This window comes from Paenibacillus chondroitinus NBRC 15376 (assembly GCF_004000765.1).
GTDB lineage: Bacteria > Bacillota > Bacilli > Paenibacillales > NBRC-103111 > Paenibacillus_E > Paenibacillus_E chondroitinus.
Window position 1 is genome coordinate 1 of the sequence record NZ_BILW01000030.1, and the last position, 57,671, is coordinate 57,671.

At 43.7% G+C, this 57,671-nt stretch carries 57 protein-coding genes and 2 pseudogenes (1 of these 59 running past the window's edge); 48 read left to right on the top strand and 11 right to left on the bottom strand.

Annotated elements, in window-relative coordinates:
* Positions 1–45: 45 nt before the first annotated feature.
* Positions 46–405, bottom strand: a complete 360-nt coding sequence (locus tag PCH02S_RS25410; protein ID WP_127456911.1) for a MerR family transcriptional regulator — start codon at positions 403–405, stop codon at positions 46–48.
* 104 nt (positions 406–509) lie between these two features.
* Between PCH02S_RS25410 and PCH02S_RS25415 the strand changes: the two genes are divergently transcribed.
* On the top strand, positions 510–1,220 hold the full coding sequence (locus PCH02S_RS25415; RefSeq protein ID WP_127456912.1) for an SDR family NAD(P)-dependent oxidoreductase: 711 nt from the start codon (positions 510–512) through the stop codon (positions 1,218–1,220).
* A gap of 103 nt (positions 1,221–1,323) precedes the next feature.
* Here PCH02S_RS25415 and PCH02S_RS25420 read toward each other — a convergent pair whose 3' ends face one another.
* Together PCH02S_RS25420 and PCH02S_RS25425 are read right to left on the bottom strand one after the other, a co-directional pair.
* A complete protein-coding gene (locus PCH02S_RS25420; protein WP_127456913.1) occupies positions 1,324–2,412 on the bottom strand; it encodes a M24 family metallopeptidase in 1,089 nt (362 codons plus the stop codon).
* Positions 2,413–2,518: 106 nt separating this feature from the next.
* Entirely contained in the window at positions 2,519–3,424 is a 906-nt protein-coding gene (locus tag PCH02S_RS25425; RefSeq protein WP_407670130.1) for an AraC family transcriptional regulator, read from the bottom strand.
* A gap of 191 nt (positions 3,425–3,615) precedes the next feature.
* Here PCH02S_RS25425 and PCH02S_RS25430 point away from each other — a divergent pair, with 191 nt between their 5' ends.
* The 5 genes from PCH02S_RS25430 to PCH02S_RS25450 all read left to right on the top strand — a co-directional run bounded on the left by PCH02S_RS25430 (position 3,616) and on the right by PCH02S_RS25450 (position 8,390).
* Entirely contained in the window at positions 3,616–4,599 is a 984-nt protein-coding gene (locus tag PCH02S_RS25430) for an oxidoreductase (protein ID WP_127456914.1), read from the top strand.
* A gap of 38 nt (positions 4,600–4,637) precedes the next feature.
* On the top strand, positions 4,638–6,152 hold the full coding sequence (locus PCH02S_RS25435; protein WP_127456915.1) for an MDR family MFS transporter: 1,515 nt from the start codon (positions 4,638–4,640) through the stop codon (positions 6,150–6,152).
* 186 nt (positions 6,153–6,338) lie between these two features.
* Entirely contained in the window at positions 6,339–7,340 is a 1,002-nt protein-coding gene (locus PCH02S_RS25440) for an aldo/keto reductase (RefSeq protein ID WP_127456916.1), read from the top strand.
* A gap of 39 nt (positions 7,341–7,379) precedes the next feature.
* Positions 7,380–7,865 (top strand): DUF1572 family protein, encoded by a 486-nt coding sequence (locus tag PCH02S_RS25445; protein WP_127456917.1) that lies wholly within the window; start codon positions 7,380–7,382, stop codon positions 7,863–7,865.
* A gap of 177 nt (positions 7,866–8,042) precedes the next feature.
* Complete coding sequence (locus PCH02S_RS25450) at positions 8,043–8,390, top strand: hypothetical protein (RefSeq protein ID WP_127456918.1); 348 nt, start codon at positions 8,043–8,045, stop codon at positions 8,388–8,390.
* 231 nt (positions 8,391–8,621) lie between these two features.
* On the opposite strand, the gene PCH02S_RS25455 is transcribed toward PCH02S_RS25450, so the two are convergent.
* Positions 8,622–9,518 carry a LysR family transcriptional regulator gene (locus tag PCH02S_RS25455; RefSeq protein WP_127456919.1) on the bottom strand — a complete coding sequence of 299 codons (897 nt, stop codon included), beginning with the start codon at positions 9,516–9,518 and terminating at the stop codon, positions 8,622–8,624.
* A 143-nt stretch (positions 9,519–9,661) separates the two neighbouring features.
* Here PCH02S_RS25455 and PCH02S_RS25460 point away from each other — a divergent pair, with 143 nt between their 5' ends.
* The 4 genes and pseudogenes from PCH02S_RS25460 (at position 9,662) to PCH02S_RS25475 (ending at position 12,971) form a co-directional block, all read left to right on the top strand.
* On the top strand, positions 9,662–10,366 hold the full coding sequence (locus PCH02S_RS25460; RefSeq protein WP_127456920.1) for an SDR family NAD(P)-dependent oxidoreductase: 705 nt from the start codon (positions 9,662–9,664) through the stop codon (positions 10,364–10,366).
* Between the two features lie 175 nt (positions 10,367–10,541).
* Entirely contained in the window at positions 10,542–11,144 is a 603-nt protein-coding gene (locus PCH02S_RS25465; protein ID WP_127456921.1) for a histidine phosphatase family protein, read from the top strand.
* Between the two features lie 720 nt (positions 11,145–11,864).
* Positions 11,865–12,442: pseudogene (locus PCH02S_RS37060) on the top strand (glucuronyl esterase domain-containing protein).
* A 145-nt stretch (positions 12,443–12,587) separates the two neighbouring features.
* Positions 12,588–12,971, top strand: coding sequence for a potassium transporter TrkG (locus PCH02S_RS25475; protein WP_127456923.1), 384 nt, complete (start codon positions 12,588–12,590; stop codon positions 12,969–12,971).
* Positions 12,972–13,076: 105 nt separating this feature from the next.
* On the opposite strand, the gene PCH02S_RS25480 is transcribed toward PCH02S_RS25475, so the two are convergent.
* Positions 13,077–14,738, bottom strand: a complete 1,662-nt coding sequence (locus PCH02S_RS25480; RefSeq protein WP_127456924.1) for a histidine kinase N-terminal 7TM domain-containing diguanylate cyclase — start codon at positions 14,736–14,738, stop codon at positions 13,077–13,079.
* Between the two features lie 207 nt (positions 14,739–14,945).
* Between PCH02S_RS25480 and PCH02S_RS25485 the strand changes: the two genes are divergently transcribed.
* From PCH02S_RS25485 to PCH02S_RS25500, 4 genes and pseudogenes are all read left to right on the top strand, one after another.
* Positions 14,946–15,269, top strand: a complete 324-nt coding sequence (locus PCH02S_RS25485; protein WP_127456925.1) for a hypothetical protein — start codon at positions 14,946–14,948, stop codon at positions 15,267–15,269.
* 123 nt (positions 15,270–15,392) lie between these two features.
* Positions 15,393–15,863, top strand: coding sequence for a CDI toxin immunity protein (locus PCH02S_RS25490; RefSeq protein ID WP_164819731.1), 471 nt, complete (start codon positions 15,393–15,395; stop codon positions 15,861–15,863).
* Between the two features lie 85 nt (positions 15,864–15,948).
* Positions 15,949–16,203 (top strand): annotated as a pseudogene (locus PCH02S_RS25495) (SMI1/KNR4 family protein); the annotation flags it as partial.
* Positions 16,204–16,236: 33 nt separating this feature from the next.
* Entirely contained in the window at positions 16,237–16,752 is a 516-nt protein-coding gene (locus PCH02S_RS25500; RefSeq protein WP_127456927.1) for a hypothetical protein, read from the top strand.
* 173 nt (positions 16,753–16,925) lie between these two features.
* Here PCH02S_RS25500 and PCH02S_RS25505 read toward each other — a convergent pair whose 3' ends face one another.
* Positions 16,926–17,330 carry a VOC family protein gene (locus PCH02S_RS25505; protein WP_127456928.1) on the bottom strand — a complete coding sequence of 135 codons (405 nt, stop codon included), beginning with the start codon at positions 17,328–17,330 and terminating at the stop codon, positions 16,926–16,928.
* Positions 17,331–17,513: 183 nt separating this feature from the next.
* Positions 17,514–18,239 (bottom strand): MBL fold metallo-hydrolase, encoded by a 726-nt coding sequence (locus tag PCH02S_RS25510; RefSeq protein ID WP_127456929.1) that lies wholly within the window; start codon positions 18,237–18,239, stop codon positions 17,514–17,516.
* 155 nt (positions 18,240–18,394) lie between these two features.
* On the opposite strand from PCH02S_RS25510, the gene PCH02S_RS25515 reads away from it, so the two are divergent.
* Positions 18,395–18,964 carry a TetR/AcrR family transcriptional regulator gene (locus tag PCH02S_RS25515; RefSeq protein WP_127456986.1) on the top strand — a complete coding sequence of 190 codons (570 nt, stop codon included), beginning with the start codon at positions 18,395–18,397 and terminating at the stop codon, positions 18,962–18,964.
* A gap of 70 nt (positions 18,965–19,034) precedes the next feature.
* On the opposite strand, the gene PCH02S_RS25520 is transcribed toward PCH02S_RS25515, so the two are convergent.
* Together PCH02S_RS25520 and PCH02S_RS25525 are read right to left on the bottom strand one after the other, a co-directional pair.
* Positions 19,035–19,436, bottom strand: coding sequence for a VOC family protein (locus tag PCH02S_RS25520; RefSeq protein ID WP_127456930.1), 402 nt, complete (start codon positions 19,434–19,436; stop codon positions 19,035–19,037).
* Positions 19,437–19,513: 77 nt separating this feature from the next.
* A complete protein-coding gene (locus PCH02S_RS25525; RefSeq protein ID WP_218033184.1) occupies positions 19,514–20,734 on the bottom strand; it encodes an MFS transporter in 1,221 nt (406 codons plus the stop codon).
* Between the two features lie 331 nt (positions 20,735–21,065).
* Here PCH02S_RS25525 and PCH02S_RS25530 point away from each other — a divergent pair, with 331 nt between their 5' ends.
* From PCH02S_RS25530 to PCH02S_RS25650, 25 genes are all read left to right on the top strand, one after another.
* Positions 21,066–21,887 (top strand): SDR family oxidoreductase, encoded by an 822-nt coding sequence (locus PCH02S_RS25530; protein ID WP_127456931.1) that lies wholly within the window; start codon positions 21,066–21,068, stop codon positions 21,885–21,887.
* Between the two features lie 184 nt (positions 21,888–22,071).
* Positions 22,072–22,419 carry a YrdB family protein gene (locus PCH02S_RS25535; protein ID WP_127456932.1) on the top strand — a complete coding sequence of 116 codons (348 nt, stop codon included), beginning with the start codon at positions 22,072–22,074 and terminating at the stop codon, positions 22,417–22,419.
* A gap of 2 nt (positions 22,420–22,421) precedes the next feature.
* Positions 22,422–23,162, top strand: coding sequence for a GNAT family N-acetyltransferase (locus PCH02S_RS25540; RefSeq protein WP_246069251.1), 741 nt, complete (start codon positions 22,422–22,424; stop codon positions 23,160–23,162).
* 167 nt (positions 23,163–23,329) lie between these two features.
* Positions 23,330–25,093 (top strand): glycoside hydrolase family 2 protein, encoded by a 1,764-nt coding sequence (locus PCH02S_RS25545; protein WP_127456933.1) that lies wholly within the window; start codon positions 23,330–23,332, stop codon positions 25,091–25,093.
* A 164-nt stretch (positions 25,094–25,257) separates the two neighbouring features.
* Complete coding sequence (locus tag PCH02S_RS25550; protein WP_164819732.1) at positions 25,258–26,490, top strand: mandelate racemase/muconate lactonizing enzyme family protein; 1,233 nt, start codon at positions 25,258–25,260, stop codon at positions 26,488–26,490.
* A 58-nt stretch (positions 26,491–26,548) separates the two neighbouring features.
* On the top strand, positions 26,549–27,922 hold the full coding sequence (locus PCH02S_RS25555) for an ABC transporter substrate-binding protein (protein WP_164819733.1): 1,374 nt from the start codon (positions 26,549–26,551) through the stop codon (positions 27,920–27,922).
* Between the two features lie 61 nt (positions 27,923–27,983).
* Positions 27,984–29,792 (top strand): sensor histidine kinase, encoded by a 1,809-nt coding sequence (locus PCH02S_RS25560; RefSeq protein ID WP_164819734.1) that lies wholly within the window; start codon positions 27,984–27,986, stop codon positions 29,790–29,792.
* Positions 29,789–31,105 carry a response regulator gene (locus PCH02S_RS25565; RefSeq protein WP_127456937.1) on the top strand — a complete coding sequence of 439 codons (1,317 nt, stop codon included), beginning with the start codon at positions 29,789–29,791 and terminating at the stop codon, positions 31,103–31,105. The genes PCH02S_RS25560 and PCH02S_RS25565 overlap by 4 nt, the downstream gene beginning before the upstream one ends.
* 242 nt (positions 31,106–31,347) lie before the next feature.
* Positions 31,348–32,727 carry an ABC transporter substrate-binding protein gene (locus tag PCH02S_RS25570; RefSeq protein ID WP_127456938.1) on the top strand — a complete coding sequence of 460 codons (1,380 nt, stop codon included), beginning with the start codon at positions 31,348–31,350 and terminating at the stop codon, positions 32,725–32,727.
* A 22-nt stretch (positions 32,728–32,749) separates the two neighbouring features.
* The gene (locus PCH02S_RS25575; RefSeq protein WP_127456939.1) at positions 32,750–33,691 is read left to right on the top strand and encodes a carbohydrate ABC transporter permease; all 942 of its coding nucleotides are present in this window, start codon (positions 32,750–32,752) and stop codon (positions 33,689–33,691) included.
* 18 nt (positions 33,692–33,709) lie between these two features.
* Positions 33,710–34,540, top strand: a complete 831-nt coding sequence (locus tag PCH02S_RS25580) for a carbohydrate ABC transporter permease (RefSeq protein ID WP_127456940.1) — start codon at positions 33,710–33,712, stop codon at positions 34,538–34,540.
* 40 nt (positions 34,541–34,580) lie between these two features.
* Positions 34,581–37,232 (top strand): glycoside hydrolase family protein, encoded by a 2,652-nt coding sequence (locus tag PCH02S_RS25585; RefSeq protein ID WP_127456941.1) that lies wholly within the window; start codon positions 34,581–34,583, stop codon positions 37,230–37,232.
* Positions 37,233–37,323: 91 nt separating this feature from the next.
* On the top strand, positions 37,324–38,382 hold the full coding sequence (locus PCH02S_RS25590; protein ID WP_246069252.1) for an amidohydrolase family protein: 1,059 nt from the start codon (positions 37,324–37,326) through the stop codon (positions 38,380–38,382).
* Positions 38,383–38,399: 17 nt separating this feature from the next.
* Positions 38,400–38,795, top strand: a complete 396-nt coding sequence (locus PCH02S_RS25595; RefSeq protein ID WP_127456943.1) for a Rieske (2Fe-2S) protein — start codon at positions 38,400–38,402, stop codon at positions 38,793–38,795.
* A 14-nt stretch (positions 38,796–38,809) separates the two neighbouring features.
* Entirely contained in the window at positions 38,810–41,149 is a 2,340-nt protein-coding gene (locus PCH02S_RS25600; protein WP_127456944.1) for an AraC family transcriptional regulator, read from the top strand.
* Positions 41,150–41,409: 260 nt separating this feature from the next.
* Positions 41,410–42,402: an ABC transporter permease gene (locus PCH02S_RS25605; RefSeq protein WP_246069253.1), complete on the top strand. Its 993-nt coding sequence runs from the start codon at positions 41,410–41,412 to the stop codon at positions 42,400–42,402.
* Positions 42,402–43,283, top strand: coding sequence for a carbohydrate ABC transporter permease (locus PCH02S_RS25610; protein ID WP_127456945.1), 882 nt, complete (start codon positions 42,402–42,404; stop codon positions 43,281–43,283). Before PCH02S_RS25605 ends, PCH02S_RS25610 begins: the two co-directional genes overlap by 1 nt.
* A gap of 25 nt (positions 43,284–43,308) precedes the next feature.
* Positions 43,309–44,844, top strand: a complete 1,536-nt coding sequence (locus tag PCH02S_RS25615) for an extracellular solute-binding protein (protein WP_127456946.1) — start codon at positions 43,309–43,311, stop codon at positions 44,842–44,844.
* Positions 44,845–44,867: 23 nt separating this feature from the next.
* A complete protein-coding gene (locus tag PCH02S_RS25620) occupies positions 44,868–45,695 on the top strand; it encodes an SDR family NAD(P)-dependent oxidoreductase (protein WP_127456947.1) in 828 nt (275 codons plus the stop codon).
* Positions 45,696–45,720: 25 nt separating this feature from the next.
* Positions 45,721–46,794: a lactonase family protein gene (locus PCH02S_RS25625; RefSeq protein ID WP_127456948.1), complete on the top strand. Its 1,074-nt coding sequence runs from the start codon at positions 45,721–45,723 to the stop codon at positions 46,792–46,794.
* Between the two features lie 52 nt (positions 46,795–46,846).
* Positions 46,847–47,842 carry a Gfo/Idh/MocA family protein gene (locus tag PCH02S_RS25630; protein ID WP_164819735.1) on the top strand — a complete coding sequence of 332 codons (996 nt, stop codon included), beginning with the start codon at positions 46,847–46,849 and terminating at the stop codon, positions 47,840–47,842.
* A 134-nt stretch (positions 47,843–47,976) separates the two neighbouring features.
* Positions 47,977–48,420: a cell wall hydrolase gene (locus PCH02S_RS25635; protein ID WP_127456950.1), complete on the top strand. Its 444-nt coding sequence runs from the start codon at positions 47,977–47,979 to the stop codon at positions 48,418–48,420.
* A gap of 174 nt (positions 48,421–48,594) precedes the next feature.
* A complete protein-coding gene (locus PCH02S_RS25640; RefSeq protein WP_127456951.1) occupies positions 48,595–48,948 on the top strand; it encodes a VOC family protein in 354 nt (117 codons plus the stop codon).
* Between the two features lie 54 nt (positions 48,949–49,002).
* Positions 49,003–49,383 (top strand): NUDIX hydrolase, encoded by a 381-nt coding sequence (locus PCH02S_RS25645; RefSeq protein WP_127456952.1) that lies wholly within the window; start codon positions 49,003–49,005, stop codon positions 49,381–49,383.
* Between the two features lie 98 nt (positions 49,384–49,481).
* Positions 49,482–49,856 carry a YciI family protein gene (locus tag PCH02S_RS25650; RefSeq protein WP_127456953.1) on the top strand — a complete coding sequence of 125 codons (375 nt, stop codon included), beginning with the start codon at positions 49,482–49,484 and terminating at the stop codon, positions 49,854–49,856.
* Between the two features lie 77 nt (positions 49,857–49,933).
* On the opposite strand, the gene PCH02S_RS25655 is transcribed toward PCH02S_RS25650, so the two are convergent.
* Both PCH02S_RS25655 and PCH02S_RS25660 read right to left on the bottom strand, forming a co-directional pair.
* Positions 49,934–50,365 carry a hypothetical protein gene (locus tag PCH02S_RS25655; protein ID WP_127456954.1) on the bottom strand — a complete coding sequence of 144 codons (432 nt, stop codon included), beginning with the start codon at positions 50,363–50,365 and terminating at the stop codon, positions 49,934–49,936.
* Positions 50,362–50,568, bottom strand: coding sequence for a helix-turn-helix transcriptional regulator (locus PCH02S_RS25660; RefSeq protein WP_127456955.1), 207 nt, complete (start codon positions 50,566–50,568; stop codon positions 50,362–50,364). Before PCH02S_RS25660 ends, PCH02S_RS25655 begins: the two co-directional genes overlap by 4 nt.
* 139 nt (positions 50,569–50,707) lie before the next feature.
* Between PCH02S_RS25660 and PCH02S_RS25665 the strand changes: the two genes are divergently transcribed.
* The 8 genes from PCH02S_RS25665 to PCH02S_RS25695 form a co-directional block, all read left to right on the top strand.
* Positions 50,708–51,790 carry a DUF4037 domain-containing protein gene (locus PCH02S_RS25665; RefSeq protein ID WP_127456956.1) on the top strand — a complete coding sequence of 361 codons (1,083 nt, stop codon included), beginning with the start codon at positions 50,708–50,710 and terminating at the stop codon, positions 51,788–51,790.
* Positions 51,791–51,816: 26 nt separating this feature from the next.
* Positions 51,817–51,993, top strand: coding sequence for a DUF5808 domain-containing protein (locus PCH02S_RS35895; RefSeq protein ID WP_164819736.1), 177 nt, complete (start codon positions 51,817–51,819; stop codon positions 51,991–51,993).
* Between the two features lie 662 nt (positions 51,994–52,655).
* The gene (locus PCH02S_RS25670) at positions 52,656–53,393 is read left to right on the top strand and encodes an alpha/beta hydrolase (protein ID WP_127456957.1); all 738 of its coding nucleotides are present in this window, start codon (positions 52,656–52,658) and stop codon (positions 53,391–53,393) included.
* 28 nt (positions 53,394–53,421) lie between these two features.
* Positions 53,422–54,216 carry a class I SAM-dependent methyltransferase gene (locus tag PCH02S_RS25675; RefSeq protein WP_127456958.1) on the top strand — a complete coding sequence of 265 codons (795 nt, stop codon included), beginning with the start codon at positions 53,422–53,424 and terminating at the stop codon, positions 54,214–54,216.
* A gap of 207 nt (positions 54,217–54,423) precedes the next feature.
* Entirely contained in the window at positions 54,424–54,915 is a 492-nt protein-coding gene (locus tag PCH02S_RS25680) for an RDD family protein (protein ID WP_164819737.1), read from the top strand.
* Between the two features lie 279 nt (positions 54,916–55,194).
* Positions 55,195–55,947 (top strand): DUF4184 family protein, encoded by a 753-nt coding sequence (locus tag PCH02S_RS25685; protein WP_127456960.1) that lies wholly within the window; start codon positions 55,195–55,197, stop codon positions 55,945–55,947.
* A 68-nt stretch (positions 55,948–56,015) separates the two neighbouring features.
* Complete coding sequence (locus tag PCH02S_RS25690) at positions 56,016–57,146, top strand: alpha-hydroxy-acid oxidizing protein (RefSeq protein ID WP_127456961.1); 1,131 nt, start codon at positions 56,016–56,018, stop codon at positions 57,144–57,146.
* A 213-nt stretch (positions 57,147–57,359) separates the two neighbouring features.
* Positions 57,360–57,671 carry the 5' portion of a VOC family protein gene (locus PCH02S_RS25695; protein ID WP_127456962.1) on the top strand. Its footprint extends 489 nt past the window's final position, so only the first 312 of its 801 coding nucleotides appear in the window; it begins with the start codon at positions 57,360–57,362; its stop codon lies off the right edge, out of view.

The following is a 57,671-nucleotide window of genomic DNA, read 5'->3' on the forward strand; positions in this document are numbered from 1 at the left end:
ATAGTCGGCTGTCTTTATTTTTCAGGTGAATAGTTAAATTTGCAATCAATAATTTTCCCCGCGATAATAGCGCTTCAGCTTTTCTTCCAAATGAACGAGCTGCGCTTCTTTTTCCGCAATATCCTGCAACAACTTTTCCTTTTGGTCTTCAATTAGTTGGATTCTCTCCGGCAGGGTTGAGGTTCCTTCGTTTACTTTATCATAATACGTTTTGATATCTTCCACACTCATCCCGGTTTCGCGAAGGCATTTGATAAAAATTAGCCAGTTCAGATCATTATCTGTATAGAGACGGTTATTCTGCTCGTTGCGGGCAGCAGGTTCCAACAATCCCTTTCTTTCGTAAAATCGGATCGCTCCAATATTGATCCCGACTTTCTTCGCCACTTCTCCAATTGTTAACATACGAACCCTCTTTTTATGAAAAATTAATTGTTGACCTACACTAAGTGTAGCATAGTAACTTTTAAATTGTTAATGAAAATTCAAATGAAGAAAGAAGGATTCGCATGAAAAAGATCGCTTTAGTGACTGGAGCAAATAAAGGAATCGGAATTGAAATTGTGAAGCAGTTAGGCGAAGCAGGTTGGAAAGTCATCCTTGGAGCACGAAGTGTTGAACGCGGTGAAGCAGCCGTTTCCGAGTTAACTGCCCAGGGGTTAGACGTAGAATTTATACAAGTTGACATGAGTGATTTGAAAATGATCGAACAGGCAGCTGAAACGATTAACAAGCGTTACCCGGACTTGCAGCTTCTAATCAATAACGCTGGTATGCCAGGCGCTTTCTCACGCTCGTTTATGGATACCAAAGAGGAGGATCTGCGGAATGCGTTTGAAGTTAACTTTTTCGGGACCTTCCGTTTGAACCAACGATTATTCCCTTTAATCAAAGATAACGAAGGTACAGTCGTTAATGTTTCGACCGATATGGCTTCACTGGACCATATGCAAAATGCTGAGTTTACTTTAAATGCATTCGATTATAACTCATCGAAAACGGCCAACAATGCCATGACACTTTCAATGGCCTACGAAGTTAGAAACAGTAGAGCGCAAGTATTCGCGGTAACGCCTGGATTCACATCAACAGATCTTAATGGCAATGCTGCAGGTGGTAAATCGAAAGAAGCCGCCGCCGCGATTATAGTGGGTTATGCGACGGATGGCAAACGTCATAACGCCGAATTCTTGGACGAGAAGGGCGTTTACGCCTGGTAACTCTCAGCTATCGAAAGCAAAAAACTCTTGCTGCCATTTTTGGCAGACAAGAGTTTTTTTTGCGTATAAGACAAGCCGGTATCACCCGGTAATGCTTGAAGCCTCATCCAATGACCGTAAGTCCCTTTGGAAAAGAGGTCAACACCTCGACGCCGCTGTCCGTGACGAGCACATCATCCTCGATCCGGACACCGCCGACACCCGGAACGTAAATGCCCGGCTCAATCGTGAAGACCATGCCGCTGCGCAGCAGCTCTTGGTTTTGGCCGTGCACGGATGGATATTCGTGCACATCCATGCCAAGACCATGCCCGAGCCGGTGCATGAAATACGCTCCGTAACCAGCACTTGTGATGTGCTCGCGCGCCGCGTGGTCCAGGCTGGCGAGCGTAGCGCCAGGGCGAGTTGCTTTAATGGCCAGCAAGTTCGCCTGTAGCACAGTCTGATAAATTTTCGCTTGTTCTTCCGAAATATCGCCTACCGCGAACGTTCGCGTAATATCGGATGCATATCCGTCTGCGTAGACGCCGAGGTCGAACAAAAGCAGCTCTCCTTCGCGGACGGCCCGTGATCCCGGAACCCCGTGCGGCATCGCAGATTTTTCACCCGCAAGTACCATCGTTGCGAAGGAAGGTCCGCTAGCACCGAGCTTCTTCATCTGGTACTCAAGCTCCGCTACAAGCTCAATCTCCGTAACGCCTGGTTTCACATGCGCGATGCCGGCTTGCAGCACATCCTCGATGATCCGTACCGCATGCTTCATTCGAATAACTTCATCCGGAGTCTTAATGACGCGCATTTCCCGCAGCGGCTCGTCAATATCCTTGTAGACGGCTGCACCTACCGCTCGGCTTATTGCTTCAAACCGGCTAACCGTCATATAGTCTTTCTCCAGCCCCAGCGTCCGGATGCCGGATGGCAGAAGTTTACTAAGAATTTCGTAGGGATTATCGGTGTCCGTATGAGTATGGATTGCCTTTACGGTCGATGCGGCTTGTGCTGCTTCAAGGTCCAAAGCGGGTACGATTAGCAGCGGTTCAGCTCCGCGCGGAATTAACAACCCGAGAAAACGTTCATGTGGGTCGCTCGCAAACCCGGTCAAATAATACACATGTTTCGGCATTGTAATCAGCACAGCATCAATCTCTCGCTGATCCATATATGCAATTAGTTGTTCAATACGAGTATTCATGAAACAAATCAACCGTCCTTTCGGCGTTTACTGACACTGGGTAAATTAAACATAATGAACTCATTATAATGTCAATAAGCGTTGGGTGACAAGGTCGACAAGGTCGTCATGCATTCAGAGCTCGCAAGCGTTTGATATCTTGAATGGGTGAAAGACCGAACATTCTCGTATATTCTCGGCTAAATTGAGAAGGGCTCTCGTAACCTACCCGGAACGCGGCTTCTGCGGCCTCAGTAGGTTCGGTTAATAAAAGACTTCGAGCCGCTTGCAATCGCAGGTGTTTTTGAAATTGAATTGGGCTCATAGCGGTTACATCTTTGAAATGCCGATACAATGAGGGAACGCTCATATTGGCTATTTCTGCAAGATTATCAATACGCAATGGTTTTTCAAAATTTTGTTTAATATGTTCGATGGCATCGATGATTCGGTATGCACTGCCTCCATCTTTGACAATCTGTTCCAATGCCATCCCGTATTTCCCTTGCATAATACGAAATAGAATTTCTTTTGTAATAAGAGGTGCAAGTAGAGGAATTTCTTCTGGGTGATCCAACAATTGCATCAATCGTTTAACTGCATCCATTAATGGTTCTTCCATTTTGCCGACAAATAAGCCTCGCTTTGCATGTTCTTGTGAATGTGTCGGGATTTTGGACTCCTGGATAACCTCGAGTATTTGTTCTGGTGTAAATTTCAGCTTGAGGGCGAGATAGGGAGCCTCGGGAGAAGCTTCGACAACTTGGCTGATAACAGGCAAATCCACGGAGGCGGCAATATATTCAGCTGACTCGTAGCGATAAAGCTCCTGCGCAAGCATGACTTCCTTCTGACCTTGAAAAACAAAACAGATTGAACGGTCATGTACCCCGTGAGTGGGAACCGTCATTTTATTCTGGCGAAAGAGAAACAAAGATGGAATTGAAGTGGGGTGCGAACCATTACTTTGGCGTGAATGACGTTCTATTAAATTAGCTATATGTTCACGTAGTTCGAGTTGGCCATTCATCATGTTATCCTCCTTAACATACCCGATAGTTGTTCCAATCATAATATACAGTCACTAACAACGGCAATGGATGTGATAGGAATAGGCAATCAATTGAGATAAATGTTATACCGATGGGTCCTATATCCGTTGCATAATGTAGAAGCTGAAGCCAAGGCTTTCATGCTAAAACAACAAACGGAGGAGATATCCTTATGACAACTACACAAACGCCTATTGGCTCTGGTTTCGGAGCTACATCAACAGCAGCCGAGGTCATCCAAGGGATCGATTTGACTGATAAAACCATTGTGGTTACTGGCGGCTATTCCGGCATCGGGTTAGAAACCGTTCGTGCATTCCGCTCCGCAGGGGCCAGAGTCATCGTGCCTGCTCGAGATATAAATAAGGCTAAGGCTGCTCTCGCTGAAATGCCGGATGTGCTTATAGAATTCATGGATTTGCTTCAACCAGCGTCCATCGATGCTTTTGCAGATCGTTTCCTTAGACAATTTAACAAGCTGCACATTCTTGTCAACAATGCAGGCGTCATGGCTGCGCCGCTAGTTCGTGACGAGCGGGGATATGAATCGCAGTTCGCAGCTAACCATCTTGGGCATTTTCAGCTAGCCGTTCGTCTCTGGCCAGCACTGGTTCGCGCGGAAGAAGCGCGTGTTGTAGCCCTATCTTCTTATGGCTATATAAGAGGTGAAGTCAACTTTGAAGATCCTCATTTCGAACATCGGGATTACCATCCTTGGGTTGCTTATGGTCAGGCGAAAAGCGCCAACGCTTTGTTCGCTGTCGCACTAGATTCGATAGGGCAAAGTCAAGGCGTACGAGCTTTCTCCGTCCATCCAGGTGGCATCGCAACGGATTTGCAGAGACATTTGTCACAGACGGAATTAGATGCTGTTAAGCTTTTTGATGAAAACGGCAAGCTAATTATCGATCCTGAAGGTGCAGATAGGAAAACTCCACAGCAGGGTGCGGCAACAAGCGTATGGTGTGCAACTAGTCCTCAATTGGAAGGCATGGGAGGCGTTTATTGTGTAAATTGCGAGATTGCCCCATTGTTACCGAACGATGAGTCTATGGAAAGATTTGGCGTAAGACCTCGCGCGATCGATCCAGTTGCCGCTGGCCGACTATGGCAGCTTAGCGAGCAGCTCACTGGCACAAAAATCATGCCTGTATAAGCTAGCTTTTAGATGATATGGATAGGAAGATAGAAAAAATGAACCAGTCTGTTGTTATTGAAAATAAATCAAGCGTGAAAAAAACTCATCGCCCTTTAGTATTAGCCACTCTAGTTATATCCATGTTCATGACTGCCATTGAAATGACAATTATTTCAACGGCTATGCCTAGTATTGTTGGAGAAATGAGAGGATTCACTCTCTATAGCTGGGTATTTTCTGCCTTTTCGTTAATGCAGGCAGTAACAACACCGATATATGGGAAACTATCCGACTTGTTTGGCCGCAAGCCCATTTTTATTACCGGAATCGTTATTTTTCTGGTCGGCTCCGTATTGTGCGGGCTTTCGAAAACGATGATAATGCTCGTTATTTTCAGATTAATTCAAGGACTTGGCGCCGGTGCTGTCCAACCTATTGCAATGACCATCGTGGGCGATATGTTCACCGTTGAAGAACGTGCAAAAATTCAAGGATACTTCTCAAGCGTATTTGGGATTTCATCGGTTATCGGGCCAATTGTTGGTGGGGTGATCGTACAATATTCCCATTGGTCCTGGATATTTTGGATGAACGTACCTCTTGGTATATTGTCCATTATCGGCGTCGTTTTCTTTTTTCATGAAGGCATCGATAAGCAAAAACACACCATTGATTACACCGGCTCCATTTTATTTGTCATCAGCATATCCTCGCTAATGATTGCCTTGATTCAAGGCGGCGTAGCATGGAGCTGGACATCGCCCCAAATGTTCTGTTTGTTAGTGGTGTTTATTTTGGGGACTTGGCTGTTCTTAAAACAAGAGCGTAGAGCTTCTGAGCCGATGATGCCACTGCAGCTCTGGCAGAATCGTTATATTGCAGTCGGAAACACCGCAACGTTTACATCTGGCGCCATTGTGATTGGACTGACGAGTTTTATTCCCGCGTATATCCAAGGTGTTACGGGAGGTTCAGCGTTTATAGCTGGTTTTACGCTAACGGTAATGACAGTAGGATGGCCTATCGCGGCATGGGTGGCAGGGCATTTGATTTTGAAAATAGGCATCCGCCCAATGGCCGTTATTGGTGGTATTTTCATCTTCATCGGGTCGTTGTTTTTTATCACTTTGGATCCATCAAAAGGCTCCTTATGGGCGGGGACTGGATCGTTTATGGTTGGAATCGGAATGGGATTCTCCAACTCGGCGTTTATGATTTCAATTCAAAATAGTGTACAACGGCAGATGCGGGGCGTAGCCACTGCTTCGAATATGTTCATGCGACTATTAGGTAGTTCAGTTGGCGCGGCATTGCTAGGCGGAATATTAAATTTTAGTTTTAAGAGATTTGTATTAAGCTCTGACAATCCGTTGGGAAATACCGTTTCAATAGATTCCATTAACCAAGTATTGGACTCTTCAAAAACGCATCAAATCCCGGCAAGGGAACTGCATGTTATTCAACATGGTTTGACAATTGCACTTCACAGTGTCTATTGGGGGGTCTTAGTACTCGCTGTAATTACGATGCTTGGCACATTATTTTTACCTAAAACTCGAAATACGGCATGATGAATTCTAGCTATCATTTATTTAGATGCATAAGATCTCAAATCTGTATTATGAATGATTTCTAGTTTCAATGTATAGTATAAGAATGCTTTACAACATAAGAAAATTAATTGTGCTTCCGTATGGATAGTTGTCCTACCTTTTAATAGATATGGTGTAAAAAAACTTGAGAGGAAGGGATTTACGATGAAAATTGTTGAGTTAGGAACTCAGGGATTGAAGGTCAGCCAAGAAGGTTTGGGTTGTATGGGAATGAGTACTTATATTTATGGCCCAAGCGACGATAAAGAAAGCATGGCGACACTTCGGCGGGCAGTCGAACTTGGTATTACGTTCTTCGACACCGCGGAGACCTATGGGATGGGGCATAACGAAGAATTGGTTGGCAAAACTCTCACAGGGATACGTGAGAATGTTGTTATCGCAACCAAGGTCGGATTCGGATTCACGGACGAAGGCCAGATTAAAGTCGTAGATGGCAAACGTGTCGTAGATGGCAGTCCCCAAAATGTCGTTAGAGCAATAGAAGGATCGCTACGTCGTCTACAAATGGATTATATCGACCTTGTTTACCTTCACCGTATCGATCCAACAGTCCCCATTGAAGAGACCATCATGGCGATGAGTAAGCTAGTAGCCGAAGGCAAAATCGGCCATATCGGATTGTCCGAGGCTGCAGCAGGTACAATCCGCCGCGCTCATGCGGTTCATCCAATAACTGCTGTACAGACAGAGTATTCCTTGTTCGAGCGCGGAGTTGAAGCTAATCGTGTACTTGATACTGTCCGGGAATTAGGCATTGGTTTTGTACCGTACTCTCCATTAGGACGTGGATTCTTGACAGGTCAGTTTAAGACGGACCAGCTTCATCAAACGGACTTTCGCAAAACGGATCCTAGACTTAGCGGTGAAAACCTGGCAGTTAATTTGCAAATAGTTGATGCTTTAACTCAGATAGCTGATGCTAGAGGAGTCAAACCCTCACAGTTGGCTTTGGCTTGGACGATCGCTCAAGGGTGTGTCCCGATTCCTGGAACCCGTCGAATTTCTTACTTGGAGGAAAACGTCGCAGCTGCAGATATTGTACTGACACAAGATGAGTTAACAAAAATTAATGAAGTTGCGCCAATAGGCATCACAGCTGGCGATCGTTATACTAAGGCTAATATGTCATATGTGAACATTTAAGTAGTGAATCCAGCTATAATCTCAAGATGAGGTGCTTTTATGAATGAGATAAAAAATATATTGAATGACAGATTTGAAGCCATTGAGCGAAGGATCGTTTTGGTTTTGGAACAGTTAGATGATGAACAAGTAAATTGGCGTCCTAACGACTCAAGTAATAGTATATCGAATTTAATCGTTCACATTAGCGGTAATATTAACGATCGTATTGGCAAAGGTATGAATAAGAAACCATTCACGAGAGACCGTGATGGGGAGTTTGAAGTACAGGTTATAACGAAGAATGATCTTATTGAGATTATTAAAACATCACTTCGTGAAGTTAAAGTGACATTAATGGCCATGAATAACGAAGGATTATTGGAAACTCAAAAAACGGGTAATCGTGAACAAACAAATTTAGAAGTTTTTATTCAGAGTGCAACTCATTTCTCGGAGCACATGGGCCAGATTTTATATATAGCGAAGATATTGAAAGATGAAGAATATTTGACTACAACTGTACCAAAGAAGAAACGGGTCTAAATGATATCTGAAAAGAAGGAGGGTCCCAACTATCCCCCATTTCATTGTCATTAGAGAAGCTATACACAAGGGTAATTCTTATTGAGGCTGCCATTTGGCAGTCTTTTTCTATCTATTGGACATACAGAGAATGTGGTAGAATATAACATAAATATTTAGAAAATAGTGGGGGATCATATGATCAAGTTCTATAAAAACCATATTGAATTTTCAGAATATCCCTTCTCAGCTGCTTCAATTTCAAATCAGGGAACATTACATATTGAAGATATTCGTGAAGTATTATTAGACCAACTTCCACCTGAAATTCGCACGCATGCAGGTGATGTTATATTCGTAGAATCAATTTATAAAAAAAATCTAGAAGTTTTTGCGCAAAGTAATAACATTCCTATGGTAAGAAGAATAGATACTTGGGCTTTAATTTTAGAAGATTTTTTGGATACAGAATTTAGTGAAGAAGACAACGAAAGGACATTCAAGACACTAGAAGCATGTGGCATTAGCAGAGGAGAGAAGAGGTAGTAGAGTTAAGACATTCAATTTGTGATGTTATGATTGCATACAATTTACATCAATGTTATGGGAATGGGTTCATTTAGGACTGTATGATCTACTCAAAGCTTATTCTGGTGTTTTAACAGGGAACAAATATAAGTTAAATGAAGAAGAATTTAAAAAACTGTACATAAAAGCTGTTAAAATTGCTAATAAAGGGGTCTTGAGGCTTTGAAAACCGGTACAGCTATGTACCGGTTAACTCTGCTGAAATTGTATTTTCTTAATGATTTCTAGAAACTGATTGGCATCTTCAGAAGGATGTAAGGGATATAGCAAACCGTAGGGGATTGCGAAGTCCAAGTCGCTAGGAATTGTTACTAGAGACGGATGAATATCTGCCCATACATCCAATGTTAGTAAGACAACACCACTTTCTTCACATCGATTGAATATATCAATATCATAAAGACGCGGAATATCTTTGATTCGGATTTTAGGGTGGTTCTTTATCATAAAATTACGAATCTCATCAATTACCGCGCTACCTCCGCCATTTACTACAGCCAATTCCTCTCCATACAAATCTCTCACAGAAATAGTTTTTTTAGATGCCAGCCGATGGTTGCGAGATAAAGCAAAGCAGAAACGATTACTTCCCAACTCAAGCACTTGGAAATACTCATTTAAATTTTCTGTAAGGATTGGCCCTACAATGAAATCATAGTTTTTGCCAATAGTACGATAAGTGGTTGGGAGTGTATGTGAATCATCCTCAAAATGCACGATATTGATTTTGAATTGCGGAAATAGGTTGCTGACTTCATTCCACATATCCAGCAAAACCTTGCAGGGATTAAGCATAGAAGTTCCCACTCGAATTACCAGCTGATTTGCCTGTGCGAATTGACGCATACGCAGCAGAGCTTCTTCGAAAAATTGCACCATAAATGTCGCATCCTTGACAAAGGATTTTCCCGCTATGGTCAGGTCAATTCCATGGTTAGTGCGGATCAAAAGAGGCATACCTACATGTTTTTCCAATAGATTCATTTGCTTCATCACAGCGGTAGGAGAAATGAAAAGTTTTTCAGCTGCTTTTGAAAAGCTACCGGACTCTACGACCTGAATAAAAGTATTCAATTGTTCTAGCATTCTATGACCCCCTGTTGCATAAACCAATAGTTGATACCATGCTAACTTATTTGAACTTCCGTATCAAGTTCTCCAACTGTAACATTAGAGATGAAAAGAGCAAAGCAATTTGACTAATCTCCTCCAAGAAAGGAACATTTATTATGGAAATTCGTGACAAGGTTGTTTTTATAACTGGAGCATCCGCTGGTATTGGATTAGCTACAGTACGTGAATTTGCTGCCGCTGGTGCTAAATTAGCACTGGTAGCCCGATCTGCCGATGTATTAAATCATCTCGCCAAGGAATTACAGAACCAGGGTATTGAGGCTGTCGCTATTTCTGCTGACGTGAGTGATCCCAGGCAAGTACAACGAGCCATCGAGGAAACGGTGCTCCACTTTGGCCGTCTGGATGTGATCATCAATAATGTAGGACAAGCTGTAGTTGGCAAGGTCGCTGATCTAAATCTTAATGACTTCCGCAAGATCTTCGAACTCAATGTACTAGGAGCGGTAGCGGCAATGCAATCTGCGATCCCTGTCATGCGAAGGCAAGGGGGAGGTCTGATCATCAATATAAGCTCTGTGGTATCTAAGATGCATATTGCTGGATTGGGTGCTTATGCTGCAACCAAAGCCGCTTTGAACATGATTTCCGATACGGCACGAGATGAGTTAGCCTCAGATCATATCCGTGTGATAACCGTTTATCCGCGCTCAACCGCAACGGATTTTGGCAAAAACGCTCTAGGGGCTCATGAGCAACAACAAGGATCTTCTTCTCCAAAAGATACTCCTGAAATGGTCGCAAAGAGAATTTTGATTGCAGCTCTAGATGAGCCAGACGAGCAATATATGGATCAATGAGCTTTTGTGGATAACGGGAAGGAGAATTTAATTACACCTCGAATATTTCGATCATATTAGGCAGCCAACGAATGGCTGTCTTTTGTATCTTTATAATAATCTAGATATGTTGTATCATCTAATTAGATGTTAAACTAATTAGATATATGTCAAAGTTGTTTTAAGGAGTGATAAAATGAGCACTGATTTTTACCTTGTTAGACACGCGATTAAAGAAAAAGATGTTGGTGATGTCCCCATCTCAGTTGAAGGCTTAGAGCAAGCAAATGTAACAGCAAAATATCTCGAATATTTTCCCATATCAAGAATATTCAGCAGTCCGCTGAAAAGAGCAAAACAAACAGCACAGATCATCGGAAAAGCAGCCAAAATACCAATTGACGAGGATATTCGTTTGCGAGAGCGTGCCAATTGGGGGGATCTGCCAGGACAAACCTTTGAAGAATTTGTAGCTATGTGGAACCAATGTACGAGGGAAAGAGACTTTTTGCCGCCTATCGGAGATTCTGCAAGAATGGCTGGTGAGCGATTATCTTCATGCTTGATAGGATTATCAGCTCAATATCCAAACGAAAGTATTGTTATTGTTACTCACGGCGGATTGATCACAGACTTTATGTTAAATGAATTTTCTCAAGACGAACTTAATAATACGCACACGAATTTCATAACTGAACAAAGCAATTTGATTGGAGAATGCTCTATAACTAGAATTAGTTGTGATGGTAGAGCATTTAATTTATATGAGTTTGCAAACATTGCCCACTTATCATGTTAGACAATAGATCCGCCGCGGCGGGTCCGCCTGCTATTTGGCACAGAATAATGCCCGGCTAGCAAACAAAGATGGAATTAATAACCTATAAAAAATGAAATATCCCCTAATTCATACGAAGTGGATTCGTAATATGGTTAATTCAAGGTTTTAAAGCGTTTACAATTTCGAATAAATACGAAGGAGAGCGATAGAATGGAGGAGAGAAAGAGATCACTGCCAGAGCTTTTTGAAAGCAGCAATGGCCGCCTGGTTAAGACCGTTGAGGACTGGAGAAGTTTCAGACGTCCTGAAATTATAGAATTATATCGTGAATATGTCTATGGAAGAGAGCCCGTGGGACGTCCAGATTCTTTACGATTCAATGTTGTGATGGAAACGCCAGTTATCCAGGAAACAGTTATACATAAACAGATCGATATCAATTTTACAGGGCAAGGCGGCGAAGGGCGCATTCGTGTACAACTCTACATCCCAATAACCGAGTCAAGAGTACCTGCTTTTATCTACGCGGCAATCAAAGGTCAACGTGTGTCAGAGGTGGAAATAGAGGAATGTTCGGCTTATTGGCCGGTGGAGGATATCGTTTCCCGTGGTTATGCGGCTGTTTCTTATCATGTGGAAGATTTGGATCCGGATTTTCATGATGAAGGCTATCGGAATGGCGTCCACGGTGTATTCGATTCGCCAAGTGAATCACGATCGCCAGATGCCTGGGGAGCTATGTCCGCATGGGCCTGGGGTGCAAGCCGTGTGTTGGACTATTTGGAGACGGATTTCCGAATTGATTCAGAACGGGTAGCCATTGTTGGTTATTCCAGAAGCGGTAAAGCCTGTTTGTGGGCTGGTGCTTTGGACGAACGATTAGCCTTAGTTGTCAGTAATGATTCCGGCTGTTCGGGAGCGGCCATTTCACGAGGCAAGGCAGGGGAAAGGCTCATAAACATTAACCGTGGAAATCCGCACTGGTTTAACGATACTATAAGAAGTTTAATGAACGGGAGGATGAGCTGCCGATCGATCAACATCTATTGCTATCGCTCATTGCTCCCCGGCATCTTTATGTTGCCAGCGCATCAGAGGACAATTGGGCCGATCCTAAATCTGAGTTTTTAGGTTTACTTCTGGCGCAACCGGTCTATACGCTTTATGGATTCAACGCTCTAGATGCACACCAGATGCCGCCTGTGAATTCTCCTGTGTGCAGCAAGAGAGTGGGCTATCATCTCAGAGAAGGAAAACACGACATTACACACTACGACTGGAAGTGCTTTATGGATTTTGCGGATAGAAAACTTTAGCATGAATGTGGGGGCGATGGTGCTTATATTACGAAAAGGGAGCAGACCGCGCGGTTAATTGTTGATGATAAGAATAATACAACCGATATTTGGGCAAAAAATGGTAGTAATATTCCGCGTCAACAAGTAATTAAGGAGAAGGAACATGCGCTCCAGACGGTCCAGATTAAGAAATTGGATAGAAAAACGATCACCCGCCCAAGTGATTGCGGGTTATTACTTTTTGGCAATGATATTTTCCGTGGCATTATTTAGTATCCCTGTTGTGCATAAGCCAGGCATCCATGTTTCTTTCTTCCATACCATTTTTACCGCTGTAAGTGTTGCAAGCGACACGGGACTTGCCGTTTTTAATGTTGCAGAAACCTACAGCGTCTTCGGTTATTTCGTCATCATGCTCGTTTTGCAATTTGGGGGAATCGGTATTATGGCGATGAGCACGTTTTTTTGGCTCCTTCTTGACAGACGAATTGGCTTAACCCAGCGGCGCAAACATCACCCAAAGCTTACTGGGATATCAGAACTATAAGCGCTCTTTTGTAGAGGAAATGAAAGAACGTGCGCGAGCTTGGAGCGGAACGATATGAAAGCAAAAAAGATTGAACTAACGGGTGAACGTTAGTTTAATCTTTTTTTATCTTACGACACTGACGATCCGATTTCGGCCTTCTTCTTTTGCTTTATACAAAGCTTTATCTACAGATTCGAGCAATTCGTTTAAATAGGAATGGGGACTGCTTAGACTTTCCATGGAGAAATTATTAATCGTTAGCAATCCAATACTTATCGTAATCGATAAAGAATGCGGTATATTTTTCACGAGCATCTTATTGGATTCAACGGTGGATTTGACTCGTTCAGCTAAGAAGGTTGCCTGTAATTGACTCGTTCGCGGTAAATAGATCATAAACTCCTCCCCGCCATAACGAGCCAGAAGGTCTGTTTGACGCAGGGTTTGTCGAATTGCTGCCACCGTGCTAAGTATCATTTGATCACCGATTAAATGGCCGTAACTGTCGTTAATTAACTTAAAATAGTCGATATCTAATAAAATGACTGAGAATGGGATTTGGTGTTTGATATTATTCATTACTTCATATTCTAACTTTTGTGTTAGGTAACGGCGGTTATAAATACCTGTTAGCCCATCGGTTATGGCCATCTTTTCGAGTTTCCGGTTTGTTAGTGAGAGTTCATCTTGTTTGATAATTAACGATTGGTTGCGTTCATGCAGGATTTCGTTCTGAGAATTCGTTTCATGAATGAGGCGATAAAATTCACTCACATCTTGAAATGTGATAACACGTCCCACCATTTCACTATCCACACGGATAGGTGCTGTCTGAATATTGACATACCGTTCATTAGGGAACTGTATTTCGATTTGAGTTCGCTTCAAAGGTTGCGTTTGATACGTTTGAAGGAACAAGTGAATATTGCTCTTAGATTGCCCTTTAGAGAGTAGGTTGGCCATATCAAAACGGGAACCTATACGAAAATCAATATGAGGAAGTAGAGTGCGATTTATTTGTACAACTACTTCATTATCATTGAGTACCAGAATCCCAAGATCGATAGTGTCTATAATATCTTGATGAGCTATTTTTACAATATCAAATGCTTTATCGCGATGAATGGCTATGACAAAGAAAATAGCGGAAAGTAATATGCCTAAGGATGTCAGACCTGGAATCGCGGGTAAAGGTAAATGAAGGACAACATTAAAGAAAATATCTAAAAATACGAATAAGGTCATTACTGTAATTCCTTTAAACACTTGCTTAACCTGCGTTTTGATACGTGTTGCCTTGTCGGATATTAATGCCTGACTCATCAGATATAGCGAAACTATAATATAGACGATCAAGACAGTGATGAGAACCCAAAAAATGGGTCCATAAGCCCTGTGGATGTAATTATCCTGCAAAGGTAGAACGAACTTACCATTTGGATTAACAATTACGCAAATGGCTACTAATATAGCCGGAACAAAAAGCAATATTGACATATTTTTTCTCAGAAATCGTGCATGTCCAGTGAGAAATATGGTAAACAGAAGCCAACCGACGGCTATCAGGCACATATCAATAAAAGATAGTTTTAAATAAAATAATTGAACTTTGGGAGTATCCACCGTTCTAATGGCAAATTGGCAGATAGGCCAGAACATCATACAAAAATGGAACGTTAAATAAACTTTGTGCAGAATCGTGATGGTTACGGAAGCAAATACATAGACAAATAATGCAAACAAAAGTAAAAATAAGGTCAAGTCAGTAAACGACAAAAAATCCATGTTACACCCTCTAAAGTAATAATAATATTCATATAATTACTAGCTTTAGGCTAAAAGTCCTGCTTCATTGTACGAATTTATTATTTAAGTGAAAATATCTCAACTTTTCGTTAAATGACTTATGCCGGAAACGTTCATCGTTCAGTATTGACAGATTTTTTCATTTCGTCGTGTTGGACTGTGATATAATAATTTTTGGAATAAAAAGTGAGGTGCATCATCATCAATAAAAAAGCGTTAAGCATTATATTCTTTATCATAGGCGGGCTTGCGTTACTTCCATATCCTTTCTTGATGATTGCAAACATCATGCAGATTGCCGGGGTTCGGTCGGAAGGCGATAGCGGTCTGTTATTATTTGTCGTATACGCCTTCGTGATCGTGTCCAGCTTGTATTTGATTACGTATTTGGTATGTTTGATTCTCGCGATCGTCAAGCGGAAGCAAGGATTTTTACTGATTTCGGCCATTCCACTTTATCATTTGATCTTGGTTTTTGTGTTGCTTTTGGTTTGGTTCTTATTTGAGTAGGACACTAATTAGAAGATGAATGTTTGTTTGAAAATGAAGCATAGGCAGCCGGTTGGCTGCCTTTTCTCTATTGATGATATAGATAGGGAATGGATCGAAAATACATATTTTGTAGGTGTTTAAATGAAGAATTTGAATAGGAAATGGAGAATGCAAGAGCTAATAAGCAAACAAAAGTTAAAACAGAAAAAAGAGTATGGGGTACTCTTTGACGAATGTATGAATGTTTTGGGAAAAGAAGTTTACATATTGTCCAAAGAAGAAGGAGAAGAAGCTTACGATTGTCTCCAAAAAACCTATCCATTTTCACCTTGGTCAAGGATTGATTGGGAGCATGTAAGCTCCAAAATGGTCGTTGAACATGCGAAAGAACTTGAGAAGTATCTTAGCAAAGAACTTGATGAGAGTGATGAAAATGTATTCATCCTCTGGAGCTATGGAGATTTCCCTGTGTTAAAGACTCAACTTCAAAAAGCATTAGAGGCAATAGATGACTTAAGGGCTGTTAGCTCGGATATCTTTATTCTATCTCCTTCTAGATTCGTAATTGAATGTTATCATGAGGGGGAAATCACCATCGGTTTCCGAAATTGAAATAATACCATTTTCCTAGTAAATTTTTAGGCTAAAAACTCGAGGAGGGGATCGAAATCATGAAATTATTTGAAAATTTTAATGTAAAAGTTACTCGTTATGCGGAAATCTCGGGAGTCAGTTTATGATTGATGATTGGCAATATCCAGCCATTGGGATAGTAATATGAGACTGTCCTTCTGCTGGTCACGATGTAATCATGCTTGATTATCGAAAGTGCGGCAAAGACGGAGAGCCGGAAGTAGTTCACGTCGATCAAGAATGTGATTATCATATTACGTTTCTGGCGAAAGATTTTGAAACTTTTATTATGGGGCTAGGCAATGATGAAGAATTTGATTAATGCGAATGATAATCTGAGGGGGTGGTTTCTATGAGTTATGATGTTCATATTACTAAGGCAGATCACTGGCTATCTAGCGAGCAATATCCGATAACGCCTGATGATATAAAAAAAGTTGCTGATCTCTTAAATGCCTATAAGGATATCCCATTTTTGTTTAAAGAGGGCAGAATTACTATATGCCGTGCTGATAAAAAGGTAATTGGTGTAATGATTACTATCGCAAACAGAATTGGTGCTCGAGTTCAAGGTGATGAAGGCGAGTATTACGATAATTCTAGTAATTCTTATCCGGAATCTCCAGTGCACTTACCCATGGCACCAGTCGTAGATATTAATGAGTCAGAAATACATATCCCCGATGACCAACTAAAATTCATTGGAGCTCTTGTGGTTGGATATGAGATTCAACATGCTAAATTTGGAAAAGGTAAAATTCTTGAAATTATTAGTAAAGGGAAGGATACAGAATTGAAAATAAAATTCAAGGAGGAAATAGGTACTAAAAGAGTTCTGCCTTTTTTTGCCCCAATCGGACCACTTTAATGCTGATTAGCTTGTTGAGTTAACGGGGAACGTCAGATTAATATGATGGCGAATCAATGGTCTGTCTAGGACTTAATTTTCATTTCATAAGTGTCGCTAGTTTGCTAGTTTAAAAAGAAAGAGACCATAGCTCGGTGTTATGGTCTCTTCCTATGGAGCAGTCAGTCAAACTGTCAAGATCTACCGCTGAACCGTTTGATCGCTTCCTCGGTCACCGGTGTGAAGAGGTTAATCAGGTTACCGTCAGGATCGCGAAACAGCACAGCACGGTTCCCCCACGGCATCGTGGTTGGTTCGTTTACCCACTCGTCGACAAAAGGCTTCAAGCGCTCGTATTCGACATCGACATCGTGGACGTGAAACTCGATGATAACTGTCCGATTGTTGGCCGCAACAGCGGAACCAGCACCGAACAGCTGTACCGTCTGGGAGTGGCCGATCGCCAGGGTGCACGATGGTACAACAAATTCAGCAAATACAGGCGCGGGGCGTTCCGCCGAGACACCCATGATTTTCTCATAGAACTCAACAAGACGATCCACGTCGTCGGTAATGATGCGTACAGAAGCAAAATTCATGAGATTCCATCCTTCCTATTATAGATGATACCATTCAGTATCATATCTTCTTTTTGGGTCAAATTACTTCGCATTTAATTCCCACTCCTTTCTGTTACTTACTCCGATTATATAAAAACGCTACTGACAACAGTGTGTCAGTAGCGTTTAAACATGTAATTTGATAGCCCCAAAATTTTAATTTTATGAAGTCCTGTCCGTCAAGGCGGCAATCCTCTCATTCATATTGCCACGTAATCGCCCGCCATGATAGCAGATGACAGTTTCAATATCATACATGTTGAGCTTCTTCAATGATTGAAGTGCAGTTCTCGAATCCGGTGTTAAGGCTTTAATTGGGCCTTTGAGTTCTCCATTTTCAATTACCATAGCATCTCCCGCAATTAACGTCTTGGTGCGCTGATGATAGAAACAGACATGTCCAGGTGTATGGCCAGGCGTGTGAATCACTTTGATCCCGCCAGCAAATGGCAGTGTTTCGCCGTCTACCAATGTACGATTAACATTTGCACTCGTGGGCTTAACGAAAGCTGCTTCAAAATCGCTTTGTATCTTTTTCGGAAGTGTAGCCAACAGACCGAAGAGTCTTTCCAATGGTATTTTTAGCATCGGCTGTTTCCCATTAATAACTGCCTTATCCTTTTCATGAGCATACACAAGAAGCCCCGGATTATCTGCTATAAAGGTTGGAAGGCCCCCGATATGATCAATATCTTGATGGGTTAAAAGGATGGAGCTAAGGCGTTGTTTAATGCCCGCTCGCTGAATAAGCTCCAAAATTGCTGGGGCAGAGCCAGGCATCCCTGTGTCAATTAGTATCGACTCCTGTTTGTCGAATATAACAGTCGGGCAGATCGTCATCATCCCCCAATTTAGCTCCAACATTTCAATACTATCTGCAATCCGCATCTTTCAGCCTCCATTAGGTATGGTATATTAAAGTAACAGATGTTGCCTTAATGAGAAATATACAACCATCGAATGAATGGAAACAACCAACAATCGTTGCAGGAATGTTGCTATAGCGATAAAGCAGATAAATTGTCGGGGAAGGTATGATGAAAATGGGGACAAAAGTATTGAACGTACGAAATACACAAACAAAACAGTCACTAATCAACGCATTTTTGCAGTTAGTTTCTGAAAAGGATTTTGAAAAAATAAGAATAGCGGATATTTCCCAAAGAGCTCACGTGAATCGGGCTACTTTTTATGCTCATTTTAATGATAAATACGAGTTATTGGACTACATGATTGGAGACTCCGCTTCTGCTGCTATTGTGGAATTTACTTCAGGAACTGTGAAATTCGATCAGGATAGTATTGTTCAGCTCGTCTTAGGAGCATGTTATTTTTATCAACAACCGAAAATGAAATGTCGCAGCAGCTATATAGGTTTAGTCGTACCACAACTGAAAGAGAAAATGATAAATGAGTTGAAGATCTATTTGATGAAAAGCTTGGAAAATATGCAAACAGAAATTGAAAGGAATTTTTATGTGCCTATATTTGCAAACATCATTAATGAAGGTGCACTTCAATGGGCTTCTGGCAAAGTTACAATGAACCAAGAGGAGATAGCGAGGAAAGTCTCATTATTAGTAATAGGAGGATATCAGCTTTCCGTGGAATGAATGAATGGTATAAATAAGTTTAAAATGAGAAAAACACCGGTAACCTTAAGCAGGTGACCGGTGTTTTCTATTAGCGTTTAGGCATTTTGCTCTCATCCATGTACAACAGGTTCCAGCGGTGACCGTCCAAGTCGGCAAAACCTGCACCGTACATCCAACCGTCCGTTTCACTCGGCTTGCCAAAGATGCTTCCTCCGGCAAACTCTACTTTTTGAATAAAGGTATCTACTTCTTCTCTGCTCTTAGTGCCAATTGAAAATATGACTTCTGCGCTATGGGAAGTATCTGCGATTTTTGAACCTGTAAATTTCTCAAACACCGTATCCGGGAACAGCAAAATCGTTGTTTGGCCTATGGCAAGCTTGGCTCTCTCGTTACCCATACTCACAGCTTGGAATCCAATCTCATTAAAAAAGGCGGTTGACCTCTCAACATCTTTGACCGGCAAGTTAATCCAAATCTCTTGTGACATGGCTATAGCCTCCTGGAATATATTTTCAACTAGCTCAACTATACTCTATTTCAGGCCGCAGAAGCGAATTGCATCATTTACGACTGCTCGGATAAGGTTCGCATTTTTCGAAGTGATGGGAAGAGATACATCCAGAGCCCAGCGATTGCAAGCGTACCAAGACCACCGACGAATACCGCAGGAACCGCTCCAATAAAACCGGCTAAAGTCCCAGACTCAAACTCTCCCAACTGATTAGAAGTACCGATAAAAAGGGAGTTAACGGCATTGACCCGCCCCCGCATTTCATCTGGAGTTTGCAGTTGTACGAGAGATGACCGAATGATGACGCTAATCACATCTGAAGCACCAATGAAGAATAATGCTACCAGGGAAATGAATAAATGGCTCGAAACGGCGAAAAGCATAGTCGCTAATCCGAAGACGGCGAGGGCTGCAAACAGAATGTAGCCAACTGCTTTTTTCAGTGGATAATAGACCAAGACAATTGACATTAACAAGGCACCGATGGCTGGTGCGGTCCTCATTAAACCTAGTCCCCATGGTCCTGTATGAAGAATATCCTGTGAAAAAATTGGCAATAAAGCGGTTGCACCACCCAACAGTACAGCAAAAAGATCAAGTGATATCGTCCCAAGGATGATCGGTTGGCGGTAAACGAACATGATGCCAGAGAAGAGGGAACGTAGAGACACCGGCTCAGATTTGCGCACAATAGGCGTTGAACGGATGAAGAAGGTTAGGATGCCCGCGGTTAAAAGAGCGAGCGAGGCAGCTGTATAAACAAAAGATGAGCCTGCCCAATATAGTAATCCCCCCATGGAAGGTCCAAGTATCTGCGATAATTGTCCGACCGAGGTGTTCCACGATATCGCTTGTTGAAGGAATTCCTTTGGTACCAATTGAGGCAGCAAAGCTGAAGAGGAAGGACCTTCGAATGCTCGGCATGCTCCTAAAATGGCCGCCATTACTAGGATATGATTCTGACCTAACGAATTTGTAAGACTACCTAATAAAAGCAATAAGGCGATAACGCCCTCTACGATTTGGCAGAGAAAGACGATATATCGCCGATCATAGCGGTCTGCGAAATGCCCAACGACCAAGGTCAGCAGAACCATGGGTAGAAATTGGGCTAGTCCAACAAGACCGAGACTGAAGGCATCATGGGTCAACTCATACATTTGCCAACCGATCGCTACAGAAAGCATCTGGAAGGCAATTGAGGATAACATTCGAGATACCCAATAGTTCTTATAATAGGGGATTTGTTGAATTGAACTGCTTGATGAAGCCAATTGTATGACACATCCTTTCGTCTAATAACTCATAAATTGTATTATATGCCTTACTCAAAAAAGAAGTCTATAGCCATATTGTTTTGTTAACGGCGTATCCGAAAGGGTGATTACTTATGAGAGCAGGGGAAGTCCGCAAATCCAATAATGAATTGACAGCAGTTGTGTCTTAAGTTAAGATTAGAATGAACATTCGATCTAACGGAGAACGTAGGTGGTTATGAGGCCTCCCATTGCCTTTTCATTTATAGATTGAACGTTCGATAGAAAATTGGTCATCAATGACTGAAAAAAATCATTTGTACAAATAATATTTGGAGGAGATTCAATTATGAATAAGAAGACTATTTTTATTACAGGAACAAGCTCAGGACTGGGAAAACTGACGGCGATTCATTTTGCGAAGCTTGGTTGGAATGTGGCCGCGACGATGCGCACGCCAGAGAAGGAAACAGAGCTTACCGCATACGATAATATTAAAATCTTTAAGCTGGACGTTACGAATGTGGACCAAGTCAATTCTGCAGTTAACGATGCGATAGCAACCTTCGGGAAAATCGACGTTGTAGTTAACAATGCGGGGATGGGGTCTTATGGGGCGCTTGAATTAGCCGAAGAGAGCACCATCGATTGGCAGTTTGCGGTGAATGTTCGCGGCCCGATTAATGTGATTCGTAAATTCCTGCCGCATTTCAGAGAGGTTGGCGGCGGGATGTTTATCAATATAAGTTCTTTCATGGGTGTAACCACAGCAGTACCGTTAGGTTCCCTGTACAACATGTCCAAGTTTGCTTTGGAAGGTTTGACGGAAGGTCTTTATTACGAGCTTAAGCAGCTTAACATTGAACTTCGTCTTATCGAGCAAGGCGGTTCCAAGGGTAATAATTTCGTCCATAGCGTCATCTGGAATAAAAATGAGAACATCAAAGCCTACAATGATTTAGAAAATAAAGTAGGCCATATGATGGCAAGTACGCCTGAAGATCAACTCGATGATCCGCAAACGATTGTTGATGCTATTGCTGCTCAAGCAACCGGGGAAAGCAATCAATTCCGTACGCTCGTTGGTGAAGCAGGAAAAGGTTTGATGGCCCTTCGTAGCTCGGTTCCGATCGAGCAATATCTGGAGACGATTGCGTCGAACTATAAATAAGTCGAAATTTAAATATTAATTAAAAAAGTAAGGTTCTTGTCAAAAGCTAAATGACAAGAACCTTATCTTATTTTCGGCGATTGAAGTAGCTCTCTTTTTTTGTATGGGAAATTGTGGATCAACAGATCTTGAAATGATAAATTTAATATACTCATAGACGAAACTAACAGAAAGGAGTACAACCATGTTTGTATCTTTCAATCTAGTGATCCGATTCTTACTGGAGCTGTTCCTTCTCGGTTCTTTGGGTGTCTGGGGATATCATCTTGGTGGTGGAACTTTTGCGAGATTCATCCTTACAGGTGGGCTTCCATTAGCAGCCGCAATCATATGGGGACTATTTATTTCTCCAAAAGCCAGGTTCTCTCTACCAACACCCTTAGTTGTCTTCATCGAATTTTTGCTTGTCGGAGCAGCAGCTTACGGATTAATTTGGTCAGGCTATTTTATAACCTCCGTAATCTACGTAGTGGCTCATATTGGAAATCGACTTCTGCTCGGCATTTTCTTACATAAGAGAAAGGAAGAGTAACGATGATTATGACCCAAAAAGAAATGATGTTCATCGTACAATCACAGCTTGCCATTGATTTAAATTGCTCAATCGATGACCTGAACGGTGAGAAGGACAGCATTATTTTTGTAGAAGCCAAAGAAAATCCTGGACGCAGGCCGTTTCCGAGGAAAGCACGTTATTTCGAAATCCTATCAATGGGAAAGTCAATTGTAGTATCAGCTACACCGGAACGGTTGCTCATTGCCAAAGAACAGATGCAGGGCAAAAGCAGGGATGCCGTATTTTCCTTACCGTTTATCAGAGGTTTGTACTTGCATTTTCTGCCTGATGTAAAAAGAATAAAGCTTATATCACCCCCTGATTTTTTTTCATTTGAAATGATGAAGAGAGAAGAAGTGGTCCGTTTATTTAATGCTACAAGATTCAATGAAGCTATCATATATGATTCGAATCTTCCCTGGCAGACTGATCTAGCTATGCTTGCAAAAAAAGATGGGGAAATTGTCGGCGTGGCAGGGGCAAGTAAAACCTGTTCAAAACTATGGCAAATTGGCATAGAGGTATTACCCGATTATCGTAATTTGGGATTGGCTAGTTATCTTGTAAACAGATTGACTTTTGAAATATTGGAACGGGGAGAGATACCAAGTTATGACGTCATAAGCAGTAATATCGCTTCCCAGAGAGTAGCTTATCGATTAGGCTATTTTCCCGCGTGGGTGTCTGATTGGCGATGCAATTTTGAAGGACTTGAATAGGAGAACGCTAGTTCAATATACAGTCAACTCTTTTATACGTAACCTGTTAGTTAACTAATAAACTTATTGTTGACAATATGCTGGCAATTTAGCATAATGTGACCAATGGTTCTTTTATATATTATTTAGTTAATTAAAAAGTTAATCTAAAGGAGAGTTGCCAGAAAATGACCAGCACGCATAAGTATGTTAAAAATTACCCGCGCCCACAATGGATTCGCGATGAATGGCAATTGTTGAATGGAGAGTGGAGCTTCCGCTTTGATGATTCGTACGAAGGAGAACGTAACAATTGGTACAGCGATCTCCATGCGGATCGGACCATTCAAGTTCCTTTTACATATGAGACTAAGGCAAGCGGAATCGGCGAGGAGAAGTTCCATCCGTGCGTTTGGTACGAACGGATCGTATCAATTCCGGAAGAAACGAAAGATAAGCGGGTAATGCTACATTTTCAAGCCGTGGACTATTTAACTAAGCTGTGGGTGAATGGGGTTTATATCGGCTCGCATGAGGGTGGATATTCCGCGTTTTCATTTGATATTACGGATGCTGTGGAGCAAGGCAGTAATAACCGCATTTCCGTCCGGGTTGAGGATGGAAACAGTACGATGCAGCCGCGCGGCAAGCAGCGTTGGACTGACAAGAACTATGGCTGCTGGTATGTGCAGACGACAGGCATCTGGCAGTCTGTATGGCTGGAATACGTCGATACTTGCTATGTAAGCCATGCGAAAATTACGCCGAAGCTGGAGGAAGCATCTGTTTCGTTCGAATATGAGCTGGGAAGCACCGTTCGAGCTTTCGAAGGATTGTCGCTCCAGACGATTATTCGTTACGATGGCAAGCTGATTCGCTCGACCGAAACGAATGTAGATAGGAAGTTCGTGAAGGTGGATCTAAGCGTCATGAACGATGTCGGTGAATGGAAGGTCTACGCGTGGCATCCGAATCATCCGAATTTGTACGATGTGGAAGTTGTTCTGAAGAAGGATGGCCAGGCGGTTGACACGGTCTATACCTATTTCGGCATGCGCCGCATTCAGATTAAGGGGAATAAGGTACTACTTAATAATCATCCGTATTATCAACGTTTGCTGCTCGATCAAGGGTATTGGGAAGATACTCATTTGACACCACCATCTGAAGAAGCTCTTATTGAAGATATCGAGAAAACATTAGCCCTCGGATTTAACGGTGTTCGTAAGCATCAGAAGCTGGAAGATCCCAGGTTCTTGTACTGGGCGGACCGCAAAGGGCTTTTGGTATGGTCAGAATTCGGATCCACGTATGAGTTTGGAGATGATGCGGTACATCGGTTCACGAAGGAATGGATCGAAGTTGTGCGCCAGCATTACAATCATCCGAGCATTGTCATATGGGTTCCGTTCAATGAATCGTGGGGAGTTTCAAGCATTTCTACGGACCGGAAGCAGCAACAATTTACTGAATCGATCTATCATTTGACCAAATCGTATGACCAAATGCGACCTGTTATTGTGAATGACGGTTGGGAGCACACGGTTTCGGATATTATAACGCTGCATGACTACGAGGAACTAGGTTCAGTATTCGAAGCTCGATATAAAGATCAAGAAGTACTGCTTAGCAATAAAGTACCGCATGACAAACATCGATATCCTTTTGCTAACGGTTACAGTTATAAGGGGCAGCCGGTGATTATCAGTGAATATGGCGGCATCGCGTTTAAAAGCGAGGAAGGTTGGGGCTACGGCAATCAAGTCAAGAATGAAGAAGAGTTTCTGGCGCGTTATGAAAGTATTACTCAGGCTATCAAAAACTTGGATTATGTTAGCGGCTTCTGTTACACGCAGCTGACCGATGTGCAGCAAGAGGTGAATGGGTTATTAACGATTCAGCGTGAACCGAAAATTGAGATGGAGAAAATCAAAAAAATCAACTTGAAATAGGAGTTATTGTAGTATCCTGAAGAAGACCTGCTACGTTTTGTAAGCAGGCTTCTTTTTTTATTTCCCAAGGATGATTCCAATTAACTATTGACAATACAGTTCAATTTGATAAACTTGGTTCAAAATGACGAACAAATTCGATGGATAAACGGAGGCGCTTTCATATGAGATTAGATGCTGAATCCACCATTCAGGAAGTCAGAATCATCGAAATAGCCGATCATAACCTGCAAAATGAGCATAGGTACGTGGAAATTGTTTGCTATGGAGGATTAACGGGCCATGCCGGGCCGTTGGACGGGCAATATCAGTTTCTTGCTGTCAAAAATCGGCTTCATGTGTTTAACAAATTTCTTGCGAAACGCGATATTTTTGATCCGGAAATTGAGTTTGCATCCCTATGGGAGGCTGTCTATCCCGAACATCCACTTTCATCGTATGAGCATGGGAAAGATCCGTTAAACGGTGACAATATTTGGCGTTCGCACCGTACGTCCAGGCATTCTGCAACAGGAGAAATCATTACGGCCTTCAGCGCAATCGATATTGCCATTTGGGATTTGCGGGGTAAGGCGAGCGCCAAACCTGTACATCAGCTGCTGCAGGGAGGACGCACCGAACTTGAGGCTTATGTCAGCTGCATGGGCAGCAAGACACCGCAAGAAGCGGTCGAAAAAGCGACCAATTGGTATGACAAAGGTTTCAAACGTCATAAATGCTTCCTTCCCCAAAGACCAGTAGAAGCTGCAGGAGTCAAGAACAATCTTTACATTATGGAAGCGCTTCATCAAACGTTGCCGCAGGATGCGCAGGTGATGTATGACTTGAGCCGTTTAAGCGATCAACTGGACGATCCATCCACCAGGAGCCAAAGGCTGACTTGGGTTAATGAGATGGTCAAAGAAATGCAGAACTACCGCCCGGTTTGGATCGAAGAGCCTGTTTCTCCGGATGACATTGAGGGATACATGATGATCAAACAAAACAATCCTTCGGCGGTGTTGGCTGGCGGGGAGCATCTTTATACCAGGTGGAGCTTGAAACCATATCTGGATAAAGGACTGCTGGATTATGTGCAATGTGATCCGGAATGGTGCGGCGGCATCTCCGAAGCAATCGCGATCTGCAAGATGGTTGAAGCCTCTTACCCGAATGTCCGTGTAGTACCGCACGGTCATATGATTTTGGCAGCGTCGCAAATTGTAGCAGCCCAGTCTGAAGCCTTATCTCCGTTTACCGAATATTTGTATCAGGTCATTCCCGATCGAAATCGTTATTTTACCTATGCACCGGAACCGGTGAACGGGATTTTGACTGTGCCGCAAGATTCCGGAGTAGGGCCGGCGCTTGACGATTCTAAATATCATCTCATTCGAATCTATAAGGATGAAGAATAAAGCAGCGGTCGATAAAGTTGTACGTACCATTTTTAGTAATGGAAGGGAGTTTATGACCATGAACCTTAAACCAGTCATGATTCTGGCAGCAAGTGTTCTGACAATGTTCCTTTTCGAAACCGCATGCTCCTCGGACGAGCAGCTGGCTGACAAGCAGGTAACGTCAGCTGCTCGCCAAAAGGTTAAAATTGATATTTGGCATTGGACAGCAGAGCCTGGAATGAAACCGGCATTTGATGCGTTTAATAAGTCGCAGGCCAATATTGAAGCCATCTTCCATCAATTTCCCAGCACCTCGAACATTCCATCCCAAATTAATTCTTTTCTGATTTCCGGCGAATCCATTGATGTCACCGCCCAGTTCAGTCCGGACGACTTGAGGGAGAGGGTAAAAAATAATTTGTATTTACCTCTCGACGAATTTCTGGAAGAAAACCATATCGATTATGAACAAACTTTCGGCAAAGCTATAAATGATTTAACCAAGATCAATGGGCATTATTATAGTGTTCCTTACGGGGTCAATAAATTTGCCGTGTTTTATAATAAACAATTGTTCGATGAAGCCCACGTTCCTTACCCTAAAGCGGATTGGACGTGGCAGGATTTTATGAAAACTGCCAAGCTTTTAACGAAAGGAGAGGGTCCGGATAAAATATATGGTTCCGTTATCTATCCGCTTGACACAAACATCGGCTGGAGTACGTTAGCCATTCAAACACTTGGCTTAAACAGCATGTATAAAAACGATCACGAAACGAATTTCGATCATCCCAGTTACAAGCAAAGCCTTCAGTTATTTATCGATATGCAAAATAGAGATCAATCCATTATGCCACTCACCGAATTTCCCGGGCAAAAGCTGGACATAGGGACGAATCGGACCAGTTTGTTTTTCAAAGGGAAGTTCGCGATGTTTATTGAGCCTATTTATAATATTTGGAGAAGTCGTCTTCCGGAATATAAACATGATTTCGAAATGGGGGTCGTGCAGATGCCAAGGATGGACGCTAATGCTCCTACGGTTTCCCCGATCACCTTCAGTGATATGAGTATTCCGAAAAGCAGCAAGCATCCCAAAGAAGCGTTTGCGTTCATTCAATTTTATTGTTTGACGCGCCCTGATGAAACGGTGGCTCCGAAAGGAATGATGCCTGCGGCAGCACTCTCTGATCCCCAAGTCATCCAAGCGGTCAATCAGTTGATTTACCGTGCACCCGGGGTTGATGAGCAAGAAGCCAAGCAAGTGTTCGAAGATCCCAATACGCAGTATGTGACTCCGGAGACAACCATTACGGTAGCCAAGAAGGAGATATTGCAGGTGGTCAGTGAAGATGTCACCAAGGCTTTCCTCGGAGAATGGAGCGTGGATGAGGCGTTGAAGGATATGAAACAGAGATCCGACGCATGGATTGCTTCCAAAAATCAGTAGCAAAATTAGCAGTATATGAATGCGCTCTCAGATCCAATTGCGCAGAAATTCGGTGATTCGCATGAAATCAATAGATTGGCTAGGGATAAAAAGCAGTATCCATCGTAAAATTTTTATCTCTTTTATGTTAGTTATGTTATTGCCGACCACGTTAATTAGTGTAAGTACTTATTATTTCTCCATTGATTTGCTGAAGCGCAAAGTCAGCGAGTCCTTTCTGGATAATCTTGCTTACAACAAGAACATCATCGGTATGGAGTTTAAGCAATTTGAACAAATCGCGGATTATATTCCCTATAATTCGGATATTCAGAAGGTGCTTTCTCCCGGTTTCAAATCGCCTTCCATACAGAGCTATTATGATCTGCAAAGCGCGCAGCAATCACTCAATAATTTTACTATGCAAGCATTTGCTGTTTCCAATGTGGCCTCTATTCAGATTTTTGGCGATAACGGCATCATTCTTTTTACCGGAGCTTCAAGCGATATTTATCCGGACGATAAGAAGTTCAAGGAGAAGATTTGGTACCAGCAAGCGGTACAGACTGATCAGCCCCGGTTTAGATTCGGTACGTTGAACGAAGAGTCTGACGGATCGGCTGGATCAGGGAACATGTACAGTCCTTCCATGATCAAGACCTTTCGCAATAGCGCCACATTAGAGAAACTTGGCGTAATTTACATTAAAATCAGAAGAGATTTGTTCGACAACTTGTTTGAAGACAGCAATATGAAGAAAGCCGGGAAATTTGTAATCCTGGATGATAACGGGCAAGTCGTGTACCATCCCGACAAAAGTATGCTGCTGAAGGCGTTTCCAGGCGTGGATAAATTGAGAGAGCAGGAGGGAGACCACGGTTCATTTATTACCCGGGACGGTCAGTTAATGGTGTATTACCACATTGAACGCTACGGTTGGTGGTTAACAGACAGCATCCCTCTCAACGAGCTTCTGAAAGACAATAAAATTATTTTTAATATTACGATTGCCGTTGTATTGATTTGCTTCCTATTATCAGGAATTATTTGGTATTTTGTGGCGTCCGGCATTGTCCACCCGATCAAGAAGCTGGCATTTGTCATGCGAAGCGTGAAAGAAGACGGATTGGCCGTTAAATCCGAATATACGGGCAAGGACGAAATTGGCCTGTTAAGCTCAAGTTTTAATTATATGATCGAGAAAATTCAAGAGCTGATCTCCAGGATGGTTGAGGAGCAAGCCAAGAAAAAGGATATGGAGTACCAATCGCTGCAAGCCCAAATTAACCCACATTTTTTATATAACACGCTTAATTCCATCCGCTGGATGGCGATGATTCAAAAGGCGGACAACATTAAAGAGATGGTGGAGGCGCTGGGTCGGCTGCTAGCGAATAGCACCAGCAAAAGCGAAGCCATGATTACAATCGAAGAGGAACTGGCGATCGTCAAGGATTACGTCAAAATCCAAGAGGTCAAATACTCGGATAAGTTTCGCGTTGATTTTGACATTGATCCGAAACTGCTTAAGATCAAATGCGTGAAGTTTATTTTACAGCCGTTTATAGAAAATGCGATTTTCCATGGGATAGAGCCAAAAAGCGGTACTGGTTGTATTCGTATTCAGTTACAGTTGAGTGGCAATGTAGTGGAAATTACCGTGTTTGATGATGGAGTTGGTATGGATGTAGAGCAAATCATGTGTGAGGGACATGACAAGGGTAACGGTAAACGCTTCAATGGCATCGGGATTAAGAATGTTGACGAACGGCTGCGGTTGACATATGGGGATACATACGGCGTGACTATTCAAAGTGTAAAAGATCACTTTACGTCCGTAACAATCCGATTTCCTGTGGATGCAGATTTCGAGGCAGGAGGACTCCAATGATCAGTGTGATGATTGCAGATGACGAAACGTTGGCTAGAGTTGGATTGAAAACAATGATTCCCTGGGAGAAATACGGGTTTCATTTAGTGGCGGAGGCAGAGAATGGCAAAGTAGCCATGGATTTAGCTCTGCAATTAAAGCCGGATATTATCATCACCGATATTAAGATGCCATTATTAAATGGAGTTGAGCTTATCTCCGCATTACGTGAGCAGTTAAAGGATACGAAATTTATCGTTCTGAGCTCTTACGGCGACTTTGATTATGTGAAAGAAGCGATGCAGATCGGTGCCGAGGACTACATATTGAAGCTGGAAATGGAACCGGAACCGTTTGCCGAGCTCCTTAACAAAGTAAAAGGGAAGATTGAAGCCGAGCGAAGCAGGCATAAGGAAGAGCGCGCAGATGAATGGAACAAAAGGCGGAATTTACCTGCATTACGGGAAAAATTGTTCCAGAATCTGTTATTCAGCTACTATATCAATGAGGATGAGATTCAAGAGCAATTCAATTATCTGGATATCAAGCTGCATGCCGAAAATCTGGTATGTTTGTTAGTTCGAGTGGAGAACAGGGAGTTATATGAAAAATACGGTGTAGACGACAGATATGTGCTAACCTACGGCGTTACGAATATGATTGAAGAGATTTTGCAAAATTACCCGCCAGCTTACGTCACCTCAACCAATTCAATGGAGTTTGCCATTATTCATTCATTTAAGGCCGATTCAGAGACTGAACTGAAATCTGCTGCCGAGAAATTAGCCGTACATGTGGAAAGCGCTTTAAAAACATATTTTAACTTCAAATGCCGAATCGGGATTAGCGACTCATGCAGCCGTCTTGGAAAACTGAAGTCAGCCTATCGCGAGGCTAGCACAGCGCTTGATCAAGGCTTTTCGGAGCTGAAGCGTACCATTCATCATTATCAGCGGCACTTAGATACCGGCCATACGGTTAGTTTTGAAGAGGAGTTTAAACCAATCGATGACGGGAGAAGTATCGTAGCCCGCGCCAAAAAGTATATGTTGAAACATTACGATGAGGATATCTCCTTAAAGACGGTTTCCCAGTATCATAACATTTCCCCGAATTACTTGAGCTCTCTGTTCAAAAGAACAACGAATGAAAACTTTATTGATTTTCTTATTCATGTTCGGATCGAGCAAGCTCAGTATTTGCTTAAAAACAGCACTAGCAAGATCTATGAAATCGGCATAAAAGTCGGCTATCCGGATGCCTATTATTTCAGTAAAATTTTCAAAAAAGTGACGGGTCTAACGCCTCAGGAATATAGAAATTGTCAGAAGTGAAACATCCCCTTGCGGGTTGTTTTTTTATAATTGATGCAGTTCGTGCGTTATATAAAACAAAGGATCGTTAATAAAGACAATATCCGGTATTTACTTGGTAAGCACCTTTGGATTCTGCTTAACTGGACGGCCAAATTAGTAATATAAAACAATGGAAGCCTTTAGATATCACATTTCAACATCCTTTTCGGCTTTCTATAATGAAGACATGAACACATAACTTTGCGAATAGGGGAGTGAGCATGTTGAGAAATTCAGCTTTTAGAAGTGTAAAGCGTTATTTGGTACCTCTGATGCTTATCGGAAGCACGATTGCAGCAATGGGTTGCCAAAGTCAAAGTGCGGGCACGGCCTCCAAGCCATCCGATGCAGCGCCGGGTCAGACTGTGCTGAATGTCTACAGCTGGACGGTTGAGGATAGCATGAAGCCATTTTTCGAAGCTTTTGAGAAGAAATATCCGAATATCAAAGTGAAATATACGAAAATGGCGGATTCCAATCCGACGACGGCGAATTCGCTGCTGACCTCAGGTGAAGCCATCGACGTTATCCCGCAGGCTTCAGTAGATGATATGCGTGTCAGGGCAACAAGCGGGATGTACGAGCCTTTGGATGAGTACTTGAAAAAAGACAAAATGGACTACAAGCAAATTTTCGGGGATTCGATAAATGATTTGGAAACGGTGAATGGCAATCATTATGCGCTTCCATACAGTATGGCGACCTACGGTCTTTACTACAATAAAGCCATGTTTGATAAAGCAGGTGTACCGTATCCAACCGACGACTGGACATGGGATGATCTCAGGGCAGCAGCGCTCAAATTGACTTCAGGCAGCGGAGCTAATAAAATCTATGGCTTCTTACCGGACTACACCGGCCAATGGGCTTTTCCCGCTATTCAACAGCTTGGTCTCAACTATGTCTATAAAAATAACGGACAGGAATCGAATTGGGACAATCCTGCCTTCTTGAACGCCTTGCAATTTTTTTACGATATGGAAATGAAGGATAAATCCGCGTGGCCGATTTCGGAATACAAAGCGCTCAAAATCGATACTAATCCGCATACCATTTTTATGCAGGGGAAAGCTGCGATGTACATTCAGCCATCATTTATCGTCAAGTACAGCTCGCAGGAGTCTTATGGTTTTACCAATTTTGATTACGGCGTTGTCAATCTGCCCAAAGTGAAAAAAGAAGACAGCTTGAGCAATGTATATTATATAAGCGATTTCAGCATTCCAGCGAGTGCACCTAATAAAGAAGCGGCCTGGACGTTCCTGAAGTTTTACTGCTTGGAAGCACCGGAAATTTTCGCCCAATCCAAAGCGATGACGCCTGCCAATCTTTCATCTATGGATGCTTCCGTCAATGAGAAAGTAGGTAAAATCATTTTCGATTACCCGCATTTTGACCAGCCTACAGGTATGAAAACGTTTATTTCGAATAAGCTGAAGCTCACGCCATATTTGACAACAATTACAACGGCTAAAGCTGAAATGATGGATATGGTAAAATCCGAAATTACTTCGTGTTTAATGGGCAATCAAACTCCAGCGGAGACCATAGCCAAATTGAAAAAGCAGTCCGATGATTTAATCAAAAAAGCAGGGAAATAGGAGATGTGCGGAGGTATGCTAGATGGAACTGGCAAAGAAGAACTCACTCATAGCACCTAAACGCAAAAAGAAGATTCGTAAGGATATCCTGCATGAAAATATAGCGGGATGGCTGTTTCTTTCCCTTAATTTAATCGGGTACATTATCTTCAAATTAATTCCGATTATCCTTTCGCTGATTTTCAGCTTGTGTGATTGGAACTTGGTATCCGGTTTAAAAGGAATTAAATTTATCGGATTAAAAAACTATATCAATTTGTTGACGGACGACGTATTCATTAAGTCCTTGGTTAACACCATTGTTTATGCAGCTGTTACGGTTCCGTGCTCTGTGTTTCTTGCCTTGATTCTTGCAGTAGTATTAAACGATAAAATCTTCTTTAAAAGCTTAGTCCGTTTAGGATTTTATTTGCCCAATATTGCTTCCATGGTTGCGATTTCCGTGGTGTGGAGTATTTTGTACATGCCTACCTTCGGTCCAATCAATCAGTTCTTGACTTCAATTGGGATCGAACACCCCCCGGGCTGGCTGTCTTCGTCCCAGTGGGCGCTGATCTCGATTATCATCATGAGCGTTTGGCAGGCCGTTGGGTATAATGCCGTTATTTTGCTGGCTGGGCTGCAGAGTGTCCCTGGAACATTATATGAATCGGCCGAAATCGACGGAGCCGGTCCGCTGCGCAAGTTTTTCCAGATTACGATTCCCATGCTGTCGCCAACTTTGTTTTTCGTAACGGTGATCTCCATTATTGGTTCGTTTCAGGTGTTCACGCAGGTGAACGTCATGACGCAGGGAGGACCAGGTACTTCGACGTCAGTGCTGGTCTACTATATTTATAAAGCTGCCTTTACGTACAACAAGATTGGATACGCCAACGCGATTGGATGGGTATTGTTTATCTTGGTCTTCATTTTTACGACGCTGCAATGGAAATTTTCCAATAAAGACTCGCATGTAAACTAGAGGGAGAGGAGGTACGAGATGAGTGCGAGGTCTTTTAAATTAACGCAAAAAACGGTTTTAACCGTAGTTATGCTCCTACTATCGCTCCTATCCGTCATGCCCTTTCTCTGGATGCTGTCTGCATCCTTCAAGCCAACTGCGGAAGTATTCGAATTTCCGATCCGTTGGATACCGAAAACGTTTATTTGGGATAATTATGTAACCGTATGGTTCGCTCGTTTTCAAACCTATTTTTTAAACTCGGTTAAAGTTTCCGTGGTCAGTGTCGTCGGAGAGGTGATTACAAGCGCATTAGCGGGATATGCTTTTGCGAAAATCAAGTTTAAAGGCAGAGAACCTGCTTTCGTCATGTATATCGCCACCCTGATGTTTCCGCACCAGATGTTATTGGTTCCAAGATTCGTTTTGTATCGTTTAATGGGCTTGTACAACAGCCTATGGGCGTTGATGCTTCCCGGTATTTTCAGTGCTTTCGGCACCTTTCTATTTCGGCAGTTTTTCACGACGATACCGGATGAATTGATGGAAGCTGCGAAGTTGGACGGCTGCAATCATTTTAAAACGTTTACAAAGATTATACTTCCATTATCTATGCCGGTTGTTTCCACGCTTGTTATTTTTTCGTTCGTCGGTTCGTGGAACAATTACGAAAATGCGCTGGTCTTTTTAAGCAACAAGGATAAATTCACCATTCCGCTTGGCCTGCTGCAGTTTCAAACCGAAGAGCAGACGAATTACGGCGCCATCATGGCGGCATCCGTCTTGTCGCTGCTGCCGATCTTTGTTATCTTTTTGAGCCTGCAAAAATATTTTATTGAAGGAATTGCTACAGCTGGTTTAAAAGGATAAACAACTTTACCTGTATACAACGAATTGGAGGAGATTGTCCGTGTCACATGCAAATCAATCAACCAAGTTGCCTGACATTATCATTGTTCAGGATCATCAAACAGCGCTATCCTCAGAACCATCCGTCCAATGGGCGAAGCAAACTTTTATTGAAACGCTTGAAAGTCGCGGAATGGTTGTTGCACTTGAACAGTTGGATGCCGAGCAATCCGCCAAGGTGAAAATTAACATTTCCGGGAACGATTCCCCCGTTGCCAGCGCTGCGGGCAAGGATCTTGGCGTTGCTTTGCCAGTTGAAGCGGAATCACTTGCAATCCTTGCCACACAAGGGAATATCGTACTCACCGCACCTGATGGACGCGGGCTCGTGTACGCTCTCCTTGAACTGACGGATCGCATTCAACATGCTTCCGGCGATATAACCGGGGAATTGCTTAACGTTAAAACGCTCATCGACAAGCCGGCCAATGAAATTCGGAGCGTAACTCGCTTGTTCGCTTGCGAACCGGAAGATAAGCCTTGGTTTTACGATAAGTCATTTTGGGATGAATATTTGACGGAACTAGCGACACAGCGGTTCAACCGGTTCACCCTGTCTTTAGGAATGGGGTACGATTACGGCCACGATCTGAATGTACGGGACAACTACTTTTGCTTTGCATACCCGTTTTTGTTTGATGTGCCGGGCTACGAAGTGAAAGTGCTTGAACTGTCGGAAGAGGAAAGAAGGCTAAATTTCGAAACGCTCCATTACATCGGTCAGGAGACCAAACGGCGGGGGATGCATTTTCAGCTTGGACTCTGGAATCACTCCTACATGTTTACGGAAAGTCCGAACATGGACTATACGATTGCCGGTATCGACGCGAAGAATCATGCATCCTATTGCCGTGATGCGATTAGCAAGCTGCTGAATGAGTTTAAAGAGATCGACGGTTTGACTTTCCGTGTACATTATGAAGGGGGCATTCCAGAGCCTGCTTATGAATTTTGGCGCGTTGCGCTGGCAGGAACGAAGGACATAGGTCGCAGGGTAGAAATCGATATGCATGCGAAGGGTATTAATGACGAGTTGATTCAGATTGCGCTTGACACCGGTCAGCCGATATTTATCTCGCCGAAATATTGGGCGGAGCATATGGGACCAAGCTATCATCAGGCGGCAATCCGAGATAACGAATTTTCTCTGCCGAAAAACCAGACGATGGATATGCAGGCTATTACCGCATGGTCGCGCCGGTTTACACGGTACGGATATGCTGATTATTTGCAGGATGATCGCAAAATAGGCATTTTATTCCGGTTATGGCCCGGAACGCAGAAGCTTCTCATGTGGGGAGACCCCGCGCTGGCTGCAGGCTATGGACGGCATTCCCATTTCAGCGGAACGCAAGGTATCGAGCTGTGCGAACCGTTGACGTTCAAGGGACGCAAAGGTTCAGGTACGGAGGGCGGAAGGGAGCCATATCTCGCCGAAGAGCTGAAGCTGCCGAACCGCGATTGGCAGAAGTATAAATATACGTACCGGCTATGGGGACGACTGCTCTATAACCCGGAAGCGACTCCTGACGTATGGCGCAGATATTTGCGCCACGAATTCGGCGAGGCGGCAGACAGCTATGAATCGGCGCTTGCGCATGCAAGCCGCATCCTGCCTTTGGTTACTGCAGCCTACTGCCCGTCCGCTGCAAACTTTGTTTATTGGCCAGAAATGCATACCAACCAGCCGATTGCCGATCCGGAATTGCCGTCGCCGTTTGGCTTCGATACGCCAAAGCCGGGAACGTTCGGGGCAGCTAGCCCTCTGGACACTGCCTTATTTTATCGAGTCGATGATTTTGCCGACGATATTATTCAAGGTTTCCGTCACGGCAAGTATTCTCCGCTTGAAACAGCGGATCGTCTGGAGTCCATGGCGACATCGGCCGCACAACATTTGTCCAAAGCCGAAGAGCTTGCCGTAGATACACAAGATGCCAATTTCCAGCGGTTTGTAACGGATACACGAATGCTGGTCCATATCGGCCAGTTCTTCGCGAATAAGTTCCGGGCGGCGTTAAGCTACGCTTTGTCCGAGCGGACCGGGGATACGGTTGAGCTGGAAAGAGCGTTGGATTTCTATAAGCTGGCCAGAGAGCATTGGGTCAAGATCGTTGAGATTTCGCAGGATACATATAAGGCGGATATCGCATTTGGCAATTCAGGGGCGGTTAGAGGACACTGGGCGGACCGGCTTCCTGCAATTGAAGCGGATATTCAGGCAATGGAACGCCAACTGCAGACAGCTCGGGCAGACAACAGTCGAACGGTAGATTCCGGAAAGCTGCAAGCTGCTATGAAAGTGCTGACCGCTTCACCTGTTGACCGCAGGCAGCTGTTCGAGCATCAGGCGCCGTCATATTTCACCAAAGGTGAGAAGATTGGTGTGCAGCTCGAGCTGCTTGGCGCCTCCGATGGCCTGAAAGTAGTGCTGCACTATCGGCACGCCAACCAAAGCGAGCATTACGTCGTCACAGAAATGAATCGGGACGGTGCGAGCTTTGCTGCCGAAATTCCGGCAGCCTACACCAAGTCGCCATTCGGCATCCTCTATTTCTTTGAGGTCGTTGAGAGCGATAGCGGAGCCCGGCTGTATCCCGGCTTGAACGAGGACATTTCGAATCAGCCGTATTATTTCGTCCAAAGCCGCTAATTCATGTCTATGAGCTTCGCAGCAGGACGGTGCTGCGAAGCTTTTCATCACCATCCATGCACCACATTAACGCATAATGGGAGGGATTCAGGTGAGTTCAAAGCAAACGACTGGAAAAAACGGCATTATTGATTGCGATGTCCACGTTTACCTTAAATCCAGGGAAGAGCTGAACAAATATTTGCCTCAGCCTTGGAGAGACTGGTATCGTCCGTTGAACCGGGCTTACGGCAACATTCAGGGAAACCGTGTGGATGCCAAGCCGCCGAACGGAGGCGGGGCTGGAACCGATCCCGATTTTTTGCGGGAGCAATTGATCAACGAGTACGGAATCGATTACGCGATTCTGCTGCCCCGCGCGATGCTGAACAATTTGCCGGATCCCGACATGGCTTCCGCAGTAGCCGCTGCCTATAACGATTGGCTTGCCGATACATGGCTGGATAAATATAATCATGACGGCGTGTTCAAAGGCTCGCTGTATATCGCTACCCAGGATCCTATCGGAGCGGCCAAAGAGATTGAGCGATGGGCCGGACATCCTCATTTCGTACAGGTAATGACCGATTCCGGGGCGAGGGCACCCTTCGGTCAGCGGCAGTATCATCCGATCTATGAAGCCTGTGAAAAATATGGCTTTCCGCTGGCGATTCATCCCGGTACAGATGGAATGGGCATTAACCATCAGCCCACACCAGGCCATCCTACCCGCTACATTGAGTTTCATACGTGCTTGTCGCTTGCCTTCCAGGCACATCTGGTCAGTTTTCTGACCGAAGGGGTTTTCGTGAAGTATCCTAAATTCAAAATTGCGCTTGTCGAGGGAGGCGTATCCTGGCTTGCGCCTTTAATGTGGCGGCTGGATGCGGAATATAAGGGACTCCGCTATGAAGTGCCTTGGCTTGAAAAGCGGCCGAGCGAATTTTTACGAGACCACGTGCGTATTACGAGTCAGCCGATCGAGCGACCAGATGATGACAAATATTTGTTAACGATGCTGGAAGCGATGGATGCCGAACATATTCTCATGTTTGCCAGCGACTACCCGCATTGGGATTTCGACTCGCCGAGAAGAGCGTTTCCGAAGCTTCCGGCCGAGCTTCATCGGCGAATCTTTTATGAAAATGCGAAGGAGTTTTACAACCTTTAAACAGGAGGCTGCTGAACATGGAGCGATTCGTAGTATGTAAAACGGCCGAAATGCAGCCGGGAGAGCGGAAAATCGTTCAAGTTGGCGGAAGGTCTATTGGCGTGTTTAATGCAAATGGGGAGTATTACGCTTTGCGCAACAGCTGTCCACATCAGGGAGCACCTCTGTGTGTTGGCAGATTGACCGGGACGACGCTGCCGTCGATGCCTGGCAGCCATCGGTACGGACGGGAAGGCGAAATATTGGCCTGCCCTTGGCACGGATGGGAGTTTGATGTCACGACGGGGAAATCTCTATTCAATCCCCATCAATGTTTGGTCAAAAAATACGATGTGGCTGTAGAGCCGCTGGAGGAAAGTCTTGAAACCTTCCCGGTTTCTGTAGAAGAGGAACATGTTGTTCTGTATGCCTAAAAAGGAGGAGGAACATGGGATTCAACTTCACCGGGAGGCGAGTATTCAGCAGCCGGGCAGCATTGCTTCATCGCATGATCATGCTGACCTTGGCTGCCTCTATTTTGCCGACCTTACTTGTAGGGATCAGCAGTTACCTCTTCTCGACTTCGACGCTGCAAAATGAAGTCAACCGCGCCCATGTTCAACTGCTGGAGAATACTTCGGCAACCATAGATCGGGATTTACAAAATATGCAAGATAGCACATTGCAGATGTTATTTCATCCTCTTTTCGCGAATGAAGCTTTGCAGCGGGGCATCAAGGGAAATGAATTTGAGTTTAATATGCAGGTCTCGCAGTTTTTTTCCACTTTTCAGTATAACCATAAGCAAATTCTTGATATATCCATGTACATTAAAGACAACTATCTGCTTTCTTCCTCTTTCGGTTTATTTAAAATTGCTCCTGTGTACGACCACAACAGGCTAAATGATGCGATGGTTTCCCCGAAAGAGCTGGCGTGGACCAATTCCATCTTTCGCATCCGGGAGAACGATGAAGCTAGTGGCGTTACCTTTATTTGCAAGCTGCCGCTACAAGCACCTAATCCAATCGGTCTCATGTTGGTCCGTATGGATCAGAAGGTGTTTCAGGATTCGCTCCAGCGCTCGACCGTGTATCCGGGGCAGATGACAGTGATTGTCGACCAAGAAGGAAATACTGTTGCTGCCTCTTCCGCTTTTACGCTGCCTTCCGAACTGCTCAATACGATTCGTCATAGAAATATATCTGACCATAAGCTCAATTATAATTGGAACAACCGTGATTATCTGGTTACTACGTTAACATCTCCCTATACCGGCTGGCAGTATATCGATCTGATCCCGACGCAAGAATTAAATGCCAAATCGGCGGGAATCGGTGTCATCACAGCCATAGTCCTGGTTGTCGTGCTTCTATTGGCGTTTGTTCTCACGCTTCTTGGAACGAAATGGATTTACCGGCCTATTGCTAACCTTATGAATTACCTCAATCGTGAGGCTTCCTTAGGCAATAATGAGGGAGAAGACGAAATGGGGTTTATGAAACAAAGCTGGCAGGCTTTAAAGCATGAAACGAGTCAGCTGCAGCACCAGCTATCAATGCAACTGCCCATGCTCCGGGAATCATTTGTCATGCAGATGCTGCTCGGGCATTATTTGCATTACACGCAAAGCGAGCTGGAACAGCTGTTCATGCGGTACGGGCTTCCCCACCAAACCCGATTCGCAGTTTTTATTATGACTTATGACAAAAGCGGTCCAGCTAATGGGAGGTTTTTGGATCAGGACCGGGACCTTGTTATTTTTGCTATGAAAAATATTATTATGGATATGGTGCAAACGAATGTTCGCCCGATTCTTGGGGTTACTGTCAATTGTCTAAACGATCAGCTGGCTGTACTGCTCTGGCAGCATGCGGAAGCAGATCATCAAATCGCTCAAGAAACGTTAGAGACATGGGAGAATTCTGTGAAGGCATTCGTTGAGGAGCTCCGAAATGTATTAGCCAATTACTTACGGCTGCCAGTAACGGCAGGGCTCGGAGTAGGAACGAGCGAGATAGGCAATCTCCCATTGGTGTATCGGCAAGCGCTTTCAGCTCTTACTTCACGTCTCGTTGTTGGAGGAGAGCAAGTTATTGCTCCGGATAACGACTTCCTGAAGTCGAATGAAGGCTACCGCTATCCCATTGAGCTGGAACGGCACTATGAGGAGTCTTTGAAGCAGGGAGACCTTCAGGAATCGGAACGGATGCTTCATGAGTTTTCGAAATTTGTCATCAGTGCGACCCATGTAGCCAAGGTGATTCAAATGTCGTATACGCAGCTCTTGGGCACGACGATACGCACCATGTATTTGCTGGGCATTGAACCTGATACAGTCTTCAAAGGAGAAGAGCCCTACGACTATTTACGTAAGTTTCAAAACATGGATGATTTAAACCGTTGGTTTCTTCAGCATTTGATAACACCAATCGTGCAGTTCGTACGAAATAAAACGAATATAGAACACGAGCAAATGATCGACAAAGTGACCGCTTATATCCATGAGAACTACCATCAGGATATTTCTCAGGATCAGTGCGCGCGCAATTTCGGAGTCAGCCGTACCCATCTCAGCAAACTTTTCAAAAAATTCAAACAGATCGCCTTTAGCGATTATTTAACGCACATTCGGATTGAGAAAGCCAAAGAGCTGCTTTGTGAAACCGATATTCCCGTCGCTGACATTTCTGAGAAGGTAGGTTATCTCCATACGCAGAACTTTATCCGTGTTTTTAAAAAGATGGAAGGGATCACTCCCGGACAATTCCGTGAGGAACGCGGATAGTGGAGCAGCCGTGTTCCACGACCCTCTATGCAGCTGGAGAACAGAAAAACTCCCGCTGTATAGGGGGTTTTTGCTTACATAGAGCGAATGCTCGTTGTGTGACTCAAGGCTGGGTTGTCACAGAATGAGCATGCACAAATGGCTTATTGAGAATTATCGGAGCCATCCCTAGAATACAGATTGCCGGCATTGTAATTCAGCAAGCATGGAGCAATGGATGGCAGGGTGACATTCAAATTTATGTAGAAAGGATGAGCGTATTGCCAGATCAATCTAGAAGCGCGGTATCCGCCAATGATTTAAAAAGGCCTCTGCAGACGAGACAGGCAAGTAACCGCTTTCTAAATTGGCTGAAAAGTTGGAAGCCGACATGGAAGCAGGAAAAGTATCTGTATGTTCTCGCGCTGCCCGGACTGTTGTATTTCCTTATTTTCAAGTACATCCCGTTATGGGGGCTGTCACTAGCCTTTACCGAATACTCTCCTTACCTGGGATTGTTCAAAAGCGAGTGGGTCGGATTCAAGCATTTCCAAAGTTTTTTTGCCAATCCTGATTTTTGGCTGCTATTCCGCAATACTTTAGCGATCAGCTACCTAAATATCATTTTATTTTTTCCGATGCCTATCATTATTGCATTGCTCCTGAACGAGCTGAAGAACGCGACCTTCAAAAAATGGGTGCAAACCTCGATTTATTTGCCTCATTTTTTATCTTGGGTCGTTATCGTAGGTATCTGCTTTCTGACCTTGAGCGGCAGTGGAATTATTAATAAGCTGGTCGTCGAATCGGGAGGGCAGGCTATTAATTTTTTAACGAATCCCGAAACCTTTTGGGGCATGCTGACAGCGCAGACGATTTGGAAAGAAACCGGTTGGGGAACGATTATATTTTTGGCCGCCTTAGCCAGTATTAATCCTGAGCTATACGAAGCGGCAAAGATTGACGGGGCGAACCGATGGAAGCAAATGCTCTATGTGACGATTCCGGGTATTAAAGGAACGGTAATTATTTTATTAATACTCCGTTTGGGCCAAGTACTGGATATCGGTTTTGAGCATATTTACTTGATGTCCAGCTCGGCCGTGACGGAGGTTGCGGATGTCTTCGATACTTATGCATACCGGGTAGGGATTCAAAACGGGCGATTCAGCTTTGCGACCGCTGTCGGTATATTCAAATCGGTGGTCGGCTTGATCCTTGTTCTATTGGCAGACCGAGCGGCTAAGAAGCTGGGAGAGGAGGGCGTGTACTGATGAAACTGCGCTGGGGCTCGCGTGTGTTTGATATTTTTAATTATGCGATTCTTGGACTGATCGGGTTATCAACCTTGCTGCCCTTTATTTATGTTATTCTTGTTTCCTTTACCGATCCTATTGAGTACCAGACAAGTCCAATCGTCATCTTTCCCAAACATTGGAGCTTGGCTTCGTATGAGTTCATTCTGTCAACTCGCACCTTTTTGAATTCGCTAAGCGTAAGCGCAATTCTGGCGATTGTCGGTACGGCCTGCAGTCTCATATTGACAAGCGGACTTGCGTATACCCTATCTCGCAAAAAGTTTAGACTGAAGCGGGTGTTCATGATTGGTATTTTGTTCACCATGTTGTTTAATCCGGGGATGATACCAAACTATTTGCTGGTCAAGGAGTTGGGGCTGGTCAATACCATATGGTCGCTTATTCTTCCGGTACTGAGCAGCGCCTGGTATGTCATTCTGATGAAAAGTTTTTATCAGGAAATTCCTGAGGAGTTGGAAGAGTCGGCCAAAATGGACGGATGTACGGACATCGGCGTATTTTTTCGGATTATGCTGCCTGTTTCCGTAACGGCGCTTGTCGCGTTTGGTTTATTTTTCGCAGTGGCTTATTGGAATACGTATTTCAATGCGGTGCTGTACATTAACAAAGATACGCTTCGCCCTATGCAGGTCGTGCTGCAAGTGCTGCTCATTCAAGCATCAACACAGGTAGGCGATCCGTCTGTTGCGCAAATGCTGCAGAGCGATCAGATGCTGCCACCGGAGACGATAAAAATGTCGGCGGTCGTTGTGGCTTCCTTACCGATTATCATCGTATATCCGTTCCTGCAAAAATATTTTGCCAAAGGCATGATGGTTGGCTCTGTGAAAGGTTAAGTTAAATTTTAAGGAGGTCATACAGATGAACAGATGGTTAAAAAGAGCGTACCTTGGTGCCGCTTCGACGATTGTCCTGCTCGCTGGCTGCAGCTCTCCGGAGGGAGCTTCCAATTCGGCGGGCGGTGCAGGCAGTGCTTCGAGCAAACAGGAACCTACGGAGATCAATATATTGACCACAACCTACAATTCGGCACCTGGTAACGATCTGGACAGCTTGAAGCAAATTAACGAGAAATTTAATGTGAAAATGAATGTGACCTACGTTCCGGCTAATAATTACCAGGACAAATTGAACGTCATGCTGGCCTCTGGCGACTTACCCGATGTGAGCCTGGTTTGGGACATTAATACGCAGGCATTTGCCAATGCTACAAACCAGGGAGCCTTCTGGGACTTAACGCCGTATATCAAGGATTATCCGAATTTGGCGGCTTATCCTGAGCAAATTTACAAAAATGTCTCCTTTAAAGGGAAAACCATGGGCATTCCGCGTGTTCGTCCGATTGACGGGCACCAGTCGCTGCTCATCCGGCAGGATTGGCTGGATAAGTTGGGATTGAAAGCGCCAACGACGATGGATGAGTTTTATCGTGTTATGGAAGCCTTTACAAAAAATGATCCTGACGGTAACGGCAAAAACGATACGTACGGATTTGTTGGTCAAGGCACACCGACTTTGTCCAATTATTTCATATCAATGTTCGGTGCGGGTTTGCAGCATTATGTAGATGAAAACGGCCAGGTACAGCCTAGCTTCTTCAATCCCAAGATCAAGGATGCGCTGGCGTTTTGGAACAAAGTAAACAAAGCGGGCATTATGGTGCCGGATCTTCCTTTGCTGCAAACGAGCCAAACTCGCGACTTCATGACGCAGGGCAAAGTCGGGATGGGCTTTAGCAACGTGTATGACGGCCACTTGTATACCGATGACTTGAAGAAGGTTAATCCGAACGCGGTTATCAAGCCTTATTTGTTCCCGGCGGCGCCGGACGGTAAGGTTTATATGGAAGCGGCACCGGGCTCGTTCGGTATTTTCATGATTAATAAAAAAGTTAGCGAACAAAAAATGAAAAAAATTCTCGAAGTTTACAACTATACGGCAACGAGAGAAACGTACAATCTGGTTGCTTACGGCATTAAAGGCGTCGATTACAACGAGAATGAAGCAGGGGACATCACCCAGACAGACGAGGGTAAAAAGAAAGGCTATGCTTTCGATACTTCGGCGCAATGGGTCTCAAGCTATTACGATAAATACGTAAAAGCGGATTTGCCGGGAATGACGCCGGAAACGAAAGCATACAACCACAAGCTGGTAGACACCATTTCAACCGTTTCCGTTCCGAACCCGGCGCTTGGGCTTGTCACTCCGACAGCCTTGGAGAAAAGTGCGGATTGGAATAAAAAAATCAACGATATGATTACAAATGTCATCATAGGCAAAAACAGCTTTGAAGATTTTGATAAATTTGTCCAAAGCTTTAAAGACGACCCGTCATATCAGAAGCATTTAAAGGAACTTAATGACTTGTACAAGGAAAAAACAGCAAAAAAATAAGAAAATTCAGGAGGACTATCGACATGGGAACAAGATTACAGGGCAAGGTAGCGGTTATTACAGGCTCATCATCAGGCATCGGAAGAGCGAGCGCCGAGGTGTTCGCGGAAGAAGGAGCGCATGTCATTGTCAATGACGATGGCGGACGAGAAGGTTTGGGGCAGCAGGTCGCTGATGGCATCAATGAGCAAGGAGGTTCGGCCGTTTATGTTCAGGCGGATGTATTCAAAAGCGAAGAATTGAAGCGGCTCATTGATTATGCTTATGAAAAGTTCGGCAAATTGGATATTTTGATGAACAATGCCTATAGAGGGCACACCAATTCCGTACTGGACCAAGAAGAAGCGGATTGGGACAGGGTATTCGCCTCTTCGGTTAAAGCCGTATTTCTCGGCAGTAAATATGCACTTCCCGGTATGATTAATGCGGGGGGCGGCTCCATCATTAATACCGCTTCGGTCCATGGGCTGCTCGGTGGAAGAAGACACTCCTCCTATGACGCTGCTAAAGCGGCAATCATTAATTTGACCCGCCAGATGGCTGTTGATTACGGGAAACACGGCATTCGGTTTAATTCCATTTGTCCGGGCCGCATTGTGACGGAAGGGAAGATTGATTTCCTGGAGAAATATCCGGAGGAGGTTCGCCGGCAGCAAGCGGTTTACCTGCTAGGGCGGCCAGGAACCATGCGAGAAGCCGCTCTGGCCGCACTGTTCTTGGCATCGGACGATTCCTCCTTCGTCACGGGTCATGCATTGGTCGTAGACGGCGGCCTGACCGCTCAGCTGGCGGATAGTGTCTCCGAGCCGCTTGAGGAAGGTCTCGGTCTCGGACTTGCCGGCTCCAAATAAATGAGCAGATATAGGGAGAAGATCTATGAATAAGCAGGCGGCGATTTATGCTTATATCGGCACGCAAACTGATGGCAGCAGCAGTGAAGGAATTTATGTTTATCGGATGAATCCGTTGACCGGTGAATTGGAGTATTCGAGCACGGCTGCGGCGGGAATCAATCCGACTTACTTGGCGATCCACCCGTTGAAACAGTATCTTTATGCAGCCAACACAATTGAAGGCGAGGGGCTGATTAGCTCCTTCGCCATTGATTCCCTTACGGGGAGGCTGACGTTCATGAACAGTCAGCCCTCCGGGGGCTCTAAGCCTGTTCATGTGCTTGTTGACGGGAAGGGCACATTCGTGCTTGCCGGTAATTTCGGCGACGGCAGCGTGTCTGTTCTGCCGATCCAAGCGGACGGCAGTCTTGGTGCGATGACGGATTTCATCCGTCATTCCGGCTCCAGCGTCCATCCGACGCGTCAGCAGGGACCTCGTGTTCATTCGGTCACGCTCGACCCGGCCGGCCGATATGCGGTTGCCGCTGAATACGGGGCCGATCAGCTGCGAGTTTATCGGCTGGATGCGGAACGCGGGAAGCTGCTTCCTGCAGCCGTCCCGTCCATTTCCGTTGCAGCGGGTTCGGGGCCACGTCATGCCGTCTTTCATCCTAATGAACGTTGGGCTTATGTTATCAATGAGCTGGGTAATACGTTGATGAGCTACGATTATAATCCGGTCCAAGGCATCTTTCATCTTAGAGATACGCATGCCACGCTGCCGGAAGGGTTTGCCGAACCGAGTTTTTGCGCCGATGTTCATGTTCATCCGGATGGCACCTATGTCTACGGTTCGAACCGCGGGCATAACAGCATTGTCATTTATGCGGTTGAGCCTGAGACGGGAAGGCTCCAGCTTGTTGGCCATGAGCCAACTTTGGGGAGAGCACCGCGAAGCTTTATCATTGATCCGACCGGTCAATACTTGTATGCGGCGCACCAAGATACGGACAATGTCGTTGCATTTAGCCTGGACCGTCAGACCGGTAGGTTTCGCCCAATGGGACACAGTATCAAGGTGCCGATGCCGGTATGCATCAAGATGATTTCGATTTAGCTGCGTTAATAGGTATGAGCCTAGCGTTGATCAACGAATGAGAGGACCTTGCATGATGGACTCAATAGTAAGAATAGCTATAATCGGATGCGGAAGCTTGATGTATCATTTTGTATACGATTGCCTGAAGCGGATCCCATTCAGCTTAGTCGCTGCCTCTCATGAAGATGAAGGGGAGCTGACCCGATTTACGAACCGGTACCGGGTTCCGAAGTCGTATACGGATTACCGGGAAATGCTGGAACAGGAGCAATTGGATGCTGTTATTTGCTTCACGGACGACGAATATGCTCATTTCCGCATAGCTGAGGAGTGTCTGCAAGCTAAAGTTCATGTGTTTATGGAAAGGCCGGCTTGCTTTTCCATCGAACAGGCAGAACGTCTTCTGGAACTGCAGCGGCGTACAGGAAAATATGTAGTTTCTCGTTTTAATAAACGGTTTACTACAGCCTATATGATGGCGAAGGAAATCATCCAAAGGGAGGAATTTGGCAGGGTTACGATGTTTCTGTCCAAATTCCAAGGATCGGAAAGCGCATCGAATGAGCTGTTCCTGTTCAATCATGTGAGCCATCATCTCGATTTGGCTAGATTTCTGCTCGGCGAGATAAAATCGCTGCATGTGGATCAAATCAACCTTGACGCGCACAGAGTCGGATACAATATTTCATTCGTCGCGGAGTCTGGCGCTATTGGTGTCATTCAATCAGGCTCCCTGCAAAAGATCGAATACCCGATGGAGCGGGTGGAAATCACCGGAATCGGCACTAACATTATTGTGGACAATATCAGGCATCTTGCGTATAACCGGCCTGCTCCCAAGCGGGAAGGCTTTCAATTTGCCAAGTTAGCGGATGGCGGAGACACATTGATGTGGAATCTGAATCACGGCAACTTGAGCAATTATTCCTATTATGGTTTTGAGCAGCAACTGTATGAATTCATCGACAGTATTCAGAAGCAGAAGGCTCCCGAACCTAATATGGAGGATACCATTCATACGGTAAAACTGTTGGTGCAAATTCAATCCTTGTCACAAACCATTTAAGTGAAACTATAAAAACCCGCTCCGGCGGGTTTTTCGCTTTGAGATTGAGATGTGGCTTTCTAAATATTGTGCGGGCGTAACACTTCCGCTTTGCCTACAATATGATGAGTTTAGAAAGATAAAGAGGTGATCTAATGGCAGTCGTAAAAGCCAGGAAACAGGATATTGATATGTTGGCAAGGTTGCTGCGTGCGGAAGCTGAGACTGAAGGCGAAATGGGCATGCTTCTTGTTGGAAATGTTGGTATTAACCGAATAAGAGCGAATTGCTCCGATTTTAAAGGAATACGGACCATTCCCCAAATGATCAATCAGCCACATGCGTTCGAAGCGTTGCAACATGGTTTGTATTATCAAAACGCCAGAGAGAGAGAACGCCGTCTGGCGCAACGTTCCGTGAATGGGGAGAGAAATTGGCCGGGCAAATTCTCCTTATGGTATTTCCGCCCAGGTTCGTTCGAAAATCCAGGTCCTTGTCCGGCAACTTGGTATAATCAACCATTGGCAGGAAGATGGAAGAAGCACTGTTTTTATGAGCCAACAGCCAAAGAATGTGAAAATGTTTATAATACGTTTTAATTTTATGGTTGGGGAACGATCGTTGAAGTGGAACAGACAAGGCCATCCGGCAAGGATGGTCTTTGTGTTTGCCGTTACAAGAGAGAATTTTGTTTACATGAGGAAAGATTTAACTGTTATACGTCGAAGTATACTATATGGATGGACATGCTCTTTATGACTGGGAGGTCTGAAATGAAGGTTAAACGAATCGTCGCCAATATAAATGCGCAGGATATCTCGGCAGCTAAAAGCTTTTACCAGGATGTGCTCGGCCTTGAGATCATGATGGATCATGGTTGGATTAGAACTTATGGTTTAGACGAGGAGATGAGCATTCAAATTAGCTTTGCCTCACAGGGTGGCTCAGAAACGCCTACGCCTGATCTATCGATTGAAGTCGATGATGTCGATGCTGCATTAGAAGGCATGAAGAAAGCTGGATTTCCGATTGAATACGGGCCTGTTGATGAACTTTGGGGTGTAAGACGATTCTATGTTCGTGACCCATTTGGTAAGCTTATCAACATACTTGCTCATGAAGATTGATTCACTAATGGCCAAATTGAAATTAGGACACTGGTAAAAAAGGTGGTTATAAGATTGATTGCTGAAGCAATTATTATACAAAATGACTGCGTACTAATGGTAAAGCAATACGTTGAACGGGGAGATATTGTTTGGAATTTTCCCGGAGGTGGCATTCAAGAAGGGGAAAGCCCTGATCAAGCATGTATTAGAGAAGTGAGAGAAGAGACGGGATTTGATATTCAGCTGAAAGGTTTGTTAAAGGAAAGAAACCAAAAGTATAGTTTCATTGGTGAGGTCGTTGGAGGAAATTTATTCCTCGATACCGACAATCAAGATAACCTGGATATCATTGAAGTTGCATGGATACCTCTAACCGAGCTTGAAAAATTTGATTTTATTACCATGCCCATGCTTGAGTTAGCTAAACAGCGAGTCCCATTTAACATTTCTTAAAATATTATTTGGATATGTCGATTTTTATGTATACCGCTCGTCGACTAATTAGAGGCAAGAATGAATGCTTCAATTCAATGTTAGAGGAGACGTTGATTATGAAATTCCTATGTTTAGGTTACTTGGAACCCGAGAAAATGGATGCCCGCCCAAAGCATGAGATTGATGCTATTATGAACGAGTGTTCGGTTCACCTGGAAAATTTTTATACTAGCGGCCAAGTAGTTATCGATGCGGGTCTCTCATCTGAAACGAAATGCTTGCGGAGAGCGAATGGAAAAGTGAGAGTAACCGATGGTCCTTTTATCGAAACGAAGGAGATGATTGGTAGCGCTTTTCTCATTGAAGCACAAGACATGGAGGAAGCCATCCGAATTGCTTCCTTACATCCTACTGTACAGGTTGCTTCGGGTGAGCAATTTGGATGGGGGATTGAGATTCGTCCTATCGACTACTTTGAATCGAGAAAGTAGAAACAAGAAAAGGGGCTCATCGGAGGCCCCATTTTTTATCAAAAGTGCATCCCCTATAGAAGTATACGTGAATATGTTCACATCTCTTTGTAGTACTTAACACGGTAATAAACATTATATCCGAGGATAAACATGTAGGCAAAAGCCAATATAAATACCGTTATTTTATCTATACCCATCAAGGCAAATGCTAATAATAAAGCTCCAAATAGAAAAACAATCATGTCGTAGGCTTTAGCTTTTGCCCGATTCGCGATTGCCAAATTACGCTCATCATTTTTTTCAATTTCCATCTGCTTTGCTGCGGCAGGATTATTTTTCATAAGGTGCCGGTTGATTATTTCTCCCATACCGTGACCGAAAATCCCACAGCCAAGCCCGACACAGATATAAGGCAACACTCGCAGTATACCTTGTGGTTCTTCAACCGTTTTGATAAAGATGATACCAATTGACAGTAGTGCTACGCCTGCAAAGGAAAGAAAATAATACGAGATCGGATTTTTCATACACTTTCATCCTCCTCATAAATAAAGATTTCTTCAATACTCATACCGAAATAGCGAGCAATTTTGAACGCTAAAAGGATCGATGGGTTATAACGTCCATTTTCCAACGAACCGATCGTCTGCCTTGATACTTCAAGAGCCATTGCTAATTCTTCTTGCTTAATACCGCGTTGCTTGCGGATTTCTTCTAAACGGTTCTTCAGAGCGTGTACCCCCTTGTGGAAAGCTAACTTTCCATAATTGAAGTATATTGTGCACAGTAAATGATGTCAAGCGAACTTTCCATTTTGATGTACTAGAGCAATTAAAAAGAATAAACAAATTAGTCAGGAGAAACATGAAGTGAGTGACCATATCCCCGGGATTCAGTTAAGCCGATTGTTCCATGAGCATTATGTCGCCCCGCGTCTATCGGCCGCTATGCAAACTCTTTTATACGCTTCAGCGCTTGTTGGTCCTGGTAGTGAAGTACTTGGTTTCGATACATCGATGTCATGTGATCATGATTGGGGGCCTCGTGTGCTAATTTTCATCCGCGAGTCCGATATTTCTCAAAAGGAAGCTATTCTTGCAGCGCTTCAGTATGAGGTTCCAGCATCGTTTTATAACTATCCCATCGAAATCAATCAGACAGTTGTGACGACTGTACCAAGTTACTACGGTAGTAGACTCGGCGTCAGCCCTACTAAATTGTTTGAAGGACTTGATCCGGTCGACTGGCTGACATTTTCTTCCCAAACTTTGGCGGAGCTTTCGGGCGGAGCCATTTACCGAGATGATATCGTTGAGTTAACGACTGCTCATGAAAGTTTACGATATTATCCCAAGGACGTATGGCTTTTCTTAATGGCATCCGTATGGAACAGAATTGGACAAGAGGAGCATTTGATGCCCAGAGCAGGCTTCGTGGGAGATGAACTGGGGTCTTCACTTGTTGCATCCCGTCTAGTAAGGGACGTAATGAGTCTTTGTTTCCTAATTGAGCGTCGCTATGCCCCTTATCCGAAATGGTTCGGCACTGCCTTCCGGCAGCTTACTTGTTCCTCCGAAATGTTACCTCATCTGCAAAAGGCACAAAATACAAGCGAGTGGAGAGTGCGTGAGCAAGCGTTTGCAAAAGCCTATCAGATCGTCGCGCAGATGCATAATGAACTACAGTTGACCGAACCGCTTGATACCACGGTGAAACTCTTTTATGATAGGCCTTTTTCGGTCATTGGCGGAGGCCGTTTTGCGGAAGCATTGGTGAGTGAAATTGAGGACCCAATGCTGCGCAAGCTTGCTGCCTTTGGGTTCGGCGGCATTGATCAGATCAGTGATAACACCGATTTTCGTGCTATCTCCGAACGTTTTCAAGCAGCAACCGGTGAGATAAACCCGCTTCGAGCTTTTTTTGACCGTTTGGGTAATGAAAGGGACCAATGAATGTAAAGAAACTGGAGATATAGAAAATGGATGATAAAGACCGTAAACATTATAAACTTGGGATTTTTTACTACAACCCAGATAATAAGTCAATTTTTGTTCCTAAACGATTGGGATTAGGTTGGACAATAAACTTTGCTCGTCCGATTAGTTGGATTATTATCTTTGCTATAGTTGGTTTCGTGATATTTAAAGTGAGGTAGTCCAGAGCTTTTTACACAAAAGGGGGAGAGCACTAATGCTCTCCCTTGTGGCTGGTATGAATGTGTTGTTATATATGTTGCGATAATTTACTATTGGAAATCTAAGGTCTAAACGAATAGAGGTATAAATTCATGGACATGGACTATTTCATGCTAATATTTGGTTGTATATTCGCAGTTTTTGCCACGGTTGGTCTCGGATTCTTAATATATGTTTTACGTCGAGAGAGTAAAGCAGATGATTAACGTGAAAGAGTTGATAAAGCGATTTGTTGCATGCACGCTTGAATTTAGGGCGAACAATATTTACAATTGAATTATCTTCCAAATGAGGTGAACTGGATGTCATTTCGTATCGTTCCAAGTAATTAGTTTGCGGGCTGGGTAAAACGCGTACCAGCTACCAAAGGGGATTTTTTGTCCTTTTGGTCTTATGAAACTAATGCTTGAACGGTGTCGGGCGGATATCCAAAATATTTAAGCCAAGGACACTTGAAATGATTGAATGACGGAACAAAAAAATTTCGTTTGCTCCTATTCAATTACAACCAGCCCTTGGTTTTTTAGTATTTCATTTTATCAAAAATTAGTAACCTTATATATAATTGCTCAAGTATTATTATAAGAGAAATTCTGAAAAATAAGCCACAGGAGATCTCCTAATGGAACAAATTGAACATCGCGAAATTTGTGGAGTACCATGCATTATACTAGAACCTTCATCTGAACATGTTGGTCAAATTGTGTTATATCACGGATGGGGATCTACGATAGAAAGTTACAAGTTTTTTGCATCATTAATATCAAATTGGCGATATAGAGTGATTATACCTGAACTACCTTGCCATGGAGAGCGTGGAAGTCTTAATCTTTTTGACGAAGAGACGTTACAAACTAATTTCTGGCCTGTCGTTCTTCAAGGAGTACAAGAAGCAGAGAAAATTGTCTCAGAGCTTGTACACAACAGTGATAGTCCAATTACTGTGGTAGGTCACTCAACAGGCGGCTTTATTACTGCTGGAATCTATGCTCAACATCAACAGGTTCAATCCGCAATTGTTATTAATGGATCCTGTGCTTGGGTTCAATTTGAAGAACTGTATCGTGAAACAAATGGATTGAAGCCAATGGAAGATAGTGACAAAAATAAATTACATCAAAATGATCCGCTTCCCTATATTCAAAGGAATCCAGCAAAACCATTGTTGCTTCTTCATTGCCAGGATGACACTTCAATTCCAATAGATAGTCAGAAATATTTTATCAATGCTATGTCAACAGCAGTTAAACCGGCAGATCAAATTCAATTGATTGAGTACCCTAGAGTTAATCATCAGATTACATTAGGAATGCTGCAAAAGATAAAGGAGTTTCTTGATAAAACTTTGCTATCAGGATAGTTTAGTCCTATTTTGGGAGGTTGTCGGGATGGACAAGAATTCTGGTTTTAGAACAAATGTTGTAGGCGGTAGTCAGGTTGGTGCCATCGCAGTGGATATGGATAAGAGTGTTATTCATAAAACAAACAGCTTATTTTGGGACACAAAAGGAAATGATGTTTTGGGAGCAACTGCACTACCTAAATATGGAGCATTTGTCTCAGAAGAAAAATACCAGCTTTTTGGCGATGTTTCAGGAAAAAAGATGCTGGAGATAGGCTGTGGAAGTGGTCAATCTTTGCAATATCTAGGGGACCGCAAAGCATCTGAACTATGGGGTATTGATATTTCAGAAAACCAAATTGAAAAAACAAGGGAACTTTTGACAGCGAGTGGTCTTTCAGTGAAATTAATTTGTTCTCCCATGGAAGAAAAATGCGGCTTACCAGAGGATTATTTTGATTTTGTTTACTCGATTTATGCCATAGGTTGGACAACTGACCTTGAGGGTACCTTTTGCAGGGTTGCTTCTTACTTAAAAAAAGACGGTGTTTTTATTTTCAGTTGGTCTCACCCAATACACAAATGTGTTGTTTTAGAAAATAATATGCTTGTCTTTAAAAAATGTTATTTTGATGAATCATGGTACTCGTCTTCTATTAGCGAGAGTACGCTATCATTATCAGACCGTACACTATCAACCTACGTAAATGCATTAGCAAAAGCGGGATTTGCCATTGAGCAAATGATCGAGGAATCTGATACACAGGACTATGATGGCGATTTTGCAAAAAAAGCAAAGATGCTTCCTGTAACATTTGTATTTAAAGCAAGAAAACTATAGCATCGTGACGAACAGGCAGCCGACAACATTGGCTGCCTGTTAAACTATAGGAAAGTTAATAGAAAAGAAATGGATTTTAAGTTCTAAGTGCGGATAGCTTCATAAAGATTGTTGGATTTTATACAAATGCCTCCTATAGATATCCAACATATGGTATGTTCTTTTAGGTGGGATATATGGGGTTTAATCTAAAAAATGGGGGTCCAAATGGTACAGGACGATGAGAAATGGTTTTATAAGCAGGGTGTTCAAGAAAATGGCCCTTTCACGACGGAAGAAATGAATAACTTGATTCAAAAAGGTGAATTGAAGCTCGTTACAAGTGTTAAGCGAATTGGACAAGAATGGAATGCTGCGGAATCATTCAAAGAGCTGCATTTCGAAAGATTAGCAAATAGCTTTGCACGTCCTTGGTCCCGCTATTGGGCACGGGGACTAGACATGTTAATCCTAGGATTCCTAATGGGTATTTTTATGAGCATTTTACCGACGATTTCCTTCAATACCCGTTTTTATGGATTTTTTCTGGGAATTGCGACTCTTATTCTAGCCATCCCATTTGAAGCTTGCCTTTTAACATTGTGGGGAACCACCCCCGGAAAATGGATCCTTGGCATCAGCATTCGGGATTTGGAGGGTCAGAAACCCAAATTAAGAAAGGCCTTTCAACGAAGTGTGCTCGTATGGTGGCGAGGGTAAGGGGCGGGCTTACCGATTGTCTCACTAATTTTTCATTTGAGAGGTTACCAGCAATTGAAATATGATTTGGGTATGACAACATGGGATCGGGATTCGGAAGTTGTGGTATCTTATCGGACAAAGAGTTGGTGGGGGGAGCTATTAGTCTGGTTAGCTGCTATTCTTATCATTTATTTTAGAATTATTAGCTTTTTGCCCCTATAAGGTTTATTGGTAAATTATTGAGGCAAGTCTCCAACGTCTAGACTTCGTCATTAATTGAAAAGGAGTAGGCAAACGATGCCCTTTACCTTCGCGCACCCGACCTATGCTTTTCCGATAAAATTGATTAGTCCTCGATGGCTTAGTACAACTGGACTTGTTCTGGGGAGTATGGCCCCTGATTTTGAATATTTTCTCGCTTTGGAACCGCATCAGGTGATTGGTCACTCGTTCGAGGGATTATTCCTTCAGGGGATCCCGTTATGTTTATTGTTTGCATATCTTTTTCACTTTTATGTTAAGGAATCGCTCGTTCTGCACTTGCCATCTATCTTAAACATCAACCGAAGAGGGTACGACCTTTTATCCTCATGGCGTCTGCGAACGTTTAGCGATTGGTTTGTTTATGTCTTATCTGTCATCATCGGCTTTCTCTCACACATGACGCTTGATGCATTCACGCATGAGAGCGGTTATATGGTTCGGCATCTTATCATTTTACAGACTATTGTCGTTTGGAACCTGCCGCTCTTTAAAATATTGCAGCATACTCTATCGTTGATAGGGATATCGATGGTAGCTGGCGTCATAGGATTGGCGCTGTCTAAGGCAGCATCCGATAAAAAAATGCTTCCAACAATTACGAACAAACAAAAGTTGTACTATTGGAGTTTTGCCGTAATGAGCTCGGTCTTCGTTACTATATGCAAGCTAATATTTGCTTCAAGTGGTAATTTCATTGGAATCTTGGTCGTAGCGCCAATTTCCGGATTTTGTTTAGGAATAACGCTGAAATCCTTATTTTGGAATACAAAGAGGCATCGGACATAATGTATAACTGAAGCAAATCGGATACCCATTGTCGTTACATCATATAGTAGGAAGGAGGAGGGGGTTGCATGAATTTTGGAACCTACATTCAATTGGCACGCATTCGAGAATGTAATCAAACACGGCGAATGCTTATTACGTTTGAGCAATGGGAACGGGAAGCGCGCAGGCTTCTTGATCCGCGGTCTTTTTCATATGCGGCAAGCGGTGCTGGCGAGGGGACAACTATTCGGGCAAACCAAGAATCGTTCCAACGTTGGCGAATTGTTCCAAGAATATTAAGGGACGTAGCCGATCGAGATCTTTCGGTAAAACTTTTTGGGAAGACTTTTCCGTTCCCTGTTGGTTTTGCTCCTATCGGAAGGCAAGCGATGTTTCACCAGATGGGGGAAGTGGCATCTGCAAGGGCGGCCGCGATTTTGGGTATTCCTTTTATTCAAAGCATGGTTTCTACGTATTCTCTGGAACAAGTAGCCGTCGCTCATCCAGGCAGTTGGTTGCACTTGTTTTTCGGGGAAGATCGTGACGTATTAAAAAGTTTAGTACATCGCGCGGAAAGAGCTGGTTTTACCGCCATTGTTCCAACTCTTGACCGGCCGGAGGAAGGGTGGAGAGCCGAGAATTTATCGATATGTGTTTCTCCATTTATGTTCCAATACGGGGTTGGGAACTTTATCTCAGACCCTATCGTTAAGCAAAAGTATGGCCTTTCACTAACACCTCAAACAATGCGTTATTTGACATGCAAACCCCATATATCAGTTGAGGATTTCCGTTATCTACGCTCTATTACGAAACTTCCAATTATAGTTAAAGGGGTTCTCCATTCGGAAGACGCAAAAATGTTAATAAATTACGGGGCAGACGGAATTATCGTATCCAACCATGGTGGACGACATTTGGACGGGGCCATCGCGGCATTAGAGGTATTACCTTCCATTGTGGACGTTGTTGGAGCACGCGTTCCTGTTATGTTCGACAGCGGCATCCGGTGCGGGGCGGATATCTTCAAAGCACTGGCCGTAGGGGCAAAAATGGTATTTATCGGACGGCCATATCTCTATGGTCTGACTATCGGCGGCGAAACTGGAGTTCGACAACTTACTGAAAATTTAGTTGCCGATTTTGATTTGAATCTTGGGATGGCCGGTTTAAAAAACTTAAGTGAGCTGCTTCCCAGTGCATTATCCAAGCAATAGTTGCCAAGTTGTGGCTCAATTTTGTAAAAAGAATTGCACAGGAGCTGCATTCAAGCAGCTCATTTTTGAGACCATTAAGTATATGGAAAGATACTGGGAAAATCTAGAGAAGAAATTTCGTGAGGTATTATTATGATTAATTTTAAATAGTTTTAAGACAGCGCGGTACTCCGAAATCTAATAAATGAAAAATCAGAAAGAGGTATCGATTCCATGATAACTCACTTCTCACACCTTCAATTAAATACAGTTTCCGTGCAAGGCGTTAAACAATTTTATCATGGCCAGTTGCGTTTCCCTATTGTTTACGAGTCAGATAATGAAATAAGATTCCAGCCGACGGAATACTTTACATTGTCTTTTAAAGAAACCGCTGAATCTCTAGCTCCAGCCCATTTTGCCTTTGAAGTCCCGTATTCTGAATTCGAAAACATCGTAAACTGGCTCCAAAGTGCTGGGGGTGTTACGCTTTTGAAATGGCCGGATGGCAGAATTGTTGACGATTTCGAAACGGGAATGAATGTT

Bases quoted from the DNA above. Each gene is read 5' to 3' on its own strand.
- PCH02S_RS25410 (WP_127456911.1), bottom strand. From the start codon at position 405: ATGTTAACAATTGGAGAAGTGGCGAAGAAAGTCGGGATCAATATTGGA.
- PCH02S_RS25415 (WP_127456912.1), top strand. From the start codon at position 510: ATGAAAAAGATCGCTTTAGTGACTGGAGCAAATAAAGGAATCGGAATT.
- PCH02S_RS25420 (WP_127456913.1), bottom strand. From the start codon at position 2,412: ATGAATACTCGTATTGAACAACTAATTGCATATATGGATCAGCGAGAG.
- PCH02S_RS25425 (WP_407670130.1), bottom strand. From the start codon at position 3,424: ATGATGAATGGCCAACTCGAACTACGTGAACATATAGCTAATTTAATA.
- PCH02S_RS25430 (WP_127456914.1), top strand. From the start codon at position 3,616: ATGACAACTACACAAACGCCTATTGGCTCTGGTTTCGGAGCTACATCA.
- PCH02S_RS25435 (WP_127456915.1), top strand. From the start codon at position 4,638: ATGAACCAGTCTGTTGTTATTGAAAATAAATCAAGCGTGAAAAAAACT.
- PCH02S_RS25440 (WP_127456916.1), top strand. From the start codon at position 6,339: ATGAAAATTGTTGAGTTAGGAACTCAGGGATTGAAGGTCAGCCAAGAA.
- PCH02S_RS25445 (WP_127456917.1), top strand. From the start codon at position 7,380: ATGAATGAGATAAAAAATATATTGAATGACAGATTTGAAGCCATTGAG.
- PCH02S_RS25450 (WP_127456918.1), top strand. From the start codon at position 8,043: ATGATCAAGTTCTATAAAAACCATATTGAATTTTCAGAATATCCCTTC.
- PCH02S_RS25455 (WP_127456919.1), bottom strand. From the start codon at position 9,518: ATGCTAGAACAATTGAATACTTTTATTCAGGTCGTAGAGTCCGGTAGC.
- PCH02S_RS25460 (WP_127456920.1), top strand. From the start codon at position 9,662: ATGGAAATTCGTGACAAGGTTGTTTTTATAACTGGAGCATCCGCTGGT.
- PCH02S_RS25465 (WP_127456921.1), top strand. From the start codon at position 10,542: ATGAGCACTGATTTTTACCTTGTTAGACACGCGATTAAAGAAAAAGAT.
- PCH02S_RS25475 (WP_127456923.1), top strand. From the start codon at position 12,588: ATGCGCTCCAGACGGTCCAGATTAAGAAATTGGATAGAAAAACGATCA.
- PCH02S_RS25480 (WP_127456924.1), bottom strand. From the start codon at position 14,738: ATGGATTTTTTGTCGTTTACTGACTTGACCTTATTTTTACTTTTGTTT.
- PCH02S_RS25490 (WP_164819731.1), top strand. From the start codon at position 15,393: ATGAAGAATTTGAATAGGAAATGGAGAATGCAAGAGCTAATAAGCAAA.
- PCH02S_RS25500 (WP_127456927.1), top strand. From the start codon at position 16,237: ATGAGTTATGATGTTCATATTACTAAGGCAGATCACTGGCTATCTAGC.
- PCH02S_RS25505 (WP_127456928.1), bottom strand. From the start codon at position 17,330: ATGAATTTTGCTTCTGTACGCATCATTACCGACGACGTGGATCGTCTT.
- PCH02S_RS25510 (WP_127456929.1), bottom strand. From the start codon at position 18,239: ATGCGGATTGCAGATAGTATTGAAATGTTGGAGCTAAATTGGGGGATG.
- PCH02S_RS25515 (WP_127456986.1), top strand. From the start codon at position 18,395: ATGGGGACAAAAGTATTGAACGTACGAAATACACAAACAAAACAGTCA.
- PCH02S_RS25520 (WP_127456930.1), bottom strand. From the start codon at position 19,436: ATGTCACAAGAGATTTGGATTAACTTGCCGGTCAAAGATGTTGAGAGG.
- PCH02S_RS25530 (WP_127456931.1), top strand. From the start codon at position 21,066: ATGAATAAGAAGACTATTTTTATTACAGGAACAAGCTCAGGACTGGGA.
- PCH02S_RS25535 (WP_127456932.1), top strand. From the start codon at position 22,072: ATGTTTGTATCTTTCAATCTAGTGATCCGATTCTTACTGGAGCTGTTC.
- PCH02S_RS25540 (WP_246069251.1), top strand. From the start codon at position 22,422: ATGATTATGACCCAAAAAGAAATGATGTTCATCGTACAATCACAGCTT.
- PCH02S_RS25545 (WP_127456933.1), top strand. From the start codon at position 23,330: ATGACCAGCACGCATAAGTATGTTAAAAATTACCCGCGCCCACAATGG.
- PCH02S_RS25550 (WP_164819732.1), top strand. From the start codon at position 25,258: ATGAGATTAGATGCTGAATCCACCATTCAGGAAGTCAGAATCATCGAA.
- PCH02S_RS25555 (WP_164819733.1), top strand. From the start codon at position 26,549: ATGAACCTTAAACCAGTCATGATTCTGGCAGCAAGTGTTCTGACAATG.
- PCH02S_RS25560 (WP_164819734.1), top strand. From the start codon at position 27,984: ATGAAATCAATAGATTGGCTAGGGATAAAAAGCAGTATCCATCGTAAA.
- PCH02S_RS25565 (WP_127456937.1), top strand. From the start codon at position 29,789: ATGATCAGTGTGATGATTGCAGATGACGAAACGTTGGCTAGAGTTGGA.
- PCH02S_RS25570 (WP_127456938.1), top strand. From the start codon at position 31,348: ATGTTGAGAAATTCAGCTTTTAGAAGTGTAAAGCGTTATTTGGTACCT.
- PCH02S_RS25575 (WP_127456939.1), top strand. From the start codon at position 32,750: ATGGAACTGGCAAAGAAGAACTCACTCATAGCACCTAAACGCAAAAAG.
- PCH02S_RS25580 (WP_127456940.1), top strand. From the start codon at position 33,710: ATGAGTGCGAGGTCTTTTAAATTAACGCAAAAAACGGTTTTAACCGTA.
- PCH02S_RS25595 (WP_127456943.1), top strand. From the start codon at position 38,400: ATGGAGCGATTCGTAGTATGTAAAACGGCCGAAATGCAGCCGGGAGAG.
- PCH02S_RS25600 (WP_127456944.1), top strand. From the start codon at position 38,810: ATGGGATTCAACTTCACCGGGAGGCGAGTATTCAGCAGCCGGGCAGCA.
- PCH02S_RS25610 (WP_127456945.1), top strand. From the start codon at position 42,402: ATGAAACTGCGCTGGGGCTCGCGTGTGTTTGATATTTTTAATTATGCG.
- PCH02S_RS25615 (WP_127456946.1), top strand. From the start codon at position 43,309: ATGAACAGATGGTTAAAAAGAGCGTACCTTGGTGCCGCTTCGACGATT.
- PCH02S_RS25620 (WP_127456947.1), top strand. From the start codon at position 44,868: ATGGGAACAAGATTACAGGGCAAGGTAGCGGTTATTACAGGCTCATCA.
- PCH02S_RS25625 (WP_127456948.1), top strand. From the start codon at position 45,721: ATGAATAAGCAGGCGGCGATTTATGCTTATATCGGCACGCAAACTGAT.
- PCH02S_RS25630 (WP_164819735.1), top strand. From the start codon at position 46,847: ATGATGGACTCAATAGTAAGAATAGCTATAATCGGATGCGGAAGCTTG.
- PCH02S_RS25635 (WP_127456950.1), top strand. From the start codon at position 47,977: ATGGCAGTCGTAAAAGCCAGGAAACAGGATATTGATATGTTGGCAAGG.
- PCH02S_RS25640 (WP_127456951.1), top strand. From the start codon at position 48,595: ATGAAGGTTAAACGAATCGTCGCCAATATAAATGCGCAGGATATCTCG.
- PCH02S_RS25650 (WP_127456953.1), top strand. From the start codon at position 49,482: ATGAAATTCCTATGTTTAGGTTACTTGGAACCCGAGAAAATGGATGCC.
- PCH02S_RS25655 (WP_127456954.1), bottom strand. From the start codon at position 50,365: ATGAAAAATCCGATCTCGTATTATTTTCTTTCCTTTGCAGGCGTAGCA.
- PCH02S_RS35895 (WP_164819736.1), top strand. From the start codon at position 51,817: ATGGATGATAAAGACCGTAAACATTATAAACTTGGGATTTTTTACTAC.
- PCH02S_RS25670 (WP_127456957.1), top strand. From the start codon at position 52,656: ATGGAACAAATTGAACATCGCGAAATTTGTGGAGTACCATGCATTATA.
- PCH02S_RS25675 (WP_127456958.1), top strand. From the start codon at position 53,422: ATGGACAAGAATTCTGGTTTTAGAACAAATGTTGTAGGCGGTAGTCAG.
- PCH02S_RS25680 (WP_164819737.1), top strand. From the start codon at position 54,424: ATGGTACAGGACGATGAGAAATGGTTTTATAAGCAGGGTGTTCAAGAA.
- PCH02S_RS25685 (WP_127456960.1), top strand. From the start codon at position 55,195: ATGCCCTTTACCTTCGCGCACCCGACCTATGCTTTTCCGATAAAATTG.
- PCH02S_RS25690 (WP_127456961.1), top strand. From the start codon at position 56,016: ATGAATTTTGGAACCTACATTCAATTGGCACGCATTCGAGAATGTAAT.